We start from the raw sequence: 56,574 nt of genomic DNA, 5'->3' as shown, positions 1-56,574 counted from the left end.
GTGGCCGACCTCGGTGTCGACGGTCTGGTGCTGTCCAACCACGGGGGCGGGCAACTCGATCGCGCACCGGTGCCGTTCCATCTGTTGCCTGCGGTGGCCAGGGAGGTCGGCGGGTCGTGCGAGGTTTTGCTGGACACCGGCATCATGTCGGGCGCCGACATCGTCGCCGCCATCGCACTCGGCGCCCGGTTCACGATGGTCGGGCGCGCCTACCTCTATGGGCTGATGGCCGGTGGCGAGGCCGGTGTCGACCGCGCCAATGAGATCCTGTCGGCGCAGGTCAGCCGCACGATGCGGCTGCTAGGGGTGACGAGTCTTGACGAGTTGACGCCATGTCACGTCACGCAGTTGCACCGGTTCGCGCGCGGCCAGTCGTAGCTCGCGCCGAACCTCGGAAATCACTCTATTCACACTGGTCACACGCCAAATCAGCTCCCGACGTCTCGACGCCGAGTCCTGATCGTTAGCCAACTGCGACATCACATCTCGGCGTTGAGAGCCGAAGCGAACCACATGCACGTGATTCACTTGCGCTCGCAAAGCAACGGCGATTGCTTGACAGGACATGAAGAAAGGCGGTCGGTTGCCGTTATGAAGTTCGTCAGAAAGATTCGTGGAACGTGGTTGCGCAGGCTGGCGGTGGGTGCCATCACCGCGGCGATGCTGCCCACGCTGATCGGCTTCGCCGGGGGTTCGGCAACAGCTGGAGCATTCTCCAGGCCTGGTCTCCCGGTGGAATACCTGGATGTGTTCTCGCAGTCGATGAACCGCAACATCCGGGTGCAGTTCCAGGGCGGCGGCACGCATGCCGTCTACCTCCTGGACGGTCTGCGCGCGCAGGATGACTACAGCGGCTGGGACATCAACACCCCGGCGTTCGAGTGGTACTACAACTCGGGCCTTTCGGTCGTGATGCCCGTTGGCGGACAGTCGAGTTTCTACACCGATTGGTACCGGCCTTCGCAGGGCAACGGCCAGGATTACACCTACAAGTGGGAGACGTTCCTGACCCAGGAACTGCCGGCATCGCTGGAAGCCAACCAGGGCGTGTCGCAGAACGGCAACGCCGTCGTCGGTCTCTCGATGGCTGGCGGCACCGCGCTGACCTACGCGATCTACCACCCACAGCAGTGGATTTACGCGGCGTCGCTGTCGGGCTTCCTGAACCCGTCCGAGGGCTGGTGGCCGATGCTGATCGGCCTGGCCATGAACGACGCGGGCGGCTACAACGCCGAAAGCATGTGGGGCCCGTCGGGTGACCCGGCATGGAAGCGCAACGACCCGATGATCAACGTCGGCCAACTGGTCGCCAACAACACCAGGGTCTGGATCTACTGCGGCACAGGCACTCCGTCGGATCTGGACTCGGGTACCGACGGTGGCAACCTGATGTCGGCACAGTTCCTCGAAGGGTTCACGCTGCGCACCAACCTGTCGTTCCGGGACAACTACATCGCCGCGGGTGGCACCAACGGCGTGTTCAACTTCCCGGCGACCGGTACGCACAGCTGGGGCTACTGGGGTCAGCAGGTGCAGCAGATGCTGCCCGACATCCAGCGCACGCTGGGCGCTCAGGCCAGCGCTTAGCGGAGCGGCCTGACGCACGTCGCAAGACCAGGGAGCCTGTCGTTACCCCCCCGAACGGCAGGCTCCCTTCTTGTGTGAAAGCTCTTCGTAGGACGCTCTTCATCGGACACGAAAGGCCGTGGAGTCGATTGTCATGCAATCGGCTCCACGGCCTCGTTGTCTGCGCACCCTCTAGATCGGCGCTACCCGCCGACCGCGCCTTAGTTGAACAGGATGAACGGCAGCGGCGACGAGAACGGACCGTAGACGCTCGGCGACGAGACCGTAGGCGGCTTCACGACGATCGCGGTGTGCCCCTGCTTGTCAGTGATCGTGGCCCGACCCGAGTCGGTGGTGGTGCTGGGGTTCACGGCCGAGGCGATGGGCGCCGCCGCGATGGCCGCTGCGGCGATCCCCGTCATGACACCCGCTGCGATGTGACGAACCTTCATTGATTGCTCCTGTCTTCGTTGACTCGCTTACGCATTCCAAAGTAGCTACGCCACGGTCTATTTCGGTGTCTGGCGGCCGACTTCATGCCGAACGCAAATCTATGGGTTCGGCATGCGAACCGTGTCCGCCCCTCCCCCGTGCTCACGGCGTCGATAGCGTCGGTTTTGTGCACGGATGAAAACCGAACACGGACAAAGGAGTTCGCTCATGAAGCATCTCGTCATCGCCACGATCGCAGCCGGCTCGATGCTGTTCCTCGGGCAGGGTGTAGCCGGTGCCGCGGTACCTGCACCGATCGGAATCCGCTCGGCCAGTGACACTGTCGCAGATCTCGAGGCCAAGGGGCACCACGTCCAGATCAACGGGCCGACGAGCAGTCCGCTGTCGCTCTGCAAGGCCACGGGTGTTCACGGGCTCAACGACTCGAACCTCGATTCCTCGGGCAACCGGATCGACGAGGATCAGTTCAGCACCATCTACGTCGACGTGGTCTGCCCGAACCCGTAACTCATTGCGCGGCAGGCAGCGCAATCCGGAACTCGGTGGCGCCTCCGCCCGAGCATGCCGTCACCGTGCCGCCGTGCGCCTCGGTGATGGATGCGACGATGGCAAGCCCCAGCCCGGTGCTGTTCGAGTCGTCGGAGCGGTTCCCGTCGCCCCCATGGCCCTTGACGAACCGGTCGAACAAGTCGGGAATCAACTTGGCGTCGATGCCGGGACCGTCGTCGACGACGGTGAGCTGCACCTGCCGACCGCTGACACCGGTCACCACCCGTATTGCGGTGGTGACGGTGACACTGGCGCAGAGGGCGGCACGGTGGACATCCGCCAGCTCGGGTCGGTCGAGATGGACAGCGCGCTCGACGGGCCACCGGTCCGTGACATCCAGTCCATCGACGCCCGCTCGGGTGTCATGCCGTGGAGCTCCTGGCAGAGCGCTGGCTCCGATGATCAACGCCTCCATCGTGATTCCGCCTCCGTGCTGAACGGGTTGGCGATCTACCAGCGTCGAACGGCGCACCACCTCCGCCCGCATCTGGAGAAGCTCGCGCATGCGCAGCGGCCGGAAACGCTGTTCATCACCTGCACCGATTCCCGCATCGTGCCGAACGTCATCACCAGTAGCGGACCCGGCGACCTCTTCACGGTGCGCAACGTGGGAAACCTGGTGCCCGCTCACCAACACGACGCATCGACGGAGGCGGCGATCGCCTTCGCGGTGGAGAAGCTCGCCGTCTCGTCGATCGTCGTGTGCGGGCACTCCAGCGCTGTGGCGCGATGAACGTGCTGCTCGGCGGAAATCCGTCGCGTAGCAGGGGTGAGGAGTCCTTGGCGGCGTGGTTGGAGAACGGTCACCCCGCATTGGCCTTCGACGATGGCCGCCACCCCGTCGCGCGAGCCGCAGCGAGCGCAGGTTTTGGCCCCGCCGATCAGTTGAGCATGGTGAACGTGGCGCTCCAGGTCGAGACCCTCACCAGTCACCCGCTGGTTGAGAATCCCCATCTACGAGGAGAACTCGACGTGTTCGGCGTGTTCTACGACATCCCCAGCGCGACGGTCCTGCGGATACGGCCGACGACCATTGACTCCATGGAACTGGTCAGCCCTGAACCGTCGGGCGGATGGTGATGTTGCCGATCTCCACGTCGTGCGGCTGTTCGACGGCGAAGGCCACGGCCCTGGCCACCGCCTCCGGTGGTAGGCCGAAATCGTCCATGTTGCTGCGGATCTGGGCGCGCATCACGGGGTCGTCGATCGAACCGTCGAGTTCGGTCCTGACGAACCCCGGTGATATCGACGTCGTGCGGATGACGCCGTCGGTCGATTCCTGCCGAACACCCTCCATGATGGTGCGCACCGCGTTCTTCGTCGCGGCGTAGACCGCCATGTTCTCCACGACCCTCAAGCCGGCCGTGGAGACGATCGTGACGAGGTGACCCCGGCCCTGGCGCCGGAGCACGGGCATCGCCGCGGCGATGCCGTACAGGACACCGCGCACGTTGACGTCGATCATGGCCGACCAGCCGTCGACGTCGCCGTCCGCGATGGGCCCGATCTTGCTGATGCCGGCGTTGCTCACCAGCACGTCGAGGTGGCCGAACTCGTCGACGGCGCGTCCGACCAGGGCGTCCAGATCCTCGCGGCGGGTCACGTCGGTGCTGATGGTGACCACCGTGGCGCCGTCGGCGCGCAGTTCGGCGGCGATCTGGTCCAGCCGGTCGGTGCGGCGCGCGCCGAGCACTAGCGAGGCGCCCCGTGCGGCGAGTAGACGCGCCGTCGCCTCCCCGATACCGCTACTGGCGCCAGTGACGGCGATGACGGTGCCTGGTGTGATGGCCATGGCCACGAGGCTATTCCTCCCCTAGCGCGATGGCGCACGGCGGACGCCCAGCCGGGACACATATGATCGAGCCGATGAGTGAATCCGGTAGGGGGGCACCGCGTTTGCCCGAAACGACGCCAGTTGCATCACCAACTACATCAGCAGAGACGACAGCAACGACACCCCCGACCAAGAAGGCTCGCTCCAACGGCCCCATCCTGCGGGGGATCCTGCTCGATGTCGCGCCCGCGCTGATCGCCTACTACGGACTACGCGCGCTCGGTGCGTCGGAGTACGTCGCGCTGCTGTCGGCGACCGTGCTCGCCGGGGTGAAGGTCAGCTACGACGCGATCCGGGCCCGTCGGCTGGATCCGTTCGCCGGGTACCTGATGCTGAACTTCGGTCTGAGCCTGGCCGTGGGGATCGCCACGTCCAACGCCAGGATGCTTATGGCAGGTGACACCCTCGTCGGCGGCATCGGTGCGTTGGTCTTCCTCGGCTCTTGCGTGATCGGTAAGCCGCTGACGCAGATGGTCTCCGAGCGGGTGCAGCGCGACGACGATCCGCCCGAACCCGGTGAGGAGGCCTTCGTCCACCGGGTGCACGTTCTGCTGTCAGCGATGTGGGGCATCGGCCTGCTCCTTGGCATGTTGATCAGCCTTGCGATCATCTTCTCGCTGTCCATCGACGTCGCGAAGGGTGTGAACACCGTGGTGTCGCTGTCCCTGATCGCCGTGCTGATGGCCGCGACGTTCTGGATCGGGCACCGAGCACGCAACAAGTGGGAACAAAGGAGTGCCGCCCAGGGTTGAGCCCACCAGGTTCAACTTTGGAGGATTGATGTCAGAAAACACGACAACGTCGAGTGTTGTGCCAGTTCTTTTCGTTAGCGAGCCGATCGTCCTGCCGGGAATGGTGGTGCCGATCGAGCTCGACGACGCTGCCCGTGCCGCCGTTGATGCTGCTCAGGCGAGCGAAACCGGCAAGCTGCTGATCGCCCCGAGGCTCGACGACCGCTACCCCACCTACGGCGTGATCGCGTCGATCGTGCAGGTCGGACGCGTCCCCGGTGGTGGCGCCGCTGCCGTCGTGCGCGGTGAGAAGCGCGCCCACATCGGGTCGGGGACCACAGGTCCGGGTGCGGCGCTCTGGGTGGAGGTGACTGAAGTCGAAGAAGGCGCGGTCGACGAGGACACCAAGGCACTCGCTGCCGACTACAAGAAGCTGCTGTTGGCGATGCTGCAGCGCCGTGAGGCCTGGCAGATCGTCGACGTGGTCAACAAGATCACCGACCCGTCTGCGCTGGCCGACACCGCGGGCTACGCGTCGTACCTGTCCGACGTGGAGAAGCGTGAGCTGCTGGAGACCGAAGATGTGGGTCGTCGGCTCCAAATGCTGATCGACCTGACCGGTGACCACCTGGCCGAGGTCGAGGTCAACGACAAGATCGCCGACGACGTGCGCTCCGGCATGGAGAAGACGCAGAAGGAGTTCCTGCTGCGTCAGCAATTGGCCGCGATCCGCAAGGAGCTCGGTGAATCTGCGGACGACGGTGCTGGATCTTCCGATGACTACCGATCCAGAGTCGAGGCGGCCGACCTTCCCGAGAAGGTCCGCGAGGCCGCGATGCGCGAGGTCGGCAAGCTGGAACGCTCCAGCGAGCAGAGCCCTGAGGGCGGCTGGATCCGCACTTGGCTGGACACGGTGCTAGACCTGCCGTGGAACGTCACGACCGAGGACTCGACCGATTTGAAGTCGGCGCGCGAGATTCTCGATGCCGACCACCACGGGCTTGAGGACGTCAAGGACCGCATCGTCGAGTACCTGGCCGTGCGGGCCCGGCGTTCGCAGCGAGGGCTGCAGGTCGTGGGCGGTCGTGGCTCCGGTGCCGTGATGGTGTTGGCCGGACCTCCCGGTGTCGGCAAGACGTCACTGGGTGAATCCGTGGCACGGGCGTTGGGCCGCAAGTTCGTTCGCGTCGCCCTTGGTGGCGTGCGCGACGAGGCCGAGATCCGCGGCCACCGGCGCACGTACGTGGGCGCGCTGCCGGGCCGACTGGTCCGGGCGATCGGCGAGGCGGGGTCGATGAACCCGGTCGTGCTGCTCGACGAGATCGACAAGGTGGGCTCCGACTACCGCGGCGATCCCAGTGCGGCGTTGCTCGAGGTCTTGGACCCTGCGCAGAATCACACGTTCCGCGACCACTACCTCGACTTGGATCTCGACCTGTCCGACGTGGTGTTCCTTGCCACTGCCAACGTGATCGAAAACATCCCGTCGGCGCTGCTGGACCGGATGGAACTGGTTCAGATCGACGGCTACACCGAGGACGACAAGGTCGCCATCGCTCGCGACTTCCTGCTGCCAAGGCAGCGGGATCGGGCGGCGCTGACCACCGACGAGGTCACGGTCACCGACGACGCGCTGCACAAGATCGCCGCGGATTACACCCGCGAGCCGGGTGTGCGGCAGTTCGAGCGACTGCTGGCGAAGGCGTTGCGGAAGGCGACGACGAAGCTCGCTGCCAATGCCGAGCCGTTGACCATCGATGAGCCGGATCTGGTTGCCTACCTTGGCCGTCCGCGGTTCACCCCGGAGTCCGAGGAACGCACTGCGGTGCCTGGCGTGGCGACCGGTCTTGCCGTCACCGGCCTCGGTGGCGACGTGCTCTTCATCGAGGTGAATGCCAACGACGGCGAGCCGGGTCTCAAGCTGACCGGTCAGCTGGGTGACGTGATGAAGGAGTCGGCGCAGATCGCGCTGTCCTACGTGCGTGCTCACGCCGAGCAACTCGGCGTCGACCCCAAGGCGCTGGACCGCCAGATCCACGTGCACGTGCCCGCGGGCGCGGTGCCCAAGGATGGTCCTTCGGCAGGCGTCACGATGGTCACCGCGCTGGTGTCCATGGCGACCGGACGGCAGGTTCGCGCGGACGTCGGCATGACTGGTGAGGTCACGCTGAACGGTCGGGTGCTGCCCATCGGTGGGGTGAAGCAGAAGCTGCTCGCCGCGCAACGGGCTGGGCTGAAGACGGTGTTCGTCCCGCAGCGCAACGAGGCCGACCTCGACGACGTGCCGGCCGAGGTGCTCGCCGCGCTGGACGTCAAGCCGATGACCGACGTGGCGGATATCGTCGCGCTGGCGCTGGAGCCCGTCACCGAGGCGGGCGCGAGCCAGGCCGCCTGATAATTCAATAGCGCGAGCAGACGCAAAGTGCCCTCATTTCGAGGTTTTCAGGGCACTTTGCGTCTGCTCGCGCATAGAAGGGAGAGTCATGCCGCGACGCGGAGAGCCGTTGCACAAGCTCGGATTCCTGACGATCGGCCGCTTCGACGCGCAGAATCCGGGACCCGGCATCGAGGAGACCCTCGAGGTGGTCGAGCGCGCCGAGTCGCTTGGCTACGACAGCGTCTGGTTGCGCTGCAGGCACCTGCAACCCGGCATCTCGTCGCCGGTGGCCATCATGGCGGCGGCCAGCCAGCGCACGTCGCGCATCGAACTCGGCACCGCGGTCATCCCGCTTGGTCTCGAGAACCCGTTCCGGTTGGCCGAAGACCTGGCCACCGTGGACATCCTGTCCGGCGGCAGGGTCAATCCCGGTGTCTCCGTTGGCACGCCGATGCTCTACGACCATTATCGCGAAGCGCTGTATCCGAACACCCACGACGTCGAGGACTTCTCCAAGGACCGGGTGCTGCGACTGCTGTACGGTCTGCGCGGCGATCCGGTCAGCGACTTCGAGGGCACCGTCGGCATCGAGCAGTTCACCAACCGCATCGAACCCCACTCTCCCGGGCTGGCCGACCGGGTCTGGTATGGCGGTGGCATGTCGTCGGCGATCTGGGCAGGCGAACAGGGCATCAACTACCTGACCAGCTCCGTGGTCAGCATCGATGGCACGCAGTCGCGTGACTTCGCCACCATCCAGGGCGAGAACATCGACGCCTACCGCACGGCCATCGCAGCGCATCATCCGCAGCGCGAAACCACCCGGGTGTCACAGGGTTTGGTGGTCATCCCGACCGATTCCGCTACCGACGACCAGATCCGCAGGTACCGCGAGTACGCGGCGAGCCGGTTCGAGCGCACCAAGACGCCGCAGGGCCCGCGCGGCATGTTGTTCTCCCCCGACTACGTCGGCACGTCCGACGAACTCGCCGATCAGCTGTTCGACCACGCAGGCTTCCAGCGAGCGAGCGAAGTGGCCTTCGCGCTGCCGTTCACCTTCGCCGAGGACGACTACCGGCAGATCATCACCGATCTCGCCGAGGCGCTCGGGCCTAGACTCGGATGGACGCCGAATCAGGGGTAGGTGACTAGTGGACATCAAGGCCGCCAAGCGACGGATCGTGCACACCGTGCATCGTCTCGTGGTCAACCCGATCGGCAGGAAGCTGCCGGTGACCATCGGCCGCAAATCCGGTGAGCCCCGCCGCACTGCCGTCGGCGGGCGCGTCGTCGACAACCAGTTCTGGATGGTCTCCGAGCACGGCGGCCACTCGCACTACGTCCTCAACATCGAGGCCAACCCACGAGTACGGGTGAGGATCGGCGGCCGATGGCGCACCGGCACCGCGCACCTGCTGCCCGACGACGACGCCGTTGCACGGCTGAGCCAGCTGCCAACCATGAACAGCGCGGTGGTGAAGCTGATGGGAAGTGACCTTCTCACCGTCCGGGTGGACCTGGACTGACGTGGCTTACGACGAGGATCTCGCCAACCGCATCAGGGAGCTGACCAGCACCGAGGGCGGCGTCGAGGAGAAGCGCATGTTCGGCGGTCTGGCGTTCCTCATCAACGGCAACATGTCCGTCGCGGCGAGCGGACGAGGCGGCCTCATGGTGCGCGTTCCGCCCGACGAGACCGAAGCCCTGCTCAGCCGCGAGCACGTCGAACCGATGGTGATGGCAGGCCGCGAGACCCGGGGGTGGCTTCGGGTGGCCGACGACGGCGTGCGGACCAAGCGCCAACTGCAGTCTTGGGTGACCCGTGGCCTCGACTACGCCAAGAGTCTGCCGCCCAAGTGATTCGCTAGCGACTCCTCCGCGAGTACGCTCGGTTGACATGACATCGTCGTCAACATTCGTCATCGCTGGTGGAGGCCTGGCTGGCGCAAAGGCCGCAGAGGCGCTGCGCGACAACGACTTCGAAGGCACCGTGGTGCTCTTCGGAGCAGAGGACCACCTCCCCTACGAACGTCCGCCGCTGTCCAAGGAGTACCTGGCGGGCAAGAAGGCCCTCGCGGACTTCACCGTCGACCCGGCGGACTGGTACCGCGAGCACGACGTCGACCTGCGATTGGGCACCACGGTCACCACCATCGACCGTGGATCGCACACGGTCGGATTCGCCGACGGCGTCGAGCACTACGACAAGCTGCTGCTGGCCACCGGGTCGAGTTCACGCAGGCCGCCGATCCCCGGGGCCGACGCGGAGGGAGTCCACTACCTGCGCACGGTCGACGATGCCGCTGCACTTCTGTCGACGCTGACCGACGGCGCGCGGCTCGCGGTCGTCGGAGCGGGTTGGATCGGCCTGGAGGTCGCCGCGAGCGCCCGCGCGCACGGCGTCACGGTGACGGTCGTGGAGACCGCGGAGTTGCCGCTGCTCGGAGCCCTTGGGCGCGAGGCGGCGGAGGTGTTCGCGCAGTTGCACCGCGAACACGGCGTGGACCTGCGGCTGAAGACATCGGTCGAGGCGATCACCACCGACGGTGGCAGGGCGACGGGGCTGCGACTTGGTGATGGATCCACGGTCGATGCCGATGCGGTACTCGTCGCGGTCGGTGCGAGCCCCAACGTCGACCTGGCCGAGCAGGCGGGCCTTCAGATGGCGGGCAGCGGTGTCCTCGTCGACGCGTCGTTGAAGAGCAGTGACGACGACGTCTACGCCGTTGGCGACATTGCGGCGGCCGCCCACCCGCTGTTCGGTACCCGCATCCGCACCGAGCACTGGGCCAACGCGCTCAAGCAGCCCGCCGTCGCGGTGGCGGGCATGCTCGGCAGTCCGGGTAGCTACGACGAGCTGCCCTACTTCTTCACCGATCAGTACGACCTCGGCATGGAGTACGTCGGCCACGCCCCGGACTACGAGCGCGTCGTGTTCCGCGGCGACGTCACGAAACGCGAGTTCGTCGCGTTCTGGCTGGACGGCGAGAGCCGCGTGCTTGCCGGGATGAACGTCAACGTCTGGGACGTGCTCGATGACGTGAAATCGCTCATCCGGGCTCGCACGCCGGTGGATCCGGGCCGGCTGGCCGATCCGCAGCAGCCGCTCGGCACCCTACTGAGTTAGCCCGCCCCGACGACCTCCCTCTGCGGCTCGACGTCGGCCTCCTCGAGCGGTTCGATGTCCTCACCGCGCAACACGCTGCTCATACGCGCGGAGTCGAGCTGGCCCTCCCACCGGGCAACCACCATCGTCGCGACGCAGTTTCCGAGCAGGTTCACCGACACCCGCATCGAATCCATGATCCGGTCCGCACCGAGTAGCAGGGCGACGGCGGCCACGGGGATGGCGCCATGTCCGATGGCGGCTACCGTCGCCGAAAGGGCAAGGAACGACGAACCGGGCACGCCTGCCATGCCCTTCGAGGTCAGCATCAGCACCAGGACGGCCGTGATCTGTTCCCCAAGGCTGAGGTCGACGCCGAGCGCCTGGGCCAGGAACAGCACGCAGATCGACAGGTAGAGCGTGGCGCCGTCCAGGTTGAACGAGTAGCCGGTAGGCACCACCAAACCCGTTGTGGTGCGCGAACATCCGGCATACATCAACTTGTCCATGATGCGCGGCAGGACGACCTCGGTGGACGCGGTGCCGAGTGCGAGGAAGAACTCGTCCTTGATGTAGACGAGGAAGCGCCAGAGGTTCACCCCAGCGAAGAACCACGCGATCGCCGCAAGGACGAGGATGAACAGCGCCGCCCCCAGATAACAGGCCCCGATCAGCTTCGCGTAGCTGCCCAGTGACGCGATCCCGTACTGGCCGATGATGTAGGCCATCGCGCCGAACGCGGCAAGCGGTGCCAGCTTCATGATCCAGCCGATGATGGTGAAGAACAGGCTGCTGAAATGCTCGATCAACTCGAACACCACCGGCGGCCCGTGCTCGCCGAACTTGGCAAGCGCCAAGCCGAACAGCACCGCGAAGAAGAGCACCTGCAGCAGCTGGTTCTCGGCAAAGGCGGAGATGATCGACGTCGGAATGATGTTGAGCAGGAACTCCACCGTATGGGGCAGTTCCCCAGTTCCCGTCTTCTTGGCGACCGCATCGGCTCCGCTGGCCAGTGTCTGCGCGTCGATGTTGAACCCCGCACCGGGCTTCACGACGTTGCCGATCAGCAGCCCGAACAGCAGGGCGAACGTGGTGACGACCTCGAAGTAGATCAGGGCCTTGACGCCGATCCGGCCGACCGACTTGAGGTCGCCGACGTGGGCGATACCGATGACGACGGTGCAGAAGATGATCGGCGCGATCAGCATCTTGATGAGCTTGATGAAGCCGTCGGCAAGGGGCTTGAGATCGGCGCCGAACGCCGGCCACAGCCACCCGACCAGGATGCCCGCGACGATGGCGACCAGGAGTTGGGCGAATAGCGATCTGTACCAACGGGGCTTGCGTGTGTCCGTCATCGACAACACGTACCGCGGTCACGTGTCGTCGTTGTGTGGAGCGCGTAACCACCGCGCTACGCGCTAGTGGTCGGGCGCGGTCGCTCGTGGTCGGGCACGGTCAGAGCAGGGCGGCAGTACCGTCGGCCTCCACCCGCACCTTGGCGCCCGCGATGTCCTCGCGGATGCTGGCCTCGGCTTCTCCTGCGTCGGTGATCATCGCCAGCGCGCGGGTGTCCTCGGGGGTGCGGACCGCGAGGAACGCCTTCTCCGGTGCGCCATCCCTGGTGAAGGGGGTGGTCCAGGTCTCGACGGTGCCGACGCCAGACCATTCCACCTCCGCGACTCGGGTGGGTTCGGCGTCGACGGTGGGTTGCACGTCCTCCCAACGGAAGTCGCCTGCGGGCGGTTGGGTTCCGTAGACGCCGAAGCTGTGCTTGGTGAGGTAGCCGCCGTTGGCGCTGATGAAGCCGACGGCGCCTGGAGCCGACACCAGTCGCTCCGCCATGGTGGCGATGGAGTGCGATACATAGTTGTTCCACGGCCCGCCGGCGAACGTGAGGCCGCCGGTGACCGTGAGTGGGCGCTGGGGGTCGTCCAGGGGTAGTCCGAGTTCGTTCGCCGCGACCTGGACCGCCGATGGGAAGCACGAGTAGAGGTCGACCAGGTCGACGTCGTCGATGCTCGTTCCCGCCAGTTCGAGTGCCCGCCTGCCCGCGATCCGGATGGCAGCCGAGGTGTTGAACTCGGCACGCTCGCCGATCAGGTAGGTGTCGTGCGCGTCGGTGCCTGCGTAGGGGAACACCCACCGGTCGGTGGGGATCTGGAGGTGCGTCGCCTTCTCCGCTGACGTCAGCATAAGTGCGGCGCCCTGATCGACCATGTTGTTCGAGTTCATCAGCTTGGTGTACGGCCAGCTGATCATCCGATTGCTGGGCCCGGGCTGCCAGATCTCCCTCGCGGACAAGGGATTCCGGTTCCAGGCGTGCGGATTGTCTTGGGCCACTGCGCTGAACCGGGCCCAGAGCTCGCCGATGCGACGGCGGTGCGCGTCCGACGTCTCCCCCGCGGCGATCCTCAACGCCTGCTCGAACAGCGGGTAGACGTACGCGGGCCGGTCCAGGTGGATCTTGATCTCGACGGGCCCTGCCATCTCGAACTTGTCGTTGGCGCCCTTCGGTTCTGGCACCGATTCGTCCTGTTTGGGCCAGTCCAGCGTGCCACCCGCAGCACGTACCCTCGTGCGGGTGCGCCACGCCTCGGCGCCTGCGATCAGCACGGTGTCGACGCGGCCACCAGCAATGTCGAGGCTGGCCTGGTTGACCAGCGACTGGGGTACGTTGCCGCCGACGCTGCTGTACCAGCTATCCGCATGCGATGCCCGGATGCGCTCCGCGACGAGCAGACCGGGATTCCGATACCGCCACGACAGCAGGTTGACGATGCGCACCGAGTCGACGGCCTCCAGAACGCGAGGATCCGCTGCGGCGCGGGCGGCCCGCTCGATCAGATCGATGGGCGTGACCGATGGATCGTCGTCGTGCTGGTTGACCTGGCCGTAGCCGACGAGGACGGGCGTTCTGGGGTCGATGGGCACCGATGAAACCTTTCGAAGGGGCTAAGCCGGGCCGACCCGGTAGATGGACTTCAGGGTCTGGTAGGCCGCAAGCCCCTCGGGTCCCAGCTCGCGGCCGATGCCACTGGCCTTCACCCCGCCGAACGGTGCCTGCAGGTCTAGGGCGTAGTCGTTGACGCCGATGGACCCGGTGCGTACTGCGCGGGCGACGTCGGTGGCACGGTCGGCATCCGTCGACCAAACAGTGCCGCCAAGACCGAACTCGCTGTCGTTGGCGATGTCGATCGCCTGGCGCTCGGTGTCGTAGGCGATGACGGCAAGCACCGGTCCGAAGATCTCCTCCTGCGCGATGCGGGCCGAGTTGTCCACGTCGGCGAACACCGTTGGCGAGACGAACCAGCCCCTGGGTTGATCGGCCGGAACGGAGCCGCCGGCCACGACTTTGGCACCTTCGGACTTGCCGATCTCGATGTAGTCCAGCACGCGCTCACGCTGGCGGGCACTGACCAGCGGACCGACGTCGGTGGACTTCTCCAATGGGTCGCCGACGGTGAGCCCGTCGGCCAGCGCGGCCACCGCGTCGACCACATCGGCGTAGCGCGACCGCGGCGCCAGGATCCGCGAGCTCAGATGGCAGGTCTGTCCGTTGTTGACGAACGACGCCGAGCGCAGCCCCTTCATGGTTGCGTCGAGGTCGGCGTCGTCGAGGATGATTGCCGCCGACTTTCCACCAAGCTCCAGCGTGACCGGACGAACCAACCGCGCGCACATCTCGCCGATGACCCGGCCCGCCGCAGTCGAACCGGTGAACGCCACCTTGTCGACGCCGGGATGTTGCACCAGGTGCGCGCCCGCGACGGGGCCGCCCGCGATGATGTTGAGCACTCCAGGAGGCAAGCCGGCGTCGTGGGCCGCCTCGCCGAAGATCAAGGCGTCCAACGCGGTTTCGGGCGCCGCCTTCAGCACCATGGTGCAGCCGGCGGCGAGCGCGGGGGCGATCTTCATCGCCGCCAACGCCTGCGGGTAGTTCCAGGGGGTGATCGCGCCGACGACGCCGACGGGTTCGCGCCGCACGATCGTGTGCCCGATCATGGACGGTCGAATCTCTTCCTCGGCGGCGTCACCGATCAGGCCCGCGTAGTACCGCAGTAGTGCCGCAGGAAAGATTCCGTTCGCACCCCGCGACAGCCGGATCGGCATGCCGTTCTCGCGCGTGCACAGCTCGTTCGTGTCCGTGGCGCGGGCCTGCAGTGCGTCGGCGAACCGGAGCAGCACCTCGGCGCGTTCCGCCGCGGGCGTCGCCGACCATCCGGGAAGGGCGACGCGAGCGGCGGCGACCGCGTCGTCGACTTCGGATTCCGTTGCAGCCGAACCGTTGCCGAGCGGTTCACCCGTTGCGGCCTCGATCACGGCCTGAGTTTCGACCGCTTTGCGGAAGTGCCCGTCGACGAACACCCTTGCGCCTGCGTCGATCGCAGTCGTCATGTGGAGCTCCTGGTTTCCTCGTCGGGATTGGTCCAGCTGAACAGCACGCCCTCGGTGATCAAGCGCTCGGTTTGCTCGGTATCCAAACCCAGCAGCGTCCTGGCGATCTCGCGGGTGTGCTCCCCCGGCATCGGTGCGGGCCGCATCGCCGCGTCGGGGATGTGCAGGAAGGGCGCGGCATGCGTCTCGGCGGTCAGCGGCGCCTCGAGCAAAGGGTGGATCATCTCGGTGTAGAGCCGGCGGAACGCCACCTGGGGATCGGCCAGCACGTCCACGGCCCGGTTCATCGGCCCCGCGGGTACGCCCGCGTCCTGCATCGCTTCGACGACGTCGCCCTTGTCGCGGCCAGCCGTCCAAGCCGACACCGAATCGGCGAACTCCGTTGTACTGCCTGATAGTTCGGCGACCCCGATGGCCTTGGCCACGGCGATGCGGTCTTCTTCGGAGCGGACCGATATCACGCACCACTCGTCGTCACCCGCACACGGGCACACGGCGTGAATCGCCGCGTCGTCGACGACGGCAAGACCGGCCGCGCGGGCGGCCTCGGCCACGTAGGTCGTGGCGAGTTGGTTGACGGCGGCCTCCGCCTGTGAGATGTGGACGTGAGCGCCGGCATCGGTGGTGAGCTGGTTGATCAGGGCAGCCAGCGCAGCGACGGCGGTGATCCTCCCGACGACGTGGTCGGGGAAGATCGTGGTGGCATCATAGAAATTGGGGTCGGCGGGATCGTCCGAGGTCCAGAGTCGGCTGACGCCGGTCATCGCCCGCACCAGCGGGCCGTAACCCATCCGGCCACTCCACGGTCCCGTCGCGCCGTATGCGCTGCTCTCGGCAAGCACGATCCGCGGATTCAACTTGCGCAGCTCGTCGTAGGAGAAACCCAGGGCGGCAAGTGTTCCCGGCTTGAAGTTCGCGAACACCGCGTGCGTGTCCGCGACTAGGCGGCGGAAGACCGCGGCCCCTTCGGGGTGGCGCAGGTCAAGGCCGAGGCCGGATTCGTTACGATGGGTCAACGCCCAGGATCGGCTCAGCAGTTGACCCGGCGGCGTCTGTCGCAGCCCGTCCGGATACGCCGCACTCTCGACCTTGATGACCTCGGCTCCGAGGTCGGCGAACAACCTCCCGAGCTCACCTCCCGCGACGATGATGCCGAGGTCGAGGATCCGCAAGCCCTCGAACGGCCTATCTGTGACCTGGCCGATGGGACTGCCCGTCCCGGGGCGGGCGGCGGTCCACGCCGGCTCGTCGGCACCGACCGCAGGAGCGGGCCGGACGATCCCTGCGCGACCACCGTCGACCACGAACGGGCCGGTCGGCACGGTCATCGGGGTTCCGTCCGCGAGATCGGTCTCGGTGAGCGCGCCCACAGACTGGAAGTGGTCGGACGCGAACGTGTCGGCTGGTGTGAGCACGGCGGCGATCGGGACGCTCCGTCGCTGCCCCTCGGCGACAAGCGATTCCATCGTCTGCGGGCCGAACAGATCGGCGATGGCGGCGTTGAGCTCGTCGGCCGCGGCGTAGCGGGCCCCGAGGATCTCGAACTTCGGATCGGAGAACTCCTCCGGCTCCCCGAGCCACGCCCGCATACCGCGCCACTGTCTCGGCGACAGCACACAGATCCGGACGAATCCGTCGACGCAGGCGAACGTCGGATAGAGCTGTTGGTTGCGGGGTCTGCCACGCCATAGTTCGTGGGACGCCTTCAGCCCGACCGCTGCCTGCCCCTCGGAGCCGAACGGCGGATCTAGGCTCTGCAGGACGCCCTCGAGGCGCGAGAAGTCGATGTAATCGCCGGTCCCGCAACGCAATCGGTTGTAGTGGGCGACCAGCGTCGCCCATGCCGCCTGCACTGCAGCCGTGGCCGACGCGATGCCGTACGGCGGCAGGACCGGCCTGCCGGTGGTCGGCCCCGACCTGGACAGTCCCGTCGACATCGCGTACAGCACGGAATCGGTGGCCTGCCATGCCGCGTGCGGGCCCGACGCGCCGAAGTCGGTCACCTGTAGCGCCACCAGATGATCGAAGCGATCGGCGAGTTCGACAGCCGAGGTGCCGAACGCGTCGGCGCCACCGGGAGTGCCGCCGTCGATCAGGATGTCGGCACCCGAGACCAGCTCGGTGAAGCGCTCGCGGTCACCGGCGTCGGCAGGATCGAGCACCGCAGCGCGCTTGTTGGCGTTGTTCAAGGTGAACGGGACGCTGGACCCGGACACGGTGGGCTGTGCCGCGCGCGAGGGTGCACCTCCTGGCGGCTCGACCTTGAGCACGTCGGCGCCAAGGTCGGCGAGCAGGCGACCAACGCCATCGGACTCGGCGCCTCCGATGTCGAGGACCCGCACCGACGCCAAAAGCTGACACCCGTCAAACATGCGAATCAGTATCGTTCAGCGAGCACCGGCGCCGACTGGCGGGTCCAACGTAGACTTGGGCGGTTATGTCTGACCTCAGCGCCGTGGCTGCGCCACCCCACCCGCTGATCGGTCAGCTCTCTGCCCTGCATCACTTCCGCATCTACGTCGACATCGGCGTCGTCGTGGTGGTGCTGGCGCTGACGAACCTCATCGCCCACTTCACCACCCCGTGGGCCAACGTCGCAACGGTGCCTGCCGCGGCCATCGGGCTGCTCCTGCTGGTCCGTTCCCGCGGTCTTGACTGGTCGGAGCTCGGGCTGGGACGTGAGCACTGGAAGTCCGGCATGGGATACGCGCTCGGCGCGGTCGCACTGGTAGCCACGGTGATCGCCGTTGGCGCCTTGCTGCCATGGACGCGACCGATGTTCATGAACGACCATTACGCCACGATGTCCGGTGCCCTGATCGCGTCGATGGTCATCATCCCGCTGCAGACGGTGATTCCCGAGGAACTCGCCTTCCGGGGGGTTCTGCACGGAACGCTTAATCGAGCCTGGGGTTTCCGCGGTGTCGCCGCGGCCGGTTCCCTGTTGTTCGGCTTCTGGCACATCGCCACGTCCCTCGGACTGACGAGCAGCAACGTCGGGTTCAGCAAGTTGTTCGGCCTCGGCATTGTCGGCATGGTCGCCGGCGTCGTGCTCGCGGTCGTCGCGACCGGTGCGGCCGGTTTCGTGTTCACGTGGCTGCGCAGGCGCAGCGGCAGCCTCATCGCGCCGATCGCCCTGCACTGGTCGTTGAACGGACTCGGGGCGCTGGCCGCGGCCCTGGTCTGGCACCTCTCGACTTAGCGCACTCGCCGCCTGGCGCGGAAGTCCCGATTCTTCAGCTTGTTCCCGCACGTCGCCATATCGCACCAGGTGCCGCCATGATTGCGCGAACGGTCATAGAACGCCCACTGGCAGTCGTCGTTCGCGCACGCCAACAGATGAGCCCACGTCCCGTCACGCTGCGCGTCGGAGACGATGAGCAACAGCCCAACCAGACGGGCCCGCAGCGAATCCCCCACAGGCGCCAGTCGCACCGCGCCGTCCTCGCCCACTGCCGCACGCACGGGTTCGTCCTCGACCAACTGGTGAAGTGGCGACACCAGTGTCGGGTCGGGAGCCTGGCCGTCGGTGTTCTGAATCACCAAGGCGCGCAAGCCTTCTCGCACTCCGATCAGGGTCGAGAGATCGTCGTCGGTCGGCGTGCCGCCCGGGGTCAGCAGTCCGTTCGTCGCCATCCATGGCGCGGCGTCCCCTGCGGCCGCCAGCCGGTCGAGGCCGGACTCCATGTCCAGCGTGTTGATCAGGCTCTGCACGCGCCGCAGCGGGTCGGGTGCCGGCTTCTTTTCTTCGTCGTCGAGCCACTTCGCCGGTATCGATGACATGTGGTCAGTCTAGACCGTTCGTGACCGGTATTAAAGATTGACTAGTCATGGTGACCGGTATAGCGTCGATACTAGTCACGAAAGAAGAGGTTGAGATGTCGCCACGACAGCAGGATTGGCTCGACGTTCTCGCGACGCTGCCCGCCGCGGGCCTCGGCTCACGGCAGACCGGCGCGCCACACCGGGGGCGAGCGAAGCGACGGGGAGATGCACACCGGGGGCGAGCGAAGCGACGGGGAGATGCAACGTGGTCGGCCCGTCTACGGGCTTGGCTGTACGCGGGCCGATACGACCACCAGATCGAAGACGGCGTCAAGGCTCTGCCTGGCAGCCCACTTGCGCTGCACGGTGCACGGCTGACCTCGGCCCGCGAACGAAACGACCTGGCGTGCACTCTCCGAGTCGCCGTGCACCAGGCCGAGGCCGGCGGCCGCTTCACCGCGCACGTGCCGGTTCAGGCCGACGCCGTGCGGCTCTGTGCGGAGGTCATCAGCGCAGTCTGCAACCGACTCGAAGACCCGTTCCCGGTCCGCGCCCGCGGCGTGGCCCGACTCCGGATCCTTCTGTCCGACGGGCGCGGTCCGCTGTACCGGACCGGCCGCGGGACGCTCGGCGCGGCGCTGCGTGGCGCGCTCGCGGCGCTTTAGTCGACGGTCAGGACGGCAGCCCCCGCGATCCGACCGCCGGCCAGATCGGCAAGCGCCCGATCAGCGCGCGACATCGGATACCGCGGAGTGGTCACTGCGATGTGATGGCGGCCCGCGAAGTCGAGGAATTCTCTGGCGTCGGCCCGGGTGTTGGAGCTGACCGACCGAACCTGGCGCTCCTGAAACAGATGTCGCTGATAGTTCAGCTCGGGGATGTCGCTGAGATGGATGCCTGCGATCGCAAGAGTTCCGCCGCGGTCCAGCGCTTCGAGGGCGGGCAGCACCAGCTCGCCCACCGGGGCGAAGAGGATCGCCGCGTCGAGCTTCACCGGCGGTGGGTCGTCGGCGCCCTGGGCCGACGCCGCGCCGAGCGCCATGGCCAGTTCCCTGGCAGGCACACCGCGCGTCATCACGTGCACCTCGGCGCCCTGGGCCAGCGCGACCTGAGCGGTGATGTGCGCACTGCCGCCGAATCCGTAGATCCCCAACCGGCCGCCTTCGGGTAGCTCGGCCCGAGTCAGGGACCGATAGCCGATGATGCCAGCGCACAGCAGTGGTGCGAGCTCCTCGTCGGTGTAGCCGTCGGGCAGTCGATGTGCGAAAGCCGCAGGCACGGTAGCGAACTCGGCATAACCGCCGTCGGCGTCCCAGCCCGTGTAGCGGGACTGCGGACAGAGGTTCTCGCGGCCCCGAAGGCAATACGCGCATTGCCCGCAGGTGTGCCGCAACCAGGCAATGCCCACCCGGTCGCCGACCGCGAAATCGGCCCCGGCAGCCGAGCCCGCCGCCACCACCTCGCCGACGACCTCGTGGCCTGGGATGACTCCGGCCCGATGCACCGGCAGGTCACCCTCGGTGACGTGCAGGTCGGTGCGGCAGACACCGCACGCCGCGACCGCGACGAGCAGTTCGTCGGGTGCGGGTACCGGCACCGGCACGTCGACGCGTTCCAGCGGGCCAGTGCTCATGGGACCGGGGTGGCGCACGCGCCATGCCGACATCGTCACGATGAGCCTGACGCGTTGGTGGTTACTTCGACTTGGAGCTGCGCCGCACCAGCCCGACGATCCAGAGCAGGATCACCGCGCCCAGCAGCGAAGTGAAGAACGTGAACCACCAGCGTCCCGCGATGACGTCGACGCCCAGCTTCTCGAGCAGGAAGCCGCCGATGAAGCCGCCGATGATCCCGACGACGATGTTCAGCAGGATTCCCTGCCCGTCACCCTTGACGATCTTGCCGGCGAGCCAGCCTGCGATCCCTCCGATGACGACGTAGGCGAACCAGCCCACCGCCGTTGGCGGGGCGAAGGCCAGATATTCGGTAGCCGCAATCATGTCCATGACGAACCCCTGCCTGTCGCCGGGTGATTCAGCGCAGCCGCTGGATCACCCTCCGGTATACCCGCACGTGGTAACGATTCGGCAGCCGAAACGTGCACGATCGTCCTAATACCGGCCCGAGATCAGCCCGGCGGCATCATCTCCGGCGGCGCGTTGGTCACCGGCACTGGCACACCGATGCCCGGCCGTGGTGCCGGCGCGTTGGGATCCGGCGGCGGCGCGTTCGGGTCCGGTGGCGGCGCGTTCGGGTCCGGTGGCGGCGGCTCGGGAGGCGGCGGCGGCGTGAACGGCCGGATGGACTGCGCCAGCGTGGTGGCAGCGGTCTTGTCGACCGGGTTGGTGGCCGAGCCGAGCCACACCACGAACCAGCGCTCTGGGGTCCGCTGGCTGCGGGGCGAGCCCGGCGGCGGCGTCGACCCGACTACGCCCGCCCAGATCTGGCCGTTGGGCTTGGTGGTGTCGGTGAACTTCACCTCGTAGTACGACGCGGCGCCCGGCATGCCCGCGGCATCCAGCGGAGCCGTCGCCTGCCCGATGCGGGTCCCGGCGAAGGGCATGAAGAACTCGCCCATGTCGGAGGCCAGCCGCTGGGCCGCCTTGGTGTTGTCGTCCTCGGCGCCTGCGAACAGCTTGAGGTCCAACCGTCCGAGCAACACGCTGGTGTCGCTGGGTGGCTGTTCGGTACCCGCGGCAGGGATCTTCGTCAGCAACGCCTGGCCGTAGGACAGCTGGGTGGCGTCCGAGACCTTCCAGCCGGCGGGTACGACGTAGCTGAAGCCACCCGCCGTGTTGTCGACGCGGCCGGGCTCCGGCGGCGGAGGCGCGGGCGCACCGGGGTCCGGCGGCGGCGCATTCGGATCCAGCGGTGACGGTGGCGGCGCATTCGGATCAGCAGGCGGCGGAGGCGCTGTCGCCGGCGGGGCTGGCGGTGGCGGCACCGGATCCGCGGTGGCCGGGATGCCGGGCAGAACGAGGGTCACCGCGGTCGCGGCCGTCACCGTCGCGATCGCCAACTTCCTCGCCGTGCTCCAGCTGTGTCGGGGGGAGTCCGGCTTTTGCATGGGACGAAAATACCGTGTTACCGCCGTGACGCAAGTGTGAGTTGCTCTTAGAGTGTCTGTCTTGGAAATTGCTGTGCAAAGAAAAGGCGTGCCAACGGCATTCGAGCTTGATTGCTGGCACGACAAGGCCCGGGCGGTGCCTGTGGGCTAACCCGCATTCAACGTCCGAGCGGTCTGCTCGCTTGATCGCGACGACCGCTGGCTCCGTTACGGCCCAGGGTGAACCGTGATCTCCTGAGACTTCACCGCGAAGTAGACGCGCTCCCCCGGTGCCAGCCTCAGGTCGGTTGCGGACTCTACCGTGATGTCGGCGGCGAGCCCCGGGGCCCCGTCGGGTTGCTCGTCGGCGCGCACGCGGATCGCGGGTCCCCTGGTGTCCAACTCGGCCACCACGACCTCGACCGTGTTGCGCGGACTGCCATGCGGCTTGTCCCGATGAACCGCGACGGCCGACGGCGCGAAGATGGCCACCGCGGCGTCGCCGGTGCCAACGTCGTCGCCGACGGTGCCGTGCCACGTCGTCCCCCAGCTGGTGGCCAGGCTCCCGTCGGGGAGGATTCGCCCCGCCACCAGGTTCACCCCAGCGAAGCGGGCGCCGAAGAAGCTGCGCGGCTTCGCAAGGACCTCCGCGGCCGTGCCCGACTCGACCATCCTGCCGGCCTCCAACACCACGACGCGGTCGGCCAGCGTGACGACGTCGAGCAGATCGTGGGTCACCAGCACCGCGGAGCGCCCGTCGCGCGCCAGCACGCGGCGCAACACCTTCCGTATCGCCGACGCCACCGCCACGTCGAGTCCGGTCAATGGTTCGTCGAGGAGCAGGACGTCGGGGTCGGCGGCCAACGCGCGGGCGAGTGCGACGCGTTGAGCCTGCCCGCCGGAGAGTTGTCGCGGCATCTTCCCGGCAAGATTCCCGGCGTCCACCTCTTCGAGCCAGCGGTGGGCCGCGGCGCGGGATTCCTTGCGCGCGAGGCGCTTTCCGCTACGCGGGCCGAACGCGACGTTGGTGGCCACGTCCAGGTGCGGAAACAGCAGAGGATCTTGCAGCAGCAGCCCGACGTGCCTGGCGTGGGTGGCCACCTGGACCCCGGCCGCCGTGTCGGTCAGCACGCGATCGCCGACGCGCACGGTGCCCGTATCGGGCCGCACCAGGCCGGCGAGCACGTGCAGCAGCGTCGACTTTCCCGCCCCGTTGGGTCCGAGTACGGCCAACACCTCACCTGCCGCGACGCCGAACTCGACGTCGAGACGGCGGACCTCGACGACCGCTCGCACCTGCACGCCGGTCACGGCGCGTCACCACCCACCGGCACCACCCGGCTTGAGCGCGCGACTACCGACGCCGATCACGACCACCGCAGCGACGACGACGAGCAGCAGCGAAAGGGCCACCGCTGCGTCGGCATCACTCTCGCGTTGCAGGTAGATCTCCAGCGGGAGCGTTCGGGTGACGCCCTCGCGCGAACCCGCGAACGTCAGCGTGGCGCCGAACTCCCCCAACGATCGGGCGAAGGCAAGCACGGCGCCCGACGCCAGCCCGGGTGCCAGCAGCGGCAACGACACCCGCCACCACACCGTCGTCGGCCGGGCGCCCAACGTCGCGGCCACCACGTCGTAGTCGGCGCCTGCCGTGCGGGCGGCCCCCTCGATCGCGATGACAAGGAACGGCAGTGACACGAACGTCTGAGCTAGCACCACCGCCGTCGTCGTGAACGCGATCTGGATGCCTGCCGCATCGAGGTAGCGGCCGAGCAGTCCGAGTCGGCCGAACGCATAGAGCAAGGCGATGCCGCCGACGACCGGCGGCAGCACCAGCGGCAGCAGGATCAGCGGCCGGGTCCAGCGCACCCACCGGGAGTCGTTGCGGGCCAACACCAATGCCATCGGCACGCCAAGGACGATGCACATTACGGTGCTGATCGCTGCCGTCTTCATGCTGAGCTCGAGTGCGGTGACCGACGATCGGCTGCTGATCAGAGTCCAGAACTGCGACCAGTCGACCTTGCCGGCTACCGCGACGAGGGGCAGGACGACGAAGATCGCCCCGACCGCTGCGGGGAGGTAGAGCCAGCGGGGCAACCCGGCCGAATGCGTCAAGGCTTGGCGAACCCCGCCTGCGACAGGATCTTCTGCCCCGCCTCCCCGGTGACCAGGTCGACGAACTCATGGGCAGCAGCAGCGTCCGCCGCGGTCTTCAGCACGCCGATCGGATACGTGTTCACCGCCGCGGCGGCCTCAGGGAAGTCGACCTTGGCCACCTTGTCGCCTGCGCCAAGCGCATCGGTGACGTAGACCAGCCCGGCGTCGGCCTGGCCGGTGGTCACCTTGTTCAGCACGTCGGTCACCGACGACTCCTCGCTGACCGGGTTGAGCGTCACCTTGGTGGACTGCTCGACCTTCTCGGTCGCCGAACCGCACGGCACCTGGGGCGCGCACACCACCACCGTGAGTCCGGGCTTGTTGAGGTCGGCGAACGAGGTCACCTTCTTGGGGTTGCCCGGTGCGACGACGATGGCCAGCGTGTTCGACGCGAAGTCGACCGGGTCGCCTGCGAGCAGCCCAGCCGTCGCGGCCTTGTCCATGTTCTTGGTGTCCGCGCTGGCGAAGACGTCGCCCTTGGCGCCCTGGGTCAACTGCGTGACCAGGTCGGAGGACCCTGCGAAGGTGAAGTCGACCGTCCAGCCGGGATTGTCGGTCTTGAACTGCTCGCCAATGTCGGTGAACGTCTGCTTCAGTGACGCCGCGGCGTACACCGTGAGCGTGCCGCCCGCAGGGGTGCTCGTGGAGGACGAGCTAGGGGTAGCGGAATCAGATCCACAGCCGGTCAGCATGACCAGCAGGGCAGCCGAGATGGCACCGATGATCGATTGGCTTCGCTTCACGATGCAAACCCTAGGTGACCTAAGGTGACGCGTCTGCGTGTTGTGCGCGTGGCGAGTTTCGCCAGCTAGCTACCGTCCAGTAACATGTCTCCCGACTCGCTGGGTTCAGCGTCGAACACGAGGAGGTCTTGGTGATGGATGTGCTGCTCACCGGCGGCGATACCGAACTCGGTCGCGCCATCGCAGAGGGTTTCCGTGACGCGGGCCATCGCGTGGTGATCGCCGGCTCCCGCCGAGACGACCTCGAGGTCGCAGCCAAGGAGTTGGACGTCGACGCGATCGTCTTCGACAACACCGACGCCGCCAGCCTGGAGGACGCCCGCGCGGCGTTCCCGCGCCACATCGACACCATCGTGAACGTGCCTGCGCCGCACTGGAACTCTGGTGACCCGCGCACCTACACCTTGGCCGAACGCGCTGCGTCCTGGCGCGTTGCCCTCGATGCCACGGTGCTGTCCGCGGTGCTCACCGTGCAGATCCTCGGCGACCACCTACGCTCTGGCGGCTCGATCATCAACGTCGTCGCCGACAACCCTGCCGAGGGCAGCCCGGAATCGGCGATCAAGGCCGCGTTGTCCAGCTGGACCGCCGGGCAGGCCACTCACTTCGGCATTCGGGGCGTCACGATGAACACCGTGGCCTCGGGCCGGGGTGCCGAGCCCGGTTACGACGGCATCCCCACCACGCCGCCGTCGGTGGCCGCCGAGATCACCCGGCTGGCCCTGTTCCTCACCACTCCTGCGGCGCGGCACATCACCGGCCAGACGCTGCACGTGAGCCACGGAGCGCTCGCCAACTTCGGCTGACGCGGTATTCCCGGGTTCGCGCGCAGCGAAACGGGGTTCCGGTTCCGTTTAACCGTGGCTAGGGTCGCTTCTGTGACGATTCGACTCGGACTACAGATCCCGAACTTCTCCTACGGCACCGGCGTCAACGAACTCTTCCCCACGGTGATCGCGCAGGCGCAGGAAGCCGAAGCGGCCGGCTTCGACTCCGTCTTCGTGATGGACCACTTCTATCAACTCCCCGGTCTTGGCACGCCGGACCAGCCGATGCTCGAGGCCTACACCGCCCTCGGCGCGCTGGCAGCCGTGACCGAACGCGTCCAGCTGGGCACCCTGGTCACCGGCAACAGCTACCGCAATCCCACCCTGCTGGCCAAGGCGATCACCACTCTGGACGTCATCAGCCAGGGCCGCGCCGTCCTCGGCATCGGCACCGGCTGGTTCGAGCTCGAGCACGATTCACTCGGCTATGACTTCGGGACGTTCACCGACCGGTTCAACAAGCTCGACGAGTCGCTCCAGATCATCCTGCCGATGCTCGAGGGTGAACGCCCGACGTTCACCGGCAAGTACTACCGCACGCAGGAGGCGATGGCCGAGCCGCGCTTCCGCGACCACATTCCGCTGATGATCGGTGGCAGCGGCGAGAAGAAGACGATTCCGTTGGCGGCCAAGCACTTCGACCACCTCAACATCATCGCCGGGTTCGACGAGCTGCCCCGCAAGGTGCAGGTGGTCAAGGAGGCGTGCGAAAAGATCGGGCGCGATCCGTCGACGCTGGAAACCAGCGCGCTCGTCATCGCGATCATCGACGAGAACGTCACGGCGGACGTGATCCCCGACGACTTCAAGCAGCAAGCGGTCTTCGGCAGCCCCGAACAGGTTGCAGACCAGATCAAGACGAAGGTCTTCGACGCTGGCGTGGACGGCGTCATCATCAGCCCGGTGACGAGCCTGAACGGTTACCAGCCGGGAGGCGCCACGGCGGTCGCAGAGAAGCTGAAGCCGCTGATCACCGGGTGAACACTGGGTGTGGTGGTTGATCTCACCGCGCTGCCTGGAAGCGTGCCGACTAACCTAGCGGTTGTACTGAGTAGGTATTCGCACGCGAGGAGCAGCAATGAGCCACCCCGGAGCTACGGCAACGGATCGGCATAAAGTCGTCATCATCGGTTCGGGGTTCGGCGGTCTCAACGCCGCCCAGAAGCTCAAGAAGACCGATGTCGACATCAAGCTGATCGCCCGCACTACCCATCACCTGTTCCAGCCCCTGCTGTACCAGGTGGCCACCGGCATCATCTCTGAAGGGGAGATCGCTCCGCCCACCCGGTTGATCCTGCGCAAGCAGGAAAACGCCCAGGTGCTGCTCGGCGACGTGACACACATCGATCTCGAGCACAAGTCGATCGACTCGGTGTTGCTCGGGCACACCTACCGGACGCCCTACGACAGCCTCATCATCGCGGCGGGCGCGGGCCAGTCGTACTTCGGCAACGACCACTTCGCCGAGTTCGCGCCCGGCATGAAGTCGATCGATGATGCGCTGGAGCTTCGCGGCCGCATCCTTGGCGCCTTCGAGCAGGCCGAGCGGTCCAGCGACCCGGAGCGCCGCAAGAAGCTGTTGACCTTCGTCGTCGTCGGCGCAGGGCCGACCGGTGTCGAGATGGCTGGCCAGATCCAGGAATTGGCCGACCAGACCCTCAAGGGCAGCTTCCGGCTCATCGACCCGACCGAGGCGCACGTCATCCTGCTCGACGCCGCGCCGGCCGTGCTCCCGCCGATGGGCAAGAAGCTGGGCCTCAAGGCTCAAGCACGGCTGGAGAAGATGGGCGTCGAGATCCAGCTGAACGCCATGGTCACCGACGTGGACCGCAACGGCATCACGGTCAAGGACGCCGACGGCACCATCCGGCGCATCGAATCGGCCTGCAAGGTGTGGTCGGCAGGCGTCTCGGCCAGCCCCCTTGGTCGCGATCTGGCCGACCAGTCCGAGACCGAGATCGATCGGGCCGGCCGGGTAAAGGTGAACCCAGATCTGTCCATCCCAGGCCACCCCAACGTGTTCGTCGTCGGCGACATGGCGTTCGTCGAGGGCGTGCCCGGCATGGCGCAGGGCGCCATCCAGGGCGGCAAGTACGTCGCCAAGATCATCCAGAACGAGGTCGCCGCACGCGAGCACGGCACCACGCCTAAGCCCCGTGAGCCGTTCAAGTACTTCGACAAGGGCTCGATGGCGACGGTGTCCAAGTTCAACGCGGTGGCACAGGTCGGCAAGCTCGAGTTCGGCGGCTTCCTCGCCTGGCTCGCGTGGCTGGGCCTGCACCTGATCTACCTGGTCGGGTTCAAGACCAAGGTCGCCACGTTGTTGTCGTGGGCGGTGACGTTCCTGAGCCGCAGCCGCGGCCAGCTGACGATCACCGAGCAGCAGGCCTATGCGCGAACTCGGATCGAGCAACTCGAGGACATCGCGGCTTCGGTGAAGGAAACCGAGAGAGCAGCCTCTTAGCATTCGGCGCTGGGGGTCCCCCCGCTTGCGGGGGAGAGCGAAGCGACCCGGGAATCAGCCCCGCAGGCGCTCGCCCTGCCAGGTGGCCAGGCAGCCACCGGCAGCCAGCTCCAGCAGAGTGCCCTCGGCGGCGAATGCCGTTTCGGGATAACGCAGTTCGCTGACACATGCCAGCGGGGTGCCGAGTTCGTCGGCGGTCACCGAGCCGACGCCGAGTTCCACGCGGTGCCGCAACAGCGGTGCGTCATCGACGTCGGCGTGCATCGAACCCGACCAGAACCCTTGCCGTTCACGTGATCTGCCGACCTGGACTCGCTCGCGAAGGCGCGCCCGGCCATCTCCGGTCAGCGTCAGCCGGATCGTGCTGAAATGACGTGCCGCACCGGCGACGATGGTGGGCTGCGGGTCGAGATCGAGGTCGCCTGCCACCTCCAGATCCCAACTGGCACGTGACTCCATGGTGGCCATGCCCGGCATCGCCATGGTCGCCGCCGCACTGCGCACCCGCAGCCGCGCACCGGGTTCGACGACCAGCCGTACCCTGATGGTGTCCCCGCCTAGCGGGGTTGCCGCCGCCGACACCAGGTGCACGGTGTCGACGTCGGTGCGACGGGCAGCCACGCCGCCCATGCATTCGATGCTCGGCGTGCGGTCGGGGCGCGCAACGATCAGAACGTCGGAAAGCATTGTCGCCGCGGTCCTTATACCGACACGCGTAGCTGCTGGTGCACCCAGTCGAGGACGAGCGTCGCGGCGGGATCCTCAGTCAGTGAGATGAGCACGAACGGGCGATCGTTGCGCACCTTGGCGGCGTCCCGGCGCATCACCTCGAGGTCGGCGCCGACCATCGGGGCCAGGTCGGTCTTGTTGATTACCAGCAGATCCGAGAAGGTCACGCCTGGGCCGCCCTTGCGTGGCACCTTGTCGCCGCCGGCCACGTCGACGACGAAGATCTGCGCGTCCACCAGACCCGACGAGAAGGTGGCGGTGAGGTTGTCGCCACCGGACTCGACGAGGATGAGGTCGAGCGCCTCGTTGCCCGCGATCAGATCGTCGATCGCATCCAGGTTGGCGGTGATGTCGTCACGGATGGCAGTGTGCGGGCACCCACCGGTCTGCACCGCGGCGATGCGTTCGTCGGGAAGCACCGCGTGCCTGCGAAGGAAGTCGGCGTCCTCGGTGGTGTAGATGTCGTTGGTCAGCACTGCGAGCGACAACTCGTCGCGCAGCTGCCGGCACAGCGCGGCGACCAGCGCGGTCTTGCCCGAGCCGACCGGTCCGCCGATGCCGATGCGCAGCGGCTCCCCTGCGTGCCGGGCCCGCCGGGGGCGTTCGGTATGGCCGTGGGGTTCACCGTCGAGCAGATGTGGTGGCATCGTGCACCTTTCAGGAGACGAAGAGTGGTCGGTCGCGTTCGACGTGACGCTGGGCCAGCACGTCGAGCAGTGGATCCGACAGGTCGGCGAGCTCCTTGGCAGCCACGGCTGCGGTCTGGTCGCACAGTGACGACAATTCGAAGGTCAGCGCCGCGACGTCCCCCGGGTCGAGCGCAAGGAGTCGTTGTGCCGCGGTCGCCGACCCGGTCATCGTGGTGTAGACGATTGAGAGTGCCGTCTGCTCGGGCACCAGACCGCTGGCGATGCCGACCGCGCCCGCGGCAACGCCGAGATGGGGTTTCATGCCGACGGCGGCCCAGTCCCGCTCCGGCCACACCCGCTTGGCCAGTCGGGCCAGGCCCCGCCCCTGCGCCCGGGATGCGCGGCGGGCCGCGGGAGCCGGTGTGCGCGCATCGGTTTCACGGTCGGCGTCCGCCACGCTCAGGGTGCCCGCATGGACGGCCGCCGCCACCGATGCGGTGACGAGACCGTGCGTCCGGATGCGGCGCCGCAGGAAGGCCCGAAGCGTTATGAGGTCGACGACCAGACCACTCGTCACGGCTTCCTCCACCCCGCCGGAGTGGACGTGACCGCCCGTCGGCAGCCGGGAGTCGGACAGGGCCAACAGTGTGGAAAGCTCTGCCAGGCTGGACATCAGAACAGGAAATATCTCTGCGCCATCGGCAGTTCGGTGGCTGGCTGCTCCTCCCACACCTCGCCATCGATCCGAACGGTGAACGTGTCGGGATCGACTTCGACGTGGGGCATCGCGTCGTTCAGCACCATCTCAGCCTTCCCGACCTTGCGGACGTTGCGGACGCCGACCAGACGGCGCTTCACCGCGATCCGGTCGCCCAGCCGGTCCTCGATGGCCTGCGGCGCGACGAAGTGCACCGAGTTGGCCGCGGCTGCTGCGGGGGCTGCGCCGAACATCGGTCGGGGCAGCACCGGCTGCGGGGTGGGGATGGATGCGTTGGCATCACCCATCGCGGCCCACGCGATCATGCCGCCCTTGATCACCGCGTGCGGGCGAACGCCGAAGAACGATGGGTGCCACAGCACGAGGTCGGCCAGCTTGCCGGTCTCAATGGATCCGACCTCGTGGTCGAAACCATGCGCGATCGCCGGGTTGATCGTGTACTTCGCGACGTAGCGGCGCACCCGGTTGTTGTCGGCGGGACCGTCGCCAGGCAGCGCTCCACGACGCTTCTTCATCATGTGCGCGGTCTGCCACGTCCGCATGACCACCTCACCGATGCGGCCCATCGCCTGCGCGTCGCTGCCGATCATCGAGATGGCTCCGATGTCGTGCAACAGATCCTCGGCGGCGATCGTCGACGGCCGGATCCGACTCTCGGCGAAGGCTAGGTCCTCAGGGATGCTGGGGTTGAGATGGTGGCACACCATGAGCATGTCGAGGTGTTCGTCGAGGGTGTTGACCGTATGCGGACGGGTCGGGTTGGTCGAGCTCGGCAGCACGTTGGGTTGCGAGACGACGGTGACGATGTCCGGAGCGTGTCCGCCGCCGGCCCCCTCAGTGTGATAAGCGTGGATGCCACGGCCGGCGATTGCGGACACGGTGTCCTCGACGAAACCGAGCTCGTTGAGGGTGTCCGAGTGCAGCGCGACCTGGACTCCGTATTCGTCTGCCACCCGCAGGCACGCGTCGATCGCAGCGGGGGTAGAACCCCAGTCCTCATGAAGCTTGAAACCCGAAGCGCCGGAGCGTAATTGCTCGCGCATCGAGTCGAGTCTGACCGTGTTGCCCTTGGCCAGCAACGCGATGTTCAAGGGCCAGTGGTCGAGCGCCTCCAACATCCGGGCCAAATGCCAGGCGCCTGGCGTGACCGTGGTGGCCTTGCTGCCCTCCGCTGGTCCGGTGCCACCGCCGATGATCGTGGTGATACCACCGCCGAGCGCTTCTTCCATGATCTGCGGGCAGATCAGATGCACGTGACAGTCGATGGCGCCCGCGGTGACGATCAGCCCGTTGCCTGCGATCACTTCTGTGGCCGGTCCGACGACGAGGTCGGTGCTCACGCCCGGCATGATGTCGGGGTTGCCTGCTTTTCCGATGCCGGTGATGCGCCCGCCACGGATTGCGATGTCCGCCTTGATGATTCCCCAGTGATCCACGATCGTGGCACCGGTGATCACGGTGTCCGGGGAGCCCTCGGCGCGGATGGTCTTGCCTTGTCCCATCGACTCGCGCAGCACCTTGCCGCCGCCAAACACCGCCTCGTCGCCTGCGCGCCCGGGACCGCCGCTGAGGTCGTCGGTGATCTCGATGAACAGGTCGGTGTCGGCGAGCCGGATCCGGTCGCCGGTCGTCGGGCCGTACAGCTGTGCGTAGCGGGCTCTCGACAGTTCGGTCACCGCGGATCCAGCTTTCCTGGCGGATCGAGCGTGAGGCCGTGCACCTCGCGGTAGCCGCCCAGCGGCACGAGCACGACGCGCTGGCCGATACCTGGCTCGAACCGAACGGCGGTACCTGCGGGGATGTCGAACCGGTGCCCGTGGGCGGCTTCCCGATCGAACGCCAACGCCGCGTTGGCCTGAGGGAGATGCACATGGCTGCCGACTTGTATCGGCCGGTCACCCGTGTTCACGACATCCAGTTCCAGGCGCTCGGCGCCTTCGTTGAGGATGATGTCTCCTTCGCCGTAAACGATCTCTCCTGGAATCATGCCTGCCTCACGGGATCGGATTGTGGACGGTGACGAGCTTGGTGCCGTCCGGGAAGGTGGCCTCGACTTGGACGTCGTGGAGCATTTCCGGCACGCCCTCCATCACATCGTCGCGACTGAGCACCTCGCGTCCGCTGACCATCAGCTCGGCAACCGTGCGGCCGTCGCGGGCGCCCTCGAGGATGTGGTCGGTAATCAGCGCGACCGTCTCGGGGTGGTTGAGACGAAGGCCGCGCGCTTGACGGCGACGGGAGAGTTCGGCAGCGTACGAGATGAGCAGGCGGTCCTGCTCGTGTGGACTCAAGCGCATAGTGCGCGATCCTGCCACGGTCAGCTGCAGTCAGCAGCGCACGCGTTAGCTCACTGGCGCGGGGCCTCGGTGATGTTTTGCAACCGCACCTGGCCGCGGGCCACCACGCGGTCGTCCTCGTTGGTGATGGTGATCAGCCAGAGTTGCTGTCGCCTGCCCCGGTGGATCGGGATCGACACCGCGGTGACGGTGCCCGACGAGATGGCCCGTAGGAAGTCGGTGTTGTTGTTCACGCCGACGACGGTGCCGCCGGCGCCCTCGGCATTGAGCCAGGTGTGCGCTGACGTGCTGGCAAGGCTCTCGATGATCGAGCAGTACACGCCGCCGTGCACGATGCCCCACGGCTGCAGCAGATCGTCCTTGAGGGTCAACTGCGCCCGGCCGCCGTCCGGCGTCAGCTCGAGGATCTTCAGTCCGAGTACGTCATCGAAGCCGGCAGTCACGGAATTCGTCACGGCTCCTTGTCTACACGGGCCGCGTGCGACGAAAAGCGGTCGGGCCCCGTACACGATGTGTACGGGGCCCGACCTCGAGTGGACCGGGGGTCTCAGCAGCCCTCTGGACTCCGCGGCGGTCCGGTGGTTTCTCCGGTGATTCGTTGAAGCGTGTGGTGCGTTCCTGCCCATGACAATAGGCAAGGCTGCCCTAATTTAGCAAGACCTTACTTGCAACGGTTCTCGTCGATCCGCGAACTGGCGCACCGAATCCCACCAACGCGTCGAGCACGGCCTGCCCCCGCCGCATGCTGGTCAGTTCGCTCGACCCGGCCAGCAGGGGCACCTGGGTGGCTGCGGAGACCACCGCGGCGCCAACGGCATGCCACATCGCGGCGACCGACATCGCGCCGTCGCACACCTCGAACAGCTTGTCGAACAACGGTTCAAGCGCACGGTGGCTGCGGTGGGCAACCCATGTGGTCAACGCCGCCTCGTTGGGCAGTGCCACCATGCGGTCGCGCACCGGATGGCGCTGGCGCAGCCCCGCGCGACCGCCGAAGTACGGGTCCTCCGGCAGCACCCGCAGCGTCGGGTCGACGACGCCGACCCAGTCGATCGCGCCCTCGGAGTCGACGTGCACCCAGAGGTTCTCGAGGCCGGTGTCCCACGCCCGTCCCTCGAGCACCAGAAGCGGTATCACCCGGCCGATGACCACGTGTGACAACGTCGCCGCCAACTGCTGTGCGACGGCGGTGCGACTCTCGGTCTCCGCGGCCGCCGCGGCGAACATGTTCCGCAGTCGTTCGGTGCCAAGCACATCGGACAACGGCCACCAACGACGACGCGTCAGGTCGCTCATCACGGCCACGCCGTAGACGCGCGGACACTCCGGGTACAGCTCGCGCAGTCTGCGGCTGGACTCGTGCAAGGGCAGCGTCCGGCTGATCGCCATTCGGGCGATCAGTGGGTCGTCGACCGCGACGGTCATGTGCACCTCCATAAGTTAGGTTAGCCTTACTATAGGCAGCGTAACTGGCACGGAAACACCTTGTGACTGGCCTCACAACGACCGGCGAAAGGGGTGTTTAGCGGCGTCGCCGTCGCTACTACCGACGCGTGGACGCGGTCGTTGGATACGACACACGGTAGTAAGCCCGTAGTACCCTGAATTCAGTGCGCAGGAGAGTGAACGGAACATGGCGAAGATGACGCGACTCGGGGAACTCGAACGCGAGGTTATGGACCACCTATGGTCATCGCGTGAGCCCCAAACCGTGCGGCAGGTGCACGAGGCACTTTCTGCACGGCGCGATTTGGCCTACACGACGATCATGACGGTCCTGCAGCGGCTCGCGAAGAAGAATCTGGTGGTTCAGCACCGCGACGACCGGGCGCATCGGTATGCCCCGACCCACGGCCGCGACGTGCTGGTCGCCGGGCTCATGGTGGACGCGCTCGACCAGGCCTCGGACTCCGGGAGCCGCGAGTCGGCACTGGTGCACTTCGTCGAGCGGGTGGGGGCCGACGAGGCCGCCGCCCTTCGACGCGCACTGGCAGAACTAGAAGACAAGCACCGAACCGGGACGCCCACTGGCGATCCGGGCACCGGCTGAGGGAGACTAGCGGTGTGACCGCGCTGGCCTTCACCATCGTCGCGCTGGTCCTCGTCGGACCTGTGCCGGAGCTGCTGGCCAGAGCGTCGTGGCCGCTGCGCGCACCACGTGCTGCCGTCGTGCTCTGGCAGTCGATCGCGGTCGCTGCCGTGCTCTCCGCGTTCAGCGCGGGACTCGCGATTGCCAGCAGGCTCTTCGTCGTTGGCCCCGACGGGCGCCCATCCGCGACCGTCACCAGTGAGATCGCAGTCCTCGGCTGGCCGCTGTGGATCGTCTACGTCGTCGTCTTCGCGCTGACACTGGTGGTCGGCTGCCGCCTGCTCGTCGCAGTCGTCCAGGTCGCCATCGCCACCCGGCGCAGGCGCGCCCATCACCGAATGCTCGTCGACCTGCTCGGCAGCTCGCGCGACACCGCACCCGAGGTCTGTACGCGGGCCAGCGGCCTGCGCATCCTGGACGTGACGCAACCGCTGGCCTACTGCCTGCCAGGGGTCCGCAGCCGCGTCGTCGTCAGCCAGGGCACCCTCACGGAGCTGTCCGACGGCGAGATCGCCGCCATCCTGAGCCACGAGCAAGCGCACCTGCGGGCTCGTCACGACCTCGTTCTTGAGATGTTCACCGCGGTGCACGCCGCATTCCCCCGCTTCGTCCGCAGCGCCAGCGCGCTTGGCGCCGTGCGGTTGCTGATCGAACTACTCGCCGACGACGCCGCGGTACGGGCCGCAGGACCTACTTCCCTGGCCCGTGCCCTCGTCGCGTGCGCGTCGGGGCGCACCCCGTCCGGCGCGCTGGCCGCCGGCGGTCCCACCACCGTCATCCGTGTGCGCCGACTCGCTGGTAGACCCAACAGCGTGCCGCTGGCCATCACCGCATACCTTGCCGCCGCCGCGGTCGTCATCGTGCCGACCATCGCATTCGCGGTGCCGTGGCTCACCGAGTTGCAGAGGCTCTTCGCCGCATAGCGTCAACCTCTCCCCGCTCGACAACCAAACAACGAAAGGCTGCCTGTGAGCTCGTCTGAAACCTCCGCCACCGCCCAGATCGGGGTCACCGGCCTGGCCGTGATGGGCTCCAACCTCGCCCGCAACTTCGCCCACCACGGCTATACCGTCGCGCTGCACAACCGGTCGGTGGCCAAGACCGATGCGCTGCTGAAGGAGCACGGCTCGGAGGGCAATTTCGTGCGCAGCGAGACGATCCCCGAATTCCTTGCCGCACTTGAGAAGCCGCGCCGAGTAATCATCATGGTCAAGGCGGGCGACCCGACCGACGCGGTCATCAACGAACTGGCCGACGCGATGGAGCCCGGCGACATCATCATCGACGGCGGCAACGCGCTCTACACCGACACCATCCGCCGCGAGAAGGCGATCCGCGAGCGTGGACTGCACTTCGTCGGCGCAGGCATCTCCGGCGGCGAGGAGGGCGCCCTGAACGGGCCGTCGATCATGCCGGGCGGGCCCGCCGAGTCCTACAAGTCACTCGGCCCGCTGCTCGAGGAGATCTCCGCACACGTCGACGGCGTGCCGTGCTGCACCCACATCGGACCCGACGGCGCAGGGCACTTCGTGAAGATGGTGCACAACGGCATCGAGTACTCCGACATGCAGCTCATCGGCGAGGCCTACCAACTGCTGCGCGACGGGCTCGGCAAGACTGCTCCCGAGATCGCCGACGTGTTCGCCGAGTGGAACAAGGGCGACCTGGACAGCTACCTGATCGAGATCACCGCCGAAGTTCTGCGCCAGACCGACGCCAAGACCGGTAAGCCGCTGGTCGACGTCATCCTCGACGAGGCCGAGCAGAAGGGCACCGGCCGCTGGACGGTGAAGTCGGCTCTCGACCTCGGCGTCCCGGTCACCGGCATCGCCGAGGCGGTGTTCGCCCGCGCACTGTCGGGCTCGGTCACCCAACGCAAGGCCACGACCGGCTTGGCCTCGGGCGACCTCGGCGGAAATCCAAGCGACGCAGCGCAGTTCACCGAGGACGTCCGCCAGGCGCTCTACGCGTCCAAGATCATCGCCTATGCGCAGGGCTTCAACCAGATCCAGGCAGGCAGCATCGAATACGACTGGGGCATCACGCCCGGCGACATGGCCACGATCTGGCGCGGCGGCTGCATCATCCGGGCCAAGTTCCTCAACCGGATCAAGGAGGCGTTCGACGAGAACGCCGACCTGCCCAGCCTCATCGTGGCTCCCTACTTCCGCAGCGCCATCGAGTCGGCGATCGACAGCTGGCGCCGGGTCGTCGTGACCGCCACGCAGTTGGGCATCCCCATCCCCGGCTTCTCGTCGGCGCTGTCGTACTACGACGGGCTGCGCACCGAACGACTGCCCGCCGCGCTCACGCAGGGGCTGCGGGACTTCTTCGGCGCGCACACCTACGGCCGCACCGACGCGGACCCGGCCGCACGCTTCCACACCCTGTGGAGTGGTGACCGCACCGAGGTCGAGGCCTGACGCCGCGAACTAGACTCGAGGTCGATGAGATTTCTTGAAGGGCAGCGACCTCCCTACGACCTCACCTACAACGACGTCTTCATCGTCCCTGGACGATCGGACGTGACGTCGCGATTCGACGTGGATCTGTCGACCGTGGACGGGTCGGGCACCACCATTCCCGTGGTGGTCGCCAACATGACGGCGGTGGCCGGCAGGCGGATGGCCGAGACGGTGGCGCGACGGGGCGGCATCGTCGTTCTGCCCCAAGACCTTCCGATCGCCGCCGTGAAGCAGACCGTCGACTTCGTCAAGAGTCGCGACCTGGTCGTCGACACCCCGGTGGTCCTGTCGCCCGATGACTCGGTGTCCGATGCCATGGCGCTGATCCACAAGCGGGCGCATGGCGCAGCCGTGGTCGTCGACGGCGATCGCCCGGTCGGCCTGGTCACCGAGGCGGCACTCGTGGGTGTGGACCGGTTCGCCAGGGTGCGCGACGTGGCCCTCTTCGACTTCGTCACCGCCCCCGTCGGGACCGAACCCCGCGAGGTGTTCGACCTGCTCGAACACGCACCCATCGACGTTGCGGTGATGACCGGACCTGCCGGCGGCCTTGCCGGTGTCCTCACCCGCACCGGCGCGGTCAGGGCCGGGATCTACGCACCCGCCGTCGACGCCTTGGGCAGGCTGCGGATCGCCGCCGCCGTCGGCATCAACGGCGACGTCGCCGCCAAGGCACGCGCGCTGGCCGAGGTCGGCGTCGATCTGCTCGTCATCGACACCGCACACGGCCACCAGCTGAAGATGCTCGACGCCATCAAGTCGGTGTCGTCGCTCGACCTGGGTCTGCCCGTGGCCGCAGGCAACGTGGTGTCGGCCGAGGGCACCCGCGACCTGATCAGCGCGGGTGCCTCGATCGTCAAGGTCGGCGTTGGCCCCGGCGCGATGTGCACCACCAGGATGATGACGGGAGTCGGCAGGCCGCAGTTCTCTGCAGTCGTCGAATGCGCTTCCGCGGCAAGGCAACTCGGAGGACATGTCTGGGCCGACGGCGGGGTGCGGCACCCGCGTGACGTGGCACTGGCGCTGGCCGCTGGCGCGTCGAACGTGATGATCGGATCCTGGTTCGCAGGCACCTACGAGTCCCCGGGCGACCTCATGTCCGACCGCGAGGAGCGGCTGTACAAGGAGAGCTACGGGATGGCGTCCAAACGAGCCGTCGCCGCGAGGACGGCAGGCGACCGCTTGTTCGACCGGGCCCGCAGGGCGCTGTTCGAGGAGGGCATCTCGACGTCCCGGATGGGTCTCGACCCGACCCGCGGCGGCGTCGAGGACCTGCTGGACCACATCACCTCCGGCGTCCGCAGCACCTGCACCTACGTCGGCGCGGCAACCCTTCCCGAACTGCACGAGAAGGTCGTCCTCGGCGTGCAGTCGGCAGCCGGATTCGCCGAGGGACATCCGCTGCCGACCGGTTGGTGACCCAACACACCGGTCGCCACCCGCTAACATGGATGCCTCACCACCCCGGCTGAAGGAAAGGGATCACGTGCCGCAGGCACCCGTGGAGGCCCCCACGTCTGACCGGGCCGTCGGGTCCGAGCCAACCGCCCGCGAACCCGGCATGGAACCTCAGGACGCCGAACCCTCCAGTAGTCAGCCGGGCACGAGACCCGGCGAAATCTCCGCGAGGCTGCGATGAGCTTCGGCCTGACCATGCTCGCCCTGCTCGGCTTCGTCGTGCTCACCGCAGGTACCGCCCTGTTCGTGGCCGCCGAGTTCTCGCTGACGGCACTGGAACGAAGCACCGTCGACGCCAATGCGCGCAGCGGCAAGCGTCGCGACAAGCTAGTGCAGCGGGCGCACCGAACACTGTCGTTTCAACTGTCGGGAGCCCAGGTCGGCATCTCGATCACCACGCTGATCACCGGTTATCTCGCCGAGCCGCTGCTCGCGCACCTGCTGGAACCCGCTTTTCACGCGCTGGCGCTGCCAGAGAGCGTTGCCGAAGGCTTTGCACTTGCCCTTGCGCTGTTGATCGCCACCTCGGTGTCGATGGTGTTCGGCGAACTGGTGGCCCAATACCTCGCCATCGCAAAGCCACTGGCCACCGCACGCGTCGTGGCAGGTCCGCAACTGCTGTTCTCGACGGCCACCACCCCGTTGATCAAGTTGACCAACGGCACCGCGAACTGGATCCTGCGCCGTGTGGGCATCGAGCCTGCCGAGGAGCTGCGGTCGGCGCGGTCGCCGCAGGAACTGGTGTCGCTGGTGCGCAACTCCGCCCGCCAGGGTTCGCTCGACCTCTCGACCGCCACGCTGGTGGACCGCTCGTTGAGGTTCGGCACCCGTACCGCCGAGGAGCTGATGACGCCCCGCTCGACGATCGAGGCACTCCAGACCGACGACACCGTCGCCGACCTGGTGGCCAAGGCAATGGAGACCGGCTACTCCCGCTTCCCGATCGTCGACGGCGATCTCGACGAGACCGTCGGAATCGTGCACGTCAAGCAGGTCTTCGAAGTGCCTCCCGCCGAGCGGTCGAACACCAAGCTGGCCACGATTGCACTGCCCGTTCCCACGGTGCCGTCAACCCTCGACGGCGATGCCGTGATGACGCAGATCCGGGCGAACGGTCTGCAGACCGCGTTGGTGGTCGACGAGTACGGCGGCACCGCGGGCATGGTCACCGTCGAGGACCTGATCGAGGAGATCGTCGGTGACGTCCGCGACGAGCACGACGACGCGACCCCCGACGTCGTCGAGATGCGCAATGGCTGGCAGGTCTCTGGACTGCTGCGCATCGACGAGGTCGACACCGAAACCCCGTTCCGGGCCCCCGAGGGCGAGTACGAAACGATCGGTGGTCTGGTGCTCCAGGAGCTCGGCCACATTCCGGTCGAGGGCGAGTCGGTGAAGTTGACCGAGTTCGACCCCGACGCCGCGGTCGACCACCCGGTGCGCTGGCTGGCGAGCGTCGAGCGAATGGACGGTCGCCGCATCGACCTGATCAAGCTGGTCAGGCTCGGCCACGACGAGGAGCCCGCCGATGGGTGACCTTCTTGGCGTTCTGCTGACGGTGTTGCTGCTGGCCGCCAACGCCTTCTTCGTCGCCGCCGAGTTCGCGCTCATCTCCGCGCGCCGCGACCGGCTCGAAGCCCTCGCCGAACAAGGCAAGCGCAGCGCCGTCACGGTCATGCGGGCAGGCCAGAACCTGTCGCTGATGCTGGCGGGTGCGCAGCTCGGCATCACGGTGTGCTCGATCCTGCTCGGCCGTGTCGGAGAACCCGCGGTCGCCCATCTGCTCGAAACGCCGTTCGACCTGCTGGGTGTGCCGGACGCGGTGCTGCACACGGTGTCGTTCCTTGTCGCGATCACGGTCGTCGTGGTGCTGCACGTGCTGCTCGGTGAGATGGTGCCGAAGAACATCGCCATCGCCGGGCCCGAATCGGCTGCGATGCTGCTGGTCCCGCCGTACCTGGTCTGGATTCGGATCGCGCGCCCGTTCATCGCCTTCTACGACTGGTGCGCAAAGCTGACGCTGCGCCTGTTCGGGGTGGAAGCCAAGAACGAGCTCGAGAACACGGTGTCGATGATCGAGTTGTCCGAGATGATCGCCGAGTCGGTGTCCGAGGGGTTACTGGACCCCGAGGAGCACAGCCGGCTGTCGCGGGCGCTGCAGATCCGCACGCGCATCGTGGCCGATGTTGCGGTGCCGGTCAACGAGATTCACGCGGTTCCCGCCGCCGCCGATGGCTCGGGGCCGACTGTCGCAGCGATCAAACAGGCACTCGCCGAGACCGGCTACTCCCGCTTCCCCGTCGTCGATCTCGCCGGCCGATTCACCGGCTACGTTCACATCAAGGACGTGCTGTCACTGGTCGACGATCCCGATGCGGTCGTCGATGCATCCATGGTGCGGCCGCTGCCGCAAGTGCTCGCGACGTTGCCACTGCCCGACGCGTTGTCACGGCTGCGACGCGACAACAGCCATCTCGCACTGGTCACCGGCGAACGGTCGCGCGAGGGCCACGAGACCGCCAGCCCCGACCAGGTGACCGCGATGGTGACGCTGGAAGACCTCGTCGAGGATCTGGTGGGGACCGTTCGCGACGGAACCCACCGTGTCTGAGCTCGTACTCGACTCAGTCCAGCTCAAGGCCGTGCTCGACGAATCCGTGTGGACCGAGCGCGAACGTCGGCACGCCGAACGAGTGGACCGCTTCGTCGAGCCGCACCTGCGCAGGGCCAGACGTGGCGAAGCTCACCCGGTGTGGGATTTCCTGTTCAGCTACTACAGCCTCAAGCCCCGCCAGCTGCGCCGTTGGCACCCGGGATACGGCGTGGTGCTGGACGGTGCGTCGGCCTGCCGCTTCCGCGAACGCAGCGGCTACGGCACGCTCGGATCGGCCGTCACCGTCACTCACGAGCATCTGCTGGCCCGCATCGAGACTGTCGAGTTCATCGCCGAGCTACTGCACGCCACCGCCCGTCGGCCAGCCCGGTTGAATTGCTTCGGCCTGCACGAGTGGGCGATGGTCTACCGGACCGCAGACATCAGGCACGAGGTTCCACTGCGGCTGGGCGCCGCGGCCACCGACGCAGTGGTCGATTCGATGCCGTTGCGTTGCAGCCACTTCGACGCCTACCGGTTCTTCACCGAGCCTGCTGCGCCGCGCAACGCCGAGAAGCTGAGCAGGCAGTCGCAAGTCGCCACCGAACAGCCGGGGTGCGTTCACGCGAACATGGATCTCTACAAGTTCTGTGGGAAACTGGGCCCGCTGGTGGAGTCTGGCTTGCTCATGGACTGCCTCGACCTCGCCGCCGATGCCCGCGAGCTGGACATGCGTGCGAGCCCGTACGACCTCACCGGATATGGTTTCGAGCCGATTGCCATCGAGACTTCAGCGGGTCGTGCCGAATACGTCCGCGCCCAGCAGGACGTCGCCGACCGTGCGGCGCCCCTGCGGGCGGCGCTCGCAGACCGGTGTGACCTGCTGCTCAGCACGGTGAACCGCGAATCGGGTTCGGTGCGGGGAACTTAGCTGGGGTTACCCACGGGTAAGATGGATCGACGCTTTAGGGAGGAAATACCAATGTCTGAGCCCACCCCGCTTCGCCCGCCCGCGACTGATCGCGTGACCGTCGGCAATCTGCGGGTCGCCAAGGTGCTGCACGACTTCGTGACCAACGAGGCCCTGCCGGGCACCGGGCTGGATCCAGAGAGCTTCTGGGCGGGCGTGGACAAGGTGGTCACCGACCTTGCGCCGAAGAACCAGGAACTGCTTGCCCGTCGCGACGAGCTGCAGGCGCAGATCGACAAGTGGCACCGCCAGCGCGTCATCGGACCATTCGATCCCGCGGAGTACCAGGCGTTCCTCACCGAGATCGGCTACCTGCAGCCAGAGCCCGCCGACTTCACCATCACCACCTCCGGCGTCGACGCCGAGATCACCACCACCGCCGGACCGCAGCTGGTGGTGCCCATCCTGAACGCGCGGTTCGCGCTCAACGCGTCCAACGCCAGGTGGGGATCGCTGTACGACGCGTTGTACGGCACCGACGTCATTCCCGAGGCGGACGGCGCCGAGAAGGGCACGAGCTACAACCGGGTGCGCGGCGACAAGGTGATCGCCTACGCCCGCGGGTTCCTCGACGACGCCGTGCCGCTGGCGTCGGGTACGTGGGACCAGGCGACTGGACTCAAAATCGACGACGGTCAGCTCCTGATCGATCTCGGCGACGAACTATCGGTCGGCCTCGCCCAGCCCGAGAAGTTCGTCGGCTACACCGGCGAGCTCGGCTCTCCGAAGTGGTCCGTGTTGTTGAAGAACCACGGCCTGCACATCGAGATCCTCGTCGACCCCGACTCCCCCGTCGGCGCCACCGACGCCGCTGGCATCAAGGACGTCGTGCTCGAGTCGGCGATCACCACGATCATGGACTTCGAGGACTCGATCGCCGCCGTCGACGCCGACGACAAGGTGCTCGGCTACCGCAACTGGCTCGGCCTGAACCGCGGCGACCTGACCGAAGAGGTCAGCAAGGGCGACAAGACGTTCACCCGCGTCCTCAACCAGGACCGCACCTACACCGCCCCGGACGGTGGCGAGATCACCCTGCCGGGACGCAGCCTGCTGTTCGTGCGCAACGTCGGTCACCTGATGACGAACGACGCGATCACCACAGGCGCCGACGGCGAAGAAGGCACAGAGGTGCCAGAGGGCATCCAGGACGCGCTGTTCACCGGGCTCATCGCGATGCACGGCTTGAAGGCGAATGAGGACAACGGGCCTCTGGTCAACAGCCGCACCGGGTCGGTTTACATCGTGAAGCCGAAGATGCACGGCCCCGACGAGGTCGCGTTCACGTGCGAGCTGTTCGGCCGCGTCGAGGACGTGCTTGGCCTTCCGCAGGCCACGCTCAAGGTCGGCATCATGGACGAGGAGCGGCGCACCACCCTGAACCTGAAGGCCTCCATCAAGGCGGCCGCCGACCGGGTCGTGTTCATCAACACCGGCTTCCTGGACCGCACCGGCGACGAGATCCACACCTCCATGGAGGCTGGGCCGATGATCCGCAAGGGGGCGATGAAGAGCCAGCCGTGGATCAAGGCCTACGAGGATGCCAACGTCGACACCGGGCTGGCCGCAGGCCTTTCCGGGCGCGCCCAGATCGGCAAGGGCATGTGGGCCATGACCGACCTGATGGCCGACATGGTCGAGCAGAAGATCGGTCAGCCCAAGGCGGGCGCAACCACCGCATGGGTGCCCTCCCCGACCGCAGCGACGCTGCACGCGATGCATTACCACCAGGTCGACGTCTTCGAGGTGCAGAACGAGCTCAAGGGCAAGAAGCGGACGACCATCGACGAGCTGCTGACCATCCCGTTGGCCAGCGAACTGGCGTGGGCGCCCGAGGAGATCCGCGAAGAGGTCGACAACAACTGCCAGTCGATCCTCGGCTACGTCGTGCGCTGGATCGACGCGGGCGTCGGCTGTTCCAAGGTGCCCGATATCCACAACGTCGCGCTGATGGAGGACCGCGCCACGCTGCGCATCTCCAGCCAGCTGCTGGCGAACTGGTTGCGCCACGGCGTCATCACTACCGATGACGTCAAGGCCAGCCTGCGCCGGATGGCCGCCGTGGTCGACGAGCAGAACGCCAACGATCCGAGCTATCTGCCGATGGCGCCCGATCCCGAGGCCAGCATCGCGTTCGAGGCTGCACAGGAGCTGATTCTGTCGGGTGCGCAGCAGCCCAACGGCTACACCGAACCGATCCTGCACCGGCGCCGCCGCGAGTTCAAAGCCCGACATTCCGGCCTGTGACTAGACTTCGGCCGAGCCGGATGACGAGCCGTAGCGGCCGAGCCGGATGACGAGTCCCTCCGGAGCCGCCGAATGATCAGCCAAGGCAAGGAGCGCAGGGGTTGCCCACTGTTGGTCGCATAGTGAGCGGAAGCATGCATTACCGCGCGAAAGTGAGTGCGCCAGCGCGGTGCGGCGTGTTTGTCGGTGGTGTCTGCCAGAATGTTGTCAGCACACTTCCGATCCGCCCATCGCGACCTCATCACGTTGCGGCGCCGCGGTCGGCAGATGCGGTCTCGGACCGTCGTTCAGGCATCGGCCGGCAGGACCCCGCTGCGGACAGTGGACCGCAGCGGGCACACCGCCGGCCAGGCTTGGACGCCACCGTTGACCACATAGCAGCACGGCAGTTCCGGTCCACCGGTCGCACACGATGCGCACCGGTCCACCGGAAAACACCCGCCAGCCGCGGCCAAGACCGTTCGGGCCGCACCCGAGCAGAATTCACTCCTGCTCGCAAACCAGGAACGGTTAGGAATGGGTAGGCACAGCGTTCCCGACCCCGACGAAGCACCCGACGACCCTCGGGCTCCGCACGATGACGGTGCGCAGGGCTTCTCCTACGATCAGCCGAGCTACGAACAGGGCTACGAGGCCGGTCCCGGATATGGCGAACCGGGTTCTGCCGAACCCCCTTATGCCAATCGTGATTTCGCGGGCGACGAGCACGACGACCAAACTGGTTATGAGCAAGCCGACTTCGACGACTCCGATTACGAGGACGATTACGACGAAGCCGGCTACGAAGAACCGGCGCCCCGCCAACCCGGGTACGAGCCGAACTTCTGGGAGCGCGACGAGCCGGACTACCGCTACGAGGAGCCCGAGGCCCCGACACACTCCTTCGCCGCGAATCCCCCGCCACCATCGCGGCCGCCTGTCACGGGACGTGCCCACGGCGGTGACTGGGAGGGCGGCGAGTGGACGGGCAGCCACCGGGCGGTCGATCCCAAGAGGCGCGGCGTCAGCATCGGCGTCATCGCGGCCCTCGTCGCCGTGGTGGTTGTCGTCGGCGGGGTCATCGGGTGGCGCTTCCTCGGTGACGCGCTGTCCAATCGGTCGCACGCAGGGGCCGCACGCTGCGTAGAGGGCGAAGTCGCCGTCGCCGTTGTCGCCGACCCCAGCATCGCCGACCCACTGCGTGCCCTCGCGGACAAGTACAACCAGACCGCGGCCCCCGTCGGGGACCGATGCGTGAAAGTTGGCGTGCGGCCTGCAGATTCCGACGCGGTGGTGAACGGTTTCGTCGGGGCGTGGCCCGGCGAACTCGGCGAGCGCCCGGCGTTGTGGATTCCTGGCAGCTCGGTGTCGGAGGCGCGGCTCGAAGCCGCCACCGGTGAACAGACGGTCAGCGACAGTCGTTCCCTTGTCACCTCGCCGGTCGTGCTTGCCGTGCGCCCGCAGCTGAAGGATGCGCTGGCACAACAGAACTGGTCGACCCTGCCTGCCCTGCAGACCAACCCGACGTCGATGGACGGACTGAACCTGTCCGGCTGGGGCTCGTTGCGGCTGGCGCTGCCGCTGACCGAGGACAGCGACGCCGGTTACCTGGCCGCCGAGGCCGTCGCCACCACGTCGGCCCCGCCAGGAGCACCGGCCACCGCAGGCACCCCCGCCGTCAGCACGCTGATGGCAGGCCAACCCAAGCTCGCCGACTCCAAGGCATCCACCGCGTTGGACGCCCTGCTGCAGGCCGGCGACCCGGCCACGACGCCGGTGCACGCAGTGGTCACCACCGAACAGCTGCTCTACCAACGTGGCGGGTCGATGCCCGACGCGAAGGGTCGGCTGACCTCTTGGCTTCCGCCGGGCCCCACCGCCATCGCCGACTATCCGACCGTATTGCTCGCCGGCAGTTGGCTTTCCCAGGAACAGGTGAGCGCCGCCAGCGAGTTCGCCAGGTATCTGCGCGGCGCCGAACCCATGACCGAATTGGCCAAGGCCGGCTTCCGTACCGACGGCGGCACGCCCCCGAAGAACGACGTCGTCGACCTCGGTTCGCTTCCTGCGCCGATGTCCGTGGGTGACAACTCCATGCGGGCAACGCTGGCGAACGCGGTATCGGGCCCCCCGTCGGCAGGCCCGAACACGCCATCGGGGACGGGCCCGGTATCGGTGATGCTCGACCAGACGCTGAACCTCGGCCCGGTGGTGACGGCGTTGAAGGCCAGGGTGGCTGCCTTGCCGCCCAACGCGGTGGTCGGACTGACGGCATTCAATGGAGCCGAAGGGTCCACCCTGGTTCCGCTCGGTCCGCTCGGCGACCCGGTCCAGGGACAGCCGCGCAGTGCCGCGCTGATCGCCGGATTCGACGGCTTGGCATCGACGACAAGCGGCCGCGTGTCATTCACCACCCTGCGCAACGTCTACACCGATGCGGTCACCAACTTCCGTGCCGGGCAACCGAATTCGGTTCTGATCATCACCTCGGGCCCGCACACCGACCAATCGCTGAACGGCACCGGTCTGCAGGACACGATCCGCGCCGCGTTCGACCCCGCCAAGAAGGTGGCCATCAACGTCATCAACGTTGGCGACGACCCGGATCGGGCGACCTGGCAGGCCATCACGGAGATCACCGGCGGCCAGTATCAGAGCGTGCCAGCCTCGGACTCCCCCGAGATGGTCTCGAACATCAACGACCTGTTGGACTAGGACCTGTTGGACTAGCGGCGGCCCGCCCGGCCCGGAGTCAGGCGAAGGCCTCCACCGGTGGGCAGGAGCACACCAGGTTGCGGTCGCCGTACGCGGCGTCGATCCGTCGCACGGGCGGCCACACCTTGGGCCGGAACGCCTTGCCAAGCGGGTATGCCGCCTGTTCGCGGCTGTAGGGGTGATCCCAATCGGCCACCAGCAGGCATTCGGCGGTGTGCGGGGCGTTGCGCAGCGGGTTGTCCTCCGCGGGCAACGAGCCCGATCCGACCTGGTCGATCTCGGCGCGGATGGAGATCATCGCCTCGCAAAACGCGTCCACCTCGGTCAGGCTCTCGCTCTCCGTCGGCTCCACCATGAGCGTGCCCGCCACGGGGAAACTCATCGTGGGAGCGTGGAAACCGTAGTCCGCCAACCGCTTCGCCACGTCATCGACGGTGACGCCGGTGTTCTTGGTGATCCCCCGCAGGTCCAGGATGCACTCGTGGGCCACCATGCCGTTCTCACCCGTGTAGAGCACCGGGTAGTACTCGTCGAGGCGGCGGGCGATGTAGTTGGCCGACGCGATCGCGGTGAGCGTCGCGGCGCGCAACCCGGGCGCCCCCATCATCCGGATGTAGGCCCACGTGATCGGCAGGATCGACGCCGACCCGTACGGGGCGGCCGACACGGTGTAGGTGTCGGTGAGCTCATCGGCAAGCGGGTGCCCCGGCAGGTACGGCGCAAGGTGTGAGCGCACCGCGACCGGACCGACGCCTGGGCCGCCACCGCCGTGCGGAATGCAGAACGTCTTGTGCAGATTCAGGTGGCTGACGTCGCCGCCGAACCGGCCGGGACGGGCCAGGCCAACCAACGCGTTCAGGTTGGCGCCGTCGACGTACACCTGGCCGCCGACGTCGTGCACCGCAGCGCAGATCTCCGCGATGTCGTGCTCGAAGACGCCGTGCGTGGACGGATAGGTGATCATCAGTGCCGCCACTCGTTCGGCGTGCTCAGACACCTTGGCACGCAAGTCATCAAGATCGACGTCGCCGTTGTCGCGGCACGCCACTACCACGACGCGCATGCATGCCAGCGCCGCCGACGCCGCGTTGGTCCCGTGTGCACTTGACGGAATCAGGCAGACGTCGCGTCCACTGTCACCACGGCTCTCGTGGTACGCGTGGATCGCCAGCAGGCCCGCGTACTCGCCCTGTGAGCCCGCGTTGGGCTGCAGGGAGACCGCGTCGTATCCGGTGAGCTGGGTGAGCCACGTCTCGAGCTCCGCGATCAGCTTGCGAAGGCCGGGTGTGTCCGAGGCAGGCGCGAAGGGATGCTGGCGGGCGAACTCGGGCCAGCTGATCGACTCCATCTCGGCTGCCGCGTTGAGCTTCATCGTGCACGACCCGAGCGGAATCATGCTGCGGTCCAGTGCAATGTCCTTGTCGGCGAGCGACCGCAGATAGCGCATCATCTCGGTCTCGGTGCGGTACCGGGTGAACGCGGGGTGAGTCAGGAACCGTGATGTGCGCGTGGCGATTTCAGGGCCAGGCCAGTGATGCCCGCCGCGGGTCGCCCCGAACGCCTCGAGTACCTCCTCGACGTGCTCGGCGGTGGTGGCCTCGTCGCACGACACCGAAACGTGGTCATCGTCGACGAGCCACACGTTGATGTCACGCGCCTTCGCCGCTGCACGAATCTCCTTGGCGCGACCTGGAACCCGGGCCAGCACAGTGTCGAAGAACGCGTCGTGCACCACCTCGACGCTTGCGGCGTCGAGGCCGGTCGCCACGCCGAGTGCGTGGCCGTGCACGCGGTGCGCGATCGCGGTGAGGCCGTCGGCACCGTGGTAGCTCGCGTACATCGCGGCCATCACGGCCAACAGCACCTGCGCGGTACAGATGTTGCTGGTCGCCTTGTCCCTGCGGATGTGCTGTTCGCGGGTCTGCAGCGAGAGTCGATACGCCACTGATCCGTCGGAGTCCACCGATACTCCGACCAATCGGCCGGGCAATTGCCTCGCATGCTTGGTGTGCACCGCCAGATAGCCGGCGTGCGGACCACCGAACCCCATTGGCACGCCGAAGCGTTGGGTGCTTCCGAACGCGACGTCGGCGTTGATCTGGCCGGGCGGGGCGATCAGCGTGACCGCCAGCAGGTCGGCACCGACCGCCACCAGCGCGCCGCGCTCGTGTGCCTGGGTGACAAGGGCGGTCCAGTCGGTGACGACGCCACTGGCGCCGGGTGACTGGACGATCACGCCGAAGAAGTCGCCATCGGGCAGGCCATCGCGCAGGTCGGCGGTGACGATCTCGATGCCGAGTGGCGCAGCGCGGGTGGCGAGCACGGCCGCGGTCTGGGCGTAGACGTCGGTGTCCACCGCGAGGCGGTTGACGGAGTTCTTCACCGCACGGTGCATCAGCGTCATGGCCTCGGCCGCGGCGGTCGCCTCGTCGAGCATCGAGGCGTTCGCCACCTCGAGGCCGGTCAGATCCTCGACCATGGTCTGGAAGTTCAGCAGTACCTCCAACCGGCCCTGGCTGATCTCGGGTTGGTACGGGGTGTACGCGGTGTACCACGCCGGGTTCTCGAGGATGTTGCGGCGCAACACCGCTGGCGTCAGCGTGTCGAAGTAACCCTGCCCGATCATCGACACCGCGACCGTATTGGCGTCTGCCATCGCACGCAGTTCGGCCAGCGCCTGCTCCTCGGTCGCCGGTGGGGGCAGCCGATCGAGCCCCGGCGCCAGCCCGTCGACGGTCACCGTGTCGAGAATCCCAGCGGGGAGCGCCTTCTCGGCGAGTTCGGCAAGTGACTCCACCCCGATGACCTTGAGCATGGTCGTGACGGCGTCGGCGTCAGGGCCGATGTGCCTATCGGCGAAGCTGAATTGGTGGTGACCTGATGTGGAACCGGACACGGGCGACCTCTCGGGCTCGGAGCGCAGCAAGGCTGCCGTCCTCCCCCTCTGTCGTCGACCCGAACCGGGCGCCTGAGAGATTCAGCGACCCGGCGGACGGCGCGGGTGCCTTTCCCCATGGGCGGGTGAGCCGTTCTGACCTACGACGGCGCACCGCTTTCCAGAGGCATCGGGGTCCCTCGCGGTCCTGGGTGCCTGAGAGGTTGACGGAGAGGTATTGCTCCTTCGGCGTCCGTGGCTGGCGGCCACGGAACTCTCCCGCGGGGGGACGATGCGGTTCCCGAGTCTACCGGAGGGCAGTCCACGCACGCGCGGCTCCATCGAAGCGACCCGGGAGAACTATCCCGTGGATAGTCAGCCGATCTTGCGGTCGCGGTGCTTGCGGCGCGAAGCCAGCTCATCCTCGGGCGTTGCGATGGATTCGCCGCCGTCGGCACGCTCACCGGGGAAGTCTGCGATGGCGCCGGTCAGTTCCCGCATCGCGCCGGACACCGCGATGCCGAACACGCCCTGGCCGCCCTGCAACAGGTCGACGACCTCTTCGGCGGACGTGCACTCGTAGACGGTGGTGCCGTCGGAGAACAGGGTGATGTTGGCCAGGTCCTTCACTCCGCGCTGGCGCAGGTGATCGACCGCGACCCGGATGTTGTGCAGCGAGATGCCGGTGTCGAGAAGTCTTTTCACGATCTTCAGGACCAGGATGTCCTTGAAGGAGTAGAGCCGTTGGCTGCCCGAGCCCGCCGCGCCGCGGATGGACGGGACCACGAGTGAGGTCCTCGCCCAGTAGTCCAGCTGGCGGTAGGTAATGCCTGCGATCTGGCATGCGCTCGGCCCGCGATAGCCCACGAGTTCGTCGGGGACGGAGTCATCGGGAAACAGACCACCCTGAACGGGTTCGCTGGCCGGGGTCGGTGCCGCCTCCTTCGGAGAGCCACCGGAAGACAGATCCAACTGCTCTTGACGTGGCGTGTCGCCCACAGTCCATCCCTTCGCCGAGTCGAACTCGCTTCGTGCTACGCAGTCTGAACTGCGAGGCAACGCGTTTGCTCCAAGCTCGAATGTGTCGAGCATACGCTTCCCGCCGAGCCGTGACTGCCCGTCGTGATTCAAAGTATGGCTGCCCCATTCGCGGAACCGTGAAACCCGCTCCGCGTGTCGAGCGACACAGGTCAGTTGAGACGCATCCGTGACAAATCGGAACCTCGCCGACCAACCGCTATGAGCCGCTCACGTCGCCTTGAAGTCATCGGGCGAGACGCTGTCCAAGAACTCCTTGAACTTCTCCACCTCGTCCTCGCGCACGGCGCCACCGGAGGCTTCCTCGTCGCCCTCGTCGGGGATGAGCAGGCCGGCCTCCGCGAGCACCGCTTCCTCGACGTAGATCGGCACACCGACCCGAAGGGCGATCGCCACCGAGTCCGACGGGCGCGCCGACACCTTGATGTCGCGGTCGAAGATCAGGTCGGCGTAGAAGGTGCCCTCCTGCAAATCGACGATCCTGACCTCCTTGAGCGAATGGCCAAGCGCGGCAATCAGATCTCGGATCAGATCGTGGGTCAGTGGCCGCGAGGGCTCGACACCCTGCTGCTCGAGCGCGATCGCCGTCGCCTCGGGCTGACCTATCCAGATGGGCAGGTACCGGTCACCGTTGGACTCACGCAAGAGCAGGACCGGTTGGTTCTGCGGCTGTTCCACGCGAATGCCGACCACACGAACCTCGCCCATCTGTGTCTGCCTTCCGCACTTCAAACCGTCGATGCGAGTCTAGTCCTCAGCGATCCAATACGTCGCGCACGGCCGACTTGATCAACGACGTGTGCAACGTGATTGCCAGTGCAGCCACCTCGCGAGCCAGGTCGTCGGCGCGGTCACGCGCGCCCGCCTTCACGACCGGGCCCGCGATCTGCGCGATCAAGTCGGACTGACGGTCCGCAGCGGACCTGAAGGCGCGCAGGTGACGCGGCTCGATGCCGTACTCGGCGAGTGCCCGCGCGCACTGGGCGGTGACCACCGAGTGCTCGTCGAAGAACCCGGCAGGGCCTGGCTTGACGATGCCTGCCCGGATCAGTGCGGTGAGCATCTCGTCGTCGACGCCAGAGCGGGCCAGCAGATCCTCGCGACTCAGCCGGACCTGCGGGGGCCCAACGGCAGCGGTGTCATGGACGCCTTCGGCGGAACCATCCGACACCTGCACCAGGCGCGGCACCCCGTACGCCGACCCCGTCTTGGGCAGCTCGCCGTCGGGCTGTGCGTCCAGTTGGGACTTGATCACCTTCAGCGGCAGATATTGATCGCGCTGGGCAGTGAGGACGAACCTCAGGCGAGCACAGTCGTACGCGGTGAAGCGCCGGTAACCCGACGGCGTGCGCTCGGGTGTGACCAGCCCTTCGGCCTCCAAGAACCGGATCTTGGAGATGGTGACGTCCGGGAAGTCCGGTCGCAACAGGTCGAGGACGGCGCCGATCGACATCCCGGCCAGCGCTGGGGTGTCGGGCTGGGTCATTTGCTCTTCGCGCGAGCGCTCATCGCCGTCATTTTGAACCCACTAACTGCCCGAGCCGCCGTCGTCTGTCTTTGGCCCGGTCAGGAACACCAGGCGGAACTTGCCGATCTGTACCTCGTCGCCGTTGGCAAGCACCGCCGAGTCGACCGGTTCACGGTTGACGTAGGTGCCGTTGAGGCTGCCGACGTCGACCACCTGGAATTCGCTGCTCTCCAGGCGGAACTCGGCGTGGCGGCGACTCACGGTGACGTCGTCGAGGAAGATGTCGCTGTCGGGATGTCGCCCGGCCGACGTAGTGGCCTGGTCGAGCAGGAAACGCGAGCCCGCATTGGGGCCGCGCTTGACGACGAGCAACGCCGATCCCGTGGGCAGTCCCTCTACCCCCGAGACCCCGCTCTCGCTTCCCGCCGTTGCCGGAGCGTCCAGCTCGTTGAGGAAATCCGCGCGGAAGACCGATGTGGTCTCCACCGTGACTTCGTCAGACGTCTGGTCAGCTCCCGAACTGGTGTCGTTATCCGTCACCCGCTGCTCCTAACTGGCTGCTGTGGCGATGTCTGGCGTGACCGGCCCGCCTCGTGGCAGTCCGTCATGCGTCTGTGACGACCGTACCGCGCGGTACCTGCCGATGTGTCCACCACCGCCCGTTTTCTCATTCGTCGAGGGTCGCCCGGTAGCCTTCGGCGTCGAGCAGAGAGGCCAGGGCGTCGTCCAGACTCGCCGCGTCGACCTGCAGGTCGACGAGCCAGCCTGCCCCGTACGGCTCCGCGTTGATCTGCTCTGGCGCGTCGACGAGATCCTCGTTCACTGCAACGACTTTCGCCGTCAGCGGTGCGTACAGCTCGGACGTCGACTTGGTCGATTCCACGTTTCCGAACTCACTGCCGGCCTCGACCTCGGTGCCGACCGCGGGCAGGTCGGTGTACACCACGTCACCCAGCGCTGACTGCGCGTAGTCCGTGATGCCGACTCGGACGGTGTCGTCACCCGTGCGACGAACCCATTCGTGGTCCGAGGTGTAGTAAAGGTCGGGCGGAATCTCGCTCACGGCGCTCCTTGGTTCTTGGGCTCATCGCGGGTCGGCTCACTTGACGGGCTGAGCGTATTGGCGGGGTTTCGGTTGCCGCAAGGCGGTCACGTCGACGGTGGCAGATTGTTGCACAGTCATTGTGCCGCCGACCCGCTCGATGCTGTCCATCGCCCCACCGGGGATGTTCATCGCGGCGGCCAGCGTGGGTGGATCGCCAATCGCCAGAACCGAATACGGCGGGCTCAGCGGGGTTCCGTCAACGTTGAGCGCACCGGCCGAACCGATCACCCAGGTGTCGACGCCGACACGCACCGCTGGCTGCCCTCCTGCGGATCTGATCTCCATGGCCTCTGCGCCCGCGGCACGCAGCTCGTTGATCACGTCGAGCATCGTCTCCGGCGACACGCCGGGGGCGGTGTCGCCGATCGTCAGCGTGACCCCCGGCCCCGTCGCGCCCACGGTGCCGATCAGGATCGACAGCGCGCCCAGCCTCGCCCTGGCGTTCTCGACCGCCGCCTGATCGTTGCTGCCGGAGGACTGCAGCGCAGTCAGGGTGCGCTGGAGATCGGCGACCTCGGTGTTGAGGGCCGCTTCGCGCTGTTGCAGCGAATCGAGCAGCACCAGTAGGTCGGCGGGCCTGGCGGTCTCCAGCGAGTCGCCGGACTCGGTCTGGCGGACCTGCGTGACGATCGCGACGCCGAGCACCATGCACAGCAGCACCGCGAGCCCGCCGAACACGATCTGGGACCGGCCGCGGCGGAACACGCCGGCCATACCGCTGGGCAGCAGCTCGCCGATCGGCTGGGCCGGTTCGTCGGGGCCCCGCTCGTGCCGGCCGTGATGTTCCGGCTCGGTCGCGTGCGAGTGCGGGTGGTCGCTCATCACGCCCCGAACAGCCTGCGCCGCAGAGCGGCGGCATTGCCGAAGATCCGGATGCCGAGCACGACGATGATTGCGGTGGACAGTTGTGTGCCCACACCCAGCTGGTCGCCGACGAACACGATGATCGCCGCGACCAACACGTTGAACACGAACGACACCACGAAGACCTTCGAGTCGAAGATCCGCTCCAGGTAGGCCCGAAGCCCGCCGAACACCGCGTCGAGCGCGGCCACCACCGCGATCGGCAGATACGGCTGGATCACCTCGGGCACGCTGGGATGGAATACCAGCCCCAGCACGATTCCGACGACGAGTGCGGCGATTCCGATCACGTGGGTCCGATCATGTCTGCTCTCCGGTCGTGCATTTCAGGGGTCAGCGTCCGATCTGCTTGGCGAAGTTGACGTCTCGTACCGAGCCGGCAGGGACGGCGAGGCCGTCGCCTTCGCTGACGTTGACCCCGACCCCGTAGGAGGCCTCAAGGAGCCGAAGCCGCTGTAGCGCCGGACTGTTGTCGAACGTGTCGTGCATTCCGTGGGGTGGCCCGATTCCGAGCACGACGTAGGGGCTGCTGATCGGTTGATTGTCGACGAGAATCCCGCCACCGGCCTGCCGGATCGTCACGTTGGGCCCGATCCGCACTCCGCCGACGGCGATGGCCTCCGCGCCGCTGACCCACAGTGAGTTGACCACCAACTGCAGGTCCCGGTCGAGAATGACCTGGCGACTGCCCGGCACCCGCTCCTTGGACACGTCGGTCAGGTCGCGGGCAGTCGGGGGTTCGGTCACGGTCACCGTGAGTCCGGGTCCCTGCACGCGCGTCGCTGCCGCGGCGGCCTCCGCGACGTCGAGGCTGCCAAGCAGTTGCCTGCCCTGTTCGTCACCTTCGAGACGGGTGCGCCGTTCGGTCTCGACCTCGGAGGCCAGGTCGTTGCGTCGGGACGTGGAGCCGGCGGTAACGGCCTCGGCCGACCGCACCCCGTCGGCCAACACCAACTGAGTCTCGTGGGTCGCTGGGGCGACCGACTGCGCTTGTGCTGCCGCCGCGGCGAAGACGGCGGCGACCGCCACGCCGGCGAGCAGCTGCCAACTGAGGTCCGACCACCGGCTGCGGGTGTTGCCTGACTTGCGGCGCGCCGCGGCAGCGGCATAGCCGGGATCGAGGTGCTCGGAGAGCAACGAACGCAGCAGCGACGGCACCGGGATCAGCGTCGGCGCATCCGCCTCGTGCGCGTTGCGGCCGGCTTCGGCGCCGTACCCGCCGAGCGCGCGTTCGTCGTCAGCCACTGGATCTACTTCCCGGGTCACTTCGCTCCTGCCCTCCGCCACGCACCCGGGGCATCTGGCGCACCACCAGCACGACCTGGACCAGGTAGAGCACGGCCGACCACAGATACATGGCCATGCCCCAGATCAGGAAGGCCCAGCCAATGGCCAGGATGATGCGGCTCCACAGCGCATCCCACTGGCCCAACAGGATCAGGGGCAGCCCCGACATCAACGCGAACGTCGCCGCCTTGCCGATGTAGGTCACCGGCAGCGCCGTCAGGCCGCGGCTGCGCAGCACGGGAAGCGTCGCGGCCAGCACGACGTCACGTCCGATCAGCGTGAGCACGATCCACCACGGCACGATGCCGTCGATCGCCATCGCGACGGGGACGACCAGCATGTAGATGCGGTCGACCGCGGGATCGAGCAGCGCTCCCAGGCGCGACGACTGATTGTCCACCAGACGGGCGATCTTGCCGTCCGCCCAGTCGGAGAAGCCGCTGAACATCAGCACGGCGACGGCCCAGGCGTCGGCGTGTATGCCGAGCAGGAGGTAGAGGAACACCGGCACCAGGACCAGCCGCAACACGCTCAGCGCATTCGGAATGGTCAGGATCCGGTCGCCGGGCTCCCCTGGCGTCGGGTGCACGTCCCGGATCCTGCCCTCGGGCCTGGGCTCCATGGCGTAAACCTAGCGGAAAACACCTGGCAGGCTCAGCGCGGACATGGTGTCGTCGGCCAGTGGATTGTCGTGAATCATGTAGGTCCACGTCGAGGTCGGACGCGCCAGCTTGGACAGGTCCAGGCCCTGCTCGTCTTCGACCACGTTGGCGGTCTCGAACGTCTGCTGCGCCGCCTCGATGGCGTCGGCCGCCAGCGAGCCGAACGCGTCCACCGCCATCCGGTGGAATTCGTCGAGCGGGTTCTGCCTGCCAAGCGCGCGTAGGTGGATGCTCTCCCTGATGTCGGACAGGTAGGCCTGGTGGTCGGCCCAGCCGCGGTCCAGGTGATACAGCATGATCAGCCGGCAGATCTTCTCCAGCCGCTCCTCGCCGATCTCCTCGACCAGCACTTCGTAGCGCTCGGGCG

General features: G+C 67.2%; 57 protein-coding genes, 1 pseudogene and 1 riboswitch (2 of these 59 cut by a window edge). Of the genes and pseudogenes, 25 read left to right on the top strand and 33 right to left on the bottom strand.

The features are described from left to right. Both HNP02_RS04360 and HNP02_RS04355 read left to right on the top strand, forming a co-directional pair. Positions 1-378: pseudogene (locus tag HNP02_RS04360) on the top strand (alpha-hydroxy-acid oxidizing protein) (it extends 699 nt beyond the left edge of the window). A 213-nt stretch (positions 379-591) separates the two neighbouring features. After that, entirely contained in the window at positions 592-1,587 is a 996-nt protein-coding gene (locus HNP02_RS04355; RefSeq protein ID WP_184435475.1) for an esterase family protein, read from the top strand. A 200-nt stretch (positions 1,588-1,787) separates the two neighbouring features. Here HNP02_RS04355 and HNP02_RS04350 read toward each other — a convergent pair whose 3' ends face one another. Then, positions 1,788-2,018, bottom strand: a complete 231-nt coding sequence (locus HNP02_RS04350; RefSeq protein ID WP_184435473.1) for a hypothetical protein — start codon at positions 2,016-2,018, stop codon at positions 1,788-1,790. Positions 2,019-2,226: 208 nt separating this feature from the next. Between HNP02_RS04350 and HNP02_RS04345 the strand changes: the two genes are divergently transcribed. Further along, a complete protein-coding gene (locus HNP02_RS04345; RefSeq protein ID WP_255506198.1) occupies positions 2,227-2,526 on the top strand; it encodes a hypothetical protein in 300 nt (99 codons plus the stop codon). A gap of 1 nt (position 2,527) precedes the next feature. Here HNP02_RS04345 and HNP02_RS43635 read toward each other — a convergent pair whose 3' ends face one another. Continuing rightward, positions 2,528-2,788, bottom strand: a complete 261-nt coding sequence (locus HNP02_RS43635; RefSeq protein WP_375373637.1) for a sensor histidine kinase — start codon at positions 2,786-2,788, stop codon at positions 2,528-2,530. A gap of 48 nt (positions 2,789-2,836) precedes the next feature. Here HNP02_RS43635 and HNP02_RS42470 point away from each other — a divergent pair, with 48 nt between their 5' ends. Together HNP02_RS42470 and HNP02_RS42465 are read left to right on the top strand one after the other, a co-directional pair. After that, entirely contained in the window at positions 2,837-3,301 is a 465-nt protein-coding gene (locus HNP02_RS42470; RefSeq protein ID WP_184436612.1) for a carbonic anhydrase, read from the top strand. Then, on the top strand, positions 3,298-3,648 hold the full coding sequence (locus HNP02_RS42465; RefSeq protein ID WP_184436610.1) for a carbonic anhydrase: 351 nt from the start codon (positions 3,298-3,300) through the stop codon (positions 3,646-3,648). The genes HNP02_RS42470 and HNP02_RS42465 overlap by 4 nt, the downstream gene beginning before the upstream one ends. Here HNP02_RS42465 and HNP02_RS04325 read toward each other — a convergent pair. Continuing rightward, on the bottom strand, positions 3,620-4,360 hold the full coding sequence (locus HNP02_RS04325) for an SDR family oxidoreductase (protein WP_184435471.1): 741 nt from the start codon (positions 4,358-4,360) through the stop codon (positions 3,620-3,622). The genes HNP02_RS42465 and HNP02_RS04325 overlap by 29 nt on opposite strands. Positions 4,361-4,434: 74 nt before the next feature. Between HNP02_RS04325 and HNP02_RS04320 the strand changes: the two genes are divergently transcribed. The 6 genes from HNP02_RS04320 (at position 4,435) to HNP02_RS04295 (ending at position 10,637) form a co-directional block, all read left to right on the top strand. Beyond that, positions 4,435-5,154, top strand: coding sequence for a VC0807 family protein (locus HNP02_RS04320; protein WP_255506196.1), 720 nt, complete (start codon positions 4,435-4,437; stop codon positions 5,152-5,154). Between the two features lie 28 nt (positions 5,155-5,182). Continuing rightward, positions 5,183-7,528 carry an endopeptidase La gene (lon, locus tag HNP02_RS04315; protein ID WP_184435470.1) on the top strand — a complete coding sequence of 782 codons (2,346 nt, stop codon included), beginning with the start codon at positions 5,183-5,185 and terminating at the stop codon, positions 7,526-7,528. Positions 7,529-7,616: 88 nt separating this feature from the next. Then, complete coding sequence (locus tag HNP02_RS04310) at positions 7,617-8,654, top strand: LLM class flavin-dependent oxidoreductase (RefSeq protein WP_184435468.1); 1,038 nt, start codon at positions 7,617-7,619, stop codon at positions 8,652-8,654. Between the two features lie 7 nt (positions 8,655-8,661). After that, entirely contained in the window at positions 8,662-9,036 is a 375-nt protein-coding gene (locus tag HNP02_RS04305) for a nitroreductase/quinone reductase family protein (protein ID WP_184435466.1), read from the top strand. Between the two features lies 1 nt (position 9,037). Next, positions 9,038-9,370, top strand: coding sequence for a TfoX/Sxy family protein (locus HNP02_RS04300; protein WP_184435464.1), 333 nt, complete (start codon positions 9,038-9,040; stop codon positions 9,368-9,370). A 37-nt stretch (positions 9,371-9,407) separates the two neighbouring features. Continuing rightward, a complete protein-coding gene (locus HNP02_RS04295; protein ID WP_184435462.1) occupies positions 9,408-10,637 on the top strand; it encodes an NAD(P)/FAD-dependent oxidoreductase in 1,230 nt (409 codons plus the stop codon). Here the strand turns inward: HNP02_RS04295 and dctA are convergent. The 4 genes from dctA to HNP02_RS04275 all read right to left on the bottom strand — a co-directional run bounded on the left by dctA (position 10,634) and on the right by HNP02_RS04275 (position 17,386). Next, entirely contained in the window at positions 10,634-11,974 is a 1,341-nt protein-coding gene (gene dctA / locus HNP02_RS04290; RefSeq protein ID WP_184435460.1) for a C4-dicarboxylate transporter DctA, read from the bottom strand. The two genes, HNP02_RS04295 and dctA, sit on opposite strands and share 4 nt — an antisense overlap. Positions 11,975-12,074: 100 nt before the next feature. Continuing rightward, positions 12,075-13,550: an acetyl-CoA acetyltransferase gene (locus tag HNP02_RS04285; protein WP_184435458.1), complete on the bottom strand. Its 1,476-nt coding sequence runs from the start codon at positions 13,548-13,550 to the stop codon at positions 12,075-12,077. A gap of 21 nt (positions 13,551-13,571) precedes the next feature. Then, positions 13,572-15,014 carry an aldehyde dehydrogenase gene (locus HNP02_RS04280; RefSeq protein ID WP_184435455.1) on the bottom strand — a complete coding sequence of 481 codons (1,443 nt, stop codon included), beginning with the start codon at positions 15,012-15,014 and terminating at the stop codon, positions 13,572-13,574. Next, positions 15,011-17,386 (bottom strand): CoA transferase, encoded by a 2,376-nt coding sequence (locus tag HNP02_RS04275; protein ID WP_184435453.1) that lies wholly within the window; start codon positions 17,384-17,386, stop codon positions 15,011-15,013. Before HNP02_RS04275 ends, HNP02_RS04280 begins: the two co-directional genes overlap by 4 nt. A gap of 65 nt (positions 17,387-17,451) precedes the next feature. Here HNP02_RS04275 and HNP02_RS04270 point away from each other — a divergent pair, with 65 nt between their 5' ends. Further along, entirely contained in the window at positions 17,452-18,216 is a 765-nt protein-coding gene (locus tag HNP02_RS04270; RefSeq protein ID WP_184435451.1) for a CPBP family intramembrane glutamic endopeptidase, read from the top strand. On the opposite strand, the gene HNP02_RS04265 is transcribed toward HNP02_RS04270, so the two are convergent. Further along, a complete protein-coding gene (locus HNP02_RS04265) occupies positions 18,213-18,797 on the bottom strand; it encodes a CGNR zinc finger domain-containing protein (protein ID WP_184435449.1) in 585 nt (194 codons plus the stop codon). The two genes, HNP02_RS04270 and HNP02_RS04265, sit on opposite strands and share 4 nt — an antisense overlap. Positions 18,798-18,892: 95 nt before the next feature. Here HNP02_RS04265 and HNP02_RS04260 point away from each other — a divergent pair, with 95 nt between their 5' ends. Further along, the gene (locus tag HNP02_RS04260) at positions 18,893-19,444 is read left to right on the top strand and encodes a hypothetical protein (RefSeq protein WP_255506195.1); all 552 of its coding nucleotides are present in this window, start codon (positions 18,893-18,895) and stop codon (positions 19,442-19,444) included. Here the strand turns inward: HNP02_RS04260 and HNP02_RS04255 are convergent. From HNP02_RS04255 to modA, 6 genes are all read right to left on the bottom strand, one after another. After that, positions 19,441-20,445 (bottom strand): zinc-binding alcohol dehydrogenase family protein, encoded by a 1,005-nt coding sequence (locus HNP02_RS04255; protein WP_184435447.1) that lies wholly within the window; start codon positions 20,443-20,445, stop codon positions 19,441-19,443. The genes HNP02_RS04260 and HNP02_RS04255 overlap by 4 nt on opposite strands. Before the next feature lie 28 nt (positions 20,446-20,473). Next, a complete protein-coding gene (locus HNP02_RS04250) occupies positions 20,474-20,785 on the bottom strand; it encodes a GlsB/YeaQ/YmgE family stress response membrane protein (protein ID WP_184435445.1) in 312 nt (103 codons plus the stop codon). A gap of 122 nt (positions 20,786-20,907) precedes the next feature. Next, positions 20,908-21,846, bottom strand: a complete 939-nt coding sequence (locus HNP02_RS04245) for an APA family fibronectin-binding glycoprotein (RefSeq protein WP_184435443.1) — start codon at positions 21,844-21,846, stop codon at positions 20,908-20,910. A gap of 207 nt (positions 21,847-22,053) precedes the next feature. Then, positions 22,054-23,136, bottom strand: a complete 1,083-nt coding sequence (locus HNP02_RS04240; RefSeq protein WP_184435441.1) for a sulfate/molybdate ABC transporter ATP-binding protein — start codon at positions 23,134-23,136, stop codon at positions 22,054-22,056. 6 nt (positions 23,137-23,142) lie between these two features. Next, complete coding sequence (locus tag HNP02_RS04235; protein WP_184435433.1) at positions 23,143-23,943, bottom strand: ABC transporter permease; 801 nt, start codon at positions 23,941-23,943, stop codon at positions 23,143-23,145. Beyond that, on the bottom strand, positions 23,940-24,677 hold the full coding sequence (gene modA, locus HNP02_RS04230) for a molybdate ABC transporter substrate-binding protein (protein WP_184436491.1): 738 nt from the start codon (positions 24,675-24,677) through the stop codon (positions 23,940-23,942). Before modA ends, HNP02_RS04235 begins: the two co-directional genes overlap by 4 nt. A gap of 185 nt (positions 24,678-24,862) precedes the next feature. Here modA and HNP02_RS04225 point away from each other — a divergent pair, with 185 nt between their 5' ends. The 3 genes from HNP02_RS04225 (at position 24,863) to HNP02_RS04215 (ending at position 28,019) form a co-directional block, all read left to right on the top strand. Next, the gene (locus HNP02_RS04225) at positions 24,863-25,534 is read left to right on the top strand and encodes an SDR family oxidoreductase (protein ID WP_184436489.1); all 672 of its coding nucleotides are present in this window, start codon (positions 24,863-24,865) and stop codon (positions 25,532-25,534) included. A gap of 72 nt (positions 25,535-25,606) precedes the next feature. Then, positions 25,607-26,536: an LLM class F420-dependent oxidoreductase gene (locus HNP02_RS04220; protein WP_184435426.1), complete on the top strand. Its 930-nt coding sequence runs from the start codon at positions 25,607-25,609 to the stop codon at positions 26,534-26,536. Positions 26,537-26,633: 97 nt separating this feature from the next. Then, on the top strand, positions 26,634-28,019 hold the full coding sequence (locus tag HNP02_RS04215) for an NAD(P)/FAD-dependent oxidoreductase (protein ID WP_184435424.1): 1,386 nt from the start codon (positions 26,634-26,636) through the stop codon (positions 28,017-28,019). 54 nt (positions 28,020-28,073) lie between these two features. Here the strand turns inward: HNP02_RS04215 and HNP02_RS04210 are convergent, their stop codons facing one another. The 8 genes from HNP02_RS04210 to HNP02_RS04175 form a co-directional block, all read right to left on the bottom strand. After that, positions 28,074-28,706: an urease accessory protein UreD gene (locus tag HNP02_RS04210; RefSeq protein WP_184435422.1), complete on the bottom strand. Its 633-nt coding sequence runs from the start codon at positions 28,704-28,706 to the stop codon at positions 28,074-28,076. Positions 28,707-28,720: 14 nt separating this feature from the next. After that, the gene (gene ureG / locus HNP02_RS04205) at positions 28,721-29,395 is read right to left on the bottom strand and encodes an urease accessory protein UreG (protein WP_184435420.1); all 675 of its coding nucleotides are present in this window, start codon (positions 29,393-29,395) and stop codon (positions 28,721-28,723) included. Positions 29,396-29,405: 10 nt separating this feature from the next. After that, the gene (locus HNP02_RS04200) at positions 29,406-30,041 is read right to left on the bottom strand and encodes an urease accessory protein UreF (protein ID WP_184436487.1); all 636 of its coding nucleotides are present in this window, start codon (positions 30,039-30,041) and stop codon (positions 29,406-29,408) included. A gap of 8 nt (positions 30,042-30,049) precedes the next feature. Then, complete coding sequence (locus HNP02_RS04195; protein ID WP_184435418.1) at positions 30,050-31,771, bottom strand: urease subunit alpha; 1,722 nt, start codon at positions 31,769-31,771, stop codon at positions 30,050-30,052. Then, positions 31,768-32,082 carry an urease subunit beta gene (locus HNP02_RS04190; protein WP_184435416.1) on the bottom strand — a complete coding sequence of 105 codons (315 nt, stop codon included), beginning with the start codon at positions 32,080-32,082 and terminating at the stop codon, positions 31,768-31,770. Before HNP02_RS04190 ends, HNP02_RS04195 begins: the two co-directional genes overlap by 4 nt. Positions 32,083-32,089: 7 nt before the next feature. Further along, positions 32,090-32,392 (bottom strand): urease subunit gamma, encoded by a 303-nt coding sequence (locus HNP02_RS04185; RefSeq protein WP_184435406.1) that lies wholly within the window; start codon positions 32,390-32,392, stop codon positions 32,090-32,092. A 50-nt stretch (positions 32,393-32,442) separates the two neighbouring features. Then, a complete protein-coding gene (locus HNP02_RS04180; RefSeq protein ID WP_184435404.1) occupies positions 32,443-32,847 on the bottom strand; it encodes a PaaI family thioesterase in 405 nt (134 codons plus the stop codon). Between the two features lie 190 nt (positions 32,848-33,037). Further along, positions 33,038-33,817, bottom strand: coding sequence for an iron reductase (locus tag HNP02_RS04175; RefSeq protein ID WP_184435402.1), 780 nt, complete (start codon positions 33,815-33,817; stop codon positions 33,038-33,040). Positions 33,818-34,025: 208 nt separating this feature from the next. Here HNP02_RS04175 and HNP02_RS04170 point away from each other — a divergent pair, with 208 nt between their 5' ends. The 9 genes from HNP02_RS04170 (at position 34,026) to HNP02_RS04130 (ending at position 46,908) form a co-directional block, all read left to right on the top strand. Then, a complete protein-coding gene (locus HNP02_RS04170; RefSeq protein ID WP_184435400.1) occupies positions 34,026-34,442 on the top strand; it encodes a BlaI/MecI/CopY family transcriptional regulator in 417 nt (138 codons plus the stop codon). Between the two features lie 14 nt (positions 34,443-34,456). Continuing rightward, complete coding sequence (locus tag HNP02_RS04165; protein ID WP_184435398.1) at positions 34,457-35,404, top strand: M56 family metallopeptidase; 948 nt, start codon at positions 34,457-34,459, stop codon at positions 35,402-35,404. Between the two features lie 45 nt (positions 35,405-35,449). Further along, positions 35,450-36,904: an NADP-dependent phosphogluconate dehydrogenase gene (gene gndA / locus HNP02_RS04160; RefSeq protein WP_184435396.1), complete on the top strand. Its 1,455-nt coding sequence runs from the start codon at positions 35,450-35,452 to the stop codon at positions 36,902-36,904. A gap of 24 nt (positions 36,905-36,928) precedes the next feature. Next, entirely contained in the window at positions 36,929-38,365 is a 1,437-nt protein-coding gene (locus HNP02_RS04155) for a GuaB1 family IMP dehydrogenase-related protein (protein WP_184435394.1), read from the top strand. 216 nt (positions 38,366-38,581) lie between these two features. After that, positions 38,582-39,940 carry a hemolysin family protein gene (locus HNP02_RS04150; protein WP_184435392.1) on the top strand — a complete coding sequence of 453 codons (1,359 nt, stop codon included), beginning with the start codon at positions 38,582-38,584 and terminating at the stop codon, positions 39,938-39,940. Next, positions 39,933-41,015, top strand: a complete 1,083-nt coding sequence (locus HNP02_RS04145) for a hemolysin family protein (RefSeq protein WP_184435390.1) — start codon at positions 39,933-39,935, stop codon at positions 41,013-41,015. The genes HNP02_RS04150 and HNP02_RS04145 overlap by 8 nt, the downstream gene beginning before the upstream one ends. Next, positions 41,008-41,928, top strand: a complete 921-nt coding sequence (locus HNP02_RS04140) for a 3-methyladenine DNA glycosylase (protein WP_184435388.1) — start codon at positions 41,008-41,010, stop codon at positions 41,926-41,928. The genes HNP02_RS04145 and HNP02_RS04140 overlap by 8 nt, the downstream gene beginning before the upstream one ends. Positions 41,929-41,979: 51 nt before the next feature. Further along, positions 41,980-44,214: a malate synthase G gene (locus tag HNP02_RS04135; protein WP_184435386.1), complete on the top strand. Its 2,235-nt coding sequence runs from the start codon at positions 41,980-41,982 to the stop codon at positions 44,212-44,214. Positions 44,215-44,730: 516 nt separating this feature from the next. After that, positions 44,731-46,908: a substrate-binding domain-containing protein gene (locus tag HNP02_RS04130; protein WP_184435384.1), complete on the top strand. Its 2,178-nt coding sequence runs from the start codon at positions 44,731-44,733 to the stop codon at positions 46,906-46,908. A 37-nt stretch (positions 46,909-46,945) separates the two neighbouring features. Here the strand turns inward: HNP02_RS04130 and gcvP are convergent, their stop codons facing one another. The 11 genes from gcvP to secA2 form a co-directional block, all read right to left on the bottom strand. Continuing rightward, complete coding sequence (gcvP, locus tag HNP02_RS04125; RefSeq protein WP_184435382.1) at positions 46,946-49,804, bottom strand: aminomethyl-transferring glycine dehydrogenase; 2,859 nt, start codon at positions 49,802-49,804, stop codon at positions 46,946-46,948. A 172-nt stretch (positions 49,805-49,976) separates the two neighbouring features. Beyond that, a riboswitch (glycine riboswitch) is annotated at positions 49,977-50,075 on the bottom strand. 83 nt (positions 50,076-50,158) lie between these two features. Continuing rightward, on the bottom strand, positions 50,159-50,782 hold the full coding sequence (locus HNP02_RS04120) for a MerR family transcriptional regulator (RefSeq protein WP_184435380.1): 624 nt from the start codon (positions 50,780-50,782) through the stop codon (positions 50,159-50,161). Between the two features lie 249 nt (positions 50,783-51,031). Then, entirely contained in the window at positions 51,032-51,529 is a 498-nt protein-coding gene (locus HNP02_RS04115) for a bifunctional nuclease family protein (protein WP_184435378.1), read from the bottom strand. A gap of 46 nt (positions 51,530-51,575) precedes the next feature. After that, the gene (locus tag HNP02_RS04110) at positions 51,576-52,307 is read right to left on the bottom strand and encodes a MerR family transcriptional regulator (protein WP_184435376.1); all 732 of its coding nucleotides are present in this window, start codon (positions 52,305-52,307) and stop codon (positions 51,576-51,578) included. Between the two features lie 42 nt (positions 52,308-52,349). Beyond that, entirely contained in the window at positions 52,350-52,829 is a 480-nt protein-coding gene (garA, locus tag HNP02_RS04105) for a glycogen accumulation regulator GarA (RefSeq protein WP_184435373.1), read from the bottom strand. Positions 52,830-52,956: 127 nt separating this feature from the next. Beyond that, entirely contained in the window at positions 52,957-53,352 is a 396-nt protein-coding gene (gene gcvH, locus HNP02_RS04100; RefSeq protein WP_184435371.1) for a glycine cleavage system protein GcvH, read from the bottom strand. A gap of 36 nt (positions 53,353-53,388) precedes the next feature. After that, positions 53,389-54,216 (bottom strand): DUF881 domain-containing protein, encoded by an 828-nt coding sequence (locus HNP02_RS04095; protein WP_184435369.1) that lies wholly within the window; start codon positions 54,214-54,216, stop codon positions 53,389-53,391. Further along, positions 54,216-54,548, bottom strand: a complete 333-nt coding sequence (locus HNP02_RS04090) for a small basic family protein (protein WP_184435367.1) — start codon at positions 54,546-54,548, stop codon at positions 54,216-54,218. Before HNP02_RS04090 ends, HNP02_RS04095 begins: the two co-directional genes overlap by 1 nt. Before the next feature lie 43 nt (positions 54,549-54,591). Then, on the bottom strand, positions 54,592-55,503 hold the full coding sequence (locus HNP02_RS04085) for a DUF881 domain-containing protein (protein ID WP_184435365.1): 912 nt from the start codon (positions 55,501-55,503) through the stop codon (positions 54,592-54,594). Continuing rightward, a complete protein-coding gene (locus tag HNP02_RS04080; protein ID WP_184435363.1) occupies positions 55,496-56,167 on the bottom strand; it encodes a CDP-alcohol phosphatidyltransferase family protein in 672 nt (223 codons plus the stop codon). The genes HNP02_RS04085 and HNP02_RS04080 overlap by 8 nt, the downstream gene beginning before the upstream one ends. A gap of 9 nt (positions 56,168-56,176) precedes the next feature. Then, positions 56,177-56,574, bottom strand: partial view of an accessory Sec system translocase SecA2 gene (secA2, locus tag HNP02_RS04075; RefSeq protein WP_184435361.1) — the 3' portion only. Its footprint extends 1,951 nt past the window's final position; 398 of the gene's 2,349 nt are visible here — the last part of the coding sequence; its start codon lies off the right edge, out of view; the stop codon is at positions 56,177-56,179.

It is taken from the genome of Mycobacterium sp. AZCC_0083 (genome assembly GCF_014202335.1).
GTDB lineage: Bacteria > Actinomycetota > Actinomycetes > Mycobacteriales > Mycobacteriaceae > Mycobacterium.
The sequence above is the reverse complement of the archived record's forward strand: the minus strand, read 5'-3'. Positions and strand labels throughout refer to the sequence as shown.

Excerpts from the sequence above, each read along its gene's own strand:
- HNP02_RS04325 (WP_184435471.1), bottom strand. The coding sequence starts at position 4,360 with ATGGCCATCACACCAGGCACCGTCATCGCCGTCACTGGCGCCAGTAGC.
- ureG (WP_184435420.1), bottom strand. The coding sequence starts at position 29,395 with ATGCCACCACATCTGCTCGACGGTGAACCCCACGGCCATACCGAACGC.
- HNP02_RS04250 (WP_184435445.1), bottom strand. The coding sequence starts at position 20,785 with ATGGACATGATTGCGGCTACCGAATATCTGGCCTTCGCCCCGCCAACG.
- HNP02_RS04130 (WP_184435384.1), top strand. The coding sequence starts at position 44,731 with ATGGGTAGGCACAGCGTTCCCGACCCCGACGAAGCACCCGACGACCCT.
- HNP02_RS04170 (WP_184435400.1), top strand. The coding sequence starts at position 34,026 with ATGGCGAAGATGACGCGACTCGGGGAACTCGAACGCGAGGTTATGGAC.
- HNP02_RS04110 (WP_184435376.1), bottom strand. The coding sequence starts at position 52,307 with ATGACCCAGCCCGACACCCCAGCGCTGGCCGGGATGTCGATCGGCGCC.
- HNP02_RS04310 (WP_184435468.1), top strand. The coding sequence starts at position 7,617 with ATGCCGCGACGCGGAGAGCCGTTGCACAAGCTCGGATTCCTGACGATC.
- HNP02_RS04280 (WP_184435455.1), bottom strand. The coding sequence starts at position 15,014 with ATGACGACTGCGATCGACGCAGGCGCAAGGGTGTTCGTCGACGGGCAC.
- HNP02_RS04135 (WP_184435386.1), top strand. The coding sequence starts at position 41,980 with ATGTCTGAGCCCACCCCGCTTCGCCCGCCCGCGACTGATCGCGTGACC.
- HNP02_RS04295 (WP_184435462.1), top strand. The coding sequence starts at position 9,408 with ATGACATCGTCGTCAACATTCGTCATCGCTGGTGGAGGCCTGGCTGGC.
- HNP02_RS04175 (WP_184435402.1), bottom strand. The coding sequence starts at position 33,817 with ATGACCGTCGCGGTCGACGACCCACTGATCGCCCGAATGGCGATCAGC.
- HNP02_RS04115 (WP_184435378.1), bottom strand. The coding sequence starts at position 51,529 with ATGGGCGAGGTTCGTGTGGTCGGCATTCGCGTGGAACAGCCGCAGAAC.
- HNP02_RS04270 (WP_184435451.1), top strand. The coding sequence starts at position 17,452 with ATGTCTGACCTCAGCGCCGTGGCTGCGCCACCCCACCCGCTGATCGGT.
- HNP02_RS04095 (WP_184435369.1), bottom strand. The coding sequence starts at position 54,216 with ATGAGCGACCACCCGCACTCGCACGCGACCGAGCCGGAACATCACGGC.
- HNP02_RS04225 (WP_184436489.1), top strand. The coding sequence starts at position 24,863 with ATGGATGTGCTGCTCACCGGCGGCGATACCGAACTCGGTCGCGCCATC.
- HNP02_RS04350 (WP_184435473.1), bottom strand. The coding sequence starts at position 2,018 with ATGAAGGTTCGTCACATCGCAGCGGGTGTCATGACGGGGATCGCCGCA.
- HNP02_RS42465 (WP_184436610.1), top strand. The coding sequence starts at position 3,298 with ATGAACGTGCTGCTCGGCGGAAATCCGTCGCGTAGCAGGGGTGAGGAG.
- HNP02_RS04215 (WP_184435424.1), top strand. The coding sequence starts at position 26,634 with ATGAGCCACCCCGGAGCTACGGCAACGGATCGGCATAAAGTCGTCATC.
- HNP02_RS04245 (WP_184435443.1), bottom strand. The coding sequence starts at position 21,846 with ATGCAAAAGCCGGACTCCCCCCGACACAGCTGGAGCACGGCGAGGAAG.
- HNP02_RS04155 (WP_184435394.1), top strand. The coding sequence starts at position 36,929 with ATGAGATTTCTTGAAGGGCAGCGACCTCCCTACGACCTCACCTACAAC.
- HNP02_RS04260 (WP_255506195.1), top strand. The coding sequence starts at position 18,893 with ATGTCGCCACGACAGCAGGATTGGCTCGACGTTCTCGCGACGCTGCCC.
- HNP02_RS04210 (WP_184435422.1), bottom strand. The coding sequence starts at position 28,706 with ATGCTTTCCGACGTTCTGATCGTTGCGCGCCCCGACCGCACGCCGAGC.
- HNP02_RS04355 (WP_184435475.1), top strand. The coding sequence starts at position 592 with ATGAAGTTCGTCAGAAAGATTCGTGGAACGTGGTTGCGCAGGCTGGCG.
- HNP02_RS04150 (WP_184435392.1), top strand. The coding sequence starts at position 38,582 with ATGAGCTTCGGCCTGACCATGCTCGCCCTGCTCGGCTTCGTCGTGCTC.
- HNP02_RS04255 (WP_184435447.1), bottom strand. The coding sequence starts at position 20,445 with ATGTCGGCATGGCGCGTGCGCCACCCCGGTCCCATGAGCACTGGCCCG.
- HNP02_RS04145 (WP_184435390.1), top strand. The coding sequence starts at position 39,933 with ATGGGTGACCTTCTTGGCGTTCTGCTGACGGTGTTGCTGCTGGCCGCC.
- dctA (WP_184435460.1), bottom strand. The coding sequence starts at position 11,974 with ATGACGGACACACGCAAGCCCCGTTGGTACAGATCGCTATTCGCCCAA.
- HNP02_RS04265 (WP_184435449.1), bottom strand. The coding sequence starts at position 18,797 with ATGTCATCGATACCGGCGAAGTGGCTCGACGACGAAGAAAAGAAGCCG.
- modA (WP_184436491.1), bottom strand. The coding sequence starts at position 24,677 with ATGCTGACCGGCTGTGGATCTGATTCCGCTACCCCTAGCTCGTCCTCC.
- HNP02_RS04320 (WP_255506196.1), top strand. The coding sequence starts at position 4,435 with ATGAGTGAATCCGGTAGGGGGGCACCGCGTTTGCCCGAAACGACGCCA.
- HNP02_RS04345 (WP_255506198.1), top strand. The coding sequence starts at position 2,227 with ATGAAGCATCTCGTCATCGCCACGATCGCAGCCGGCTCGATGCTGTTC.
- HNP02_RS04080 (WP_184435363.1), bottom strand. The coding sequence starts at position 56,167 with ATGGAGCCCAGGCCCGAGGGCAGGATCCGGGACGTGCACCCGACGCCA.
- lon (WP_184435470.1), top strand. The coding sequence starts at position 5,183 with ATGTCAGAAAACACGACAACGTCGAGTGTTGTGCCAGTTCTTTTCGTT.
- HNP02_RS04190 (WP_184435416.1), bottom strand. The coding sequence starts at position 32,082 with ATGATTCCAGGAGAGATCGTTTACGGCGAAGGAGACATCATCCTCAAC.
- HNP02_RS04275 (WP_184435453.1), bottom strand. The coding sequence starts at position 17,386 with ATGTTTGACGGGTGTCAGCTTTTGGCGTCGGTGCGGGTCCTCGACATC.
- HNP02_RS04185 (WP_184435406.1), bottom strand. The coding sequence starts at position 32,392 with ATGCGCTTGAGTCCACACGAGCAGGACCGCCTGCTCATCTCGTACGCT.